The 55,606-nt window shown below is 56.6% G+C and carries 43 protein-coding genes and 1 other RNA gene (1 of these 44 running past the window's edge); 15 read left to right on the top strand and 29 right to left on the bottom strand.

Annotated features, from left to right (window positions below; genetic code table 11):
• The 5 genes from cobC to rnpB all read left to right on the top strand — a co-directional run.
• Positions 1-937: the 3' portion of an Rv2231c family pyridoxal phosphate-dependent protein CobC gene (gene cobC / locus WG934_RS07835; RefSeq protein WP_339989579.1), read on the top strand. Its footprint begins 188 nt before the window's first position; the window shows 937 of its 1,125 coding nt (coding positions 189-1,125); its start codon lies off the left edge, out of view; its stop codon occupies positions 935-937.
• Entirely contained in the window at positions 927-2,111 is a 1,185-nt protein-coding gene (locus WG934_RS07840; protein WP_339989581.1) for a Nif3-like dinuclear metal center hexameric protein, read from the top strand. Before cobC ends, WG934_RS07840 begins: the two co-directional genes overlap by 11 nt.
• 52 nt (positions 2,112-2,163) lie before the next feature.
• Positions 2,164-2,901, top strand: coding sequence for a zinc ribbon domain-containing protein (locus tag WG934_RS07845; RefSeq protein ID WP_339989583.1), 738 nt, complete (start codon positions 2,164-2,166; stop codon positions 2,899-2,901).
• Positions 2,902-2,908: 7 nt separating this feature from the next.
• Positions 2,909-3,607, top strand: coding sequence for a histidine phosphatase family protein (locus tag WG934_RS07850; RefSeq protein WP_339989584.1), 699 nt, complete (start codon positions 2,909-2,911; stop codon positions 3,605-3,607).
• A gap of 16 nt (positions 3,608-3,623) precedes the next feature.
• Positions 3,624-4,048: RNase P RNA component class A (gene rnpB / locus WG934_RS07855), an RNA gene on the top strand.
• A 20-nt stretch (positions 4,049-4,068) separates the two neighbouring features.
• On the opposite strand, the gene WG934_RS07860 is transcribed toward rnpB, so the two are convergent.
• On the bottom strand, positions 4,069-5,403 hold the full coding sequence (locus WG934_RS07860; RefSeq protein WP_445228221.1) for a TrpB-like pyridoxal phosphate-dependent enzyme: 1,335 nt from the start codon (positions 5,401-5,403) through the stop codon (positions 4,069-4,071).
• Between the two features lie 128 nt (positions 5,404-5,531).
• On the opposite strand from WG934_RS07860, the gene WG934_RS07865 reads away from it, so the two are divergent.
• Positions 5,532-6,986 (top strand): RNB domain-containing ribonuclease, encoded by a 1,455-nt coding sequence (locus tag WG934_RS07865; protein ID WP_339989587.1) that lies wholly within the window; start codon positions 5,532-5,534, stop codon positions 6,984-6,986.
• Positions 6,987-7,000: 14 nt separating this feature from the next.
• Here the strand turns inward: WG934_RS07865 and WG934_RS07870 are convergent, their stop codons facing one another.
• Positions 7,001-8,158, bottom strand: a complete 1,158-nt coding sequence (locus WG934_RS07870; RefSeq protein ID WP_339989589.1) for a hypothetical protein — start codon at positions 8,156-8,158, stop codon at positions 7,001-7,003.
• A gap of 155 nt (positions 8,159-8,313) precedes the next feature.
• Between WG934_RS07870 and WG934_RS07875 the strand changes: the two genes are divergently transcribed.
• Entirely contained in the window at positions 8,314-8,547 is a 234-nt protein-coding gene (locus WG934_RS07875) for an SPOR domain-containing protein (protein ID WP_339989591.1), read from the top strand.
• 120 nt (positions 8,548-8,667) lie between these two features.
• Here WG934_RS07875 and WG934_RS07880 read toward each other — a convergent pair whose 3' ends face one another.
• Together WG934_RS07880 and panB are read right to left on the bottom strand one after the other, a co-directional pair.
• Positions 8,668-10,668: a CYTH and CHAD domain-containing protein gene (locus tag WG934_RS07880; protein ID WP_339989593.1), complete on the bottom strand. Its 2,001-nt coding sequence runs from the start codon at positions 10,666-10,668 to the stop codon at positions 8,668-8,670.
• Between the two features lie 32 nt (positions 10,669-10,700).
• Entirely contained in the window at positions 10,701-11,510 is an 810-nt protein-coding gene (gene panB, locus WG934_RS07885; protein ID WP_339979594.1) for a 3-methyl-2-oxobutanoate hydroxymethyltransferase, read from the bottom strand.
• A 60-nt stretch (positions 11,511-11,570) separates the two neighbouring features.
• Here panB and WG934_RS07890 point away from each other — a divergent pair, with 60 nt between their 5' ends.
• The 3 genes from WG934_RS07890 to WG934_RS07900 are packed head-to-tail and all read left to right on the top strand — an operon-like array spanning position 11,571 to position 18,278.
• A complete protein-coding gene (locus WG934_RS07890) occupies positions 11,571-12,911 on the top strand; it encodes a glutamine synthetase family protein (RefSeq protein WP_339979596.1) in 1,341 nt (446 codons plus the stop codon).
• Between the two features lie 27 nt (positions 12,912-12,938).
• On the top strand, positions 12,939-16,127 hold the full coding sequence (locus WG934_RS07895) for a bifunctional [glutamine synthetase] adenylyltransferase/[glutamine synthetase]-adenylyl-L-tyrosine phosphorylase (protein WP_445228222.1): 3,189 nt from the start codon (positions 12,939-12,941) through the stop codon (positions 16,125-16,127).
• A 15-nt stretch (positions 16,128-16,142) separates the two neighbouring features.
• Positions 16,143-18,278: a hypothetical protein gene (locus tag WG934_RS07900; protein WP_339989596.1), complete on the top strand. Its 2,136-nt coding sequence runs from the start codon at positions 16,143-16,145 to the stop codon at positions 18,276-18,278.
• 31 nt (positions 18,279-18,309) lie between these two features.
• Here WG934_RS07900 and WG934_RS07905 read toward each other — a convergent pair whose 3' ends face one another.
• The 3 genes from WG934_RS07905 to WG934_RS07915 form a co-directional block, all read right to left on the bottom strand.
• On the bottom strand, positions 18,310-18,846 hold the full coding sequence (locus WG934_RS07905) for an NADPH-dependent FMN reductase (RefSeq protein WP_339989597.1): 537 nt from the start codon (positions 18,844-18,846) through the stop codon (positions 18,310-18,312).
• A 95-nt stretch (positions 18,847-18,941) separates the two neighbouring features.
• Entirely contained in the window at positions 18,942-20,300 is a 1,359-nt protein-coding gene (gene glsA / locus WG934_RS07910; RefSeq protein WP_339979602.1) for a glutaminase A, read from the bottom strand.
• Between the two features lie 26 nt (positions 20,301-20,326).
• Positions 20,327-21,742, bottom strand: a complete 1,416-nt coding sequence (locus WG934_RS07915) for an MFS transporter (RefSeq protein ID WP_339989599.1) — start codon at positions 21,740-21,742, stop codon at positions 20,327-20,329.
• A 91-nt stretch (positions 21,743-21,833) separates the two neighbouring features.
• Here WG934_RS07915 and WG934_RS07920 point away from each other — a divergent pair, with 91 nt between their 5' ends.
• Positions 21,834-23,342 (top strand): DUF5129 domain-containing protein, encoded by a 1,509-nt coding sequence (locus WG934_RS07920; RefSeq protein WP_339989601.1) that lies wholly within the window; start codon positions 21,834-21,836, stop codon positions 23,340-23,342.
• On the opposite strand, the gene WG934_RS07925 is transcribed toward WG934_RS07920, so the two are convergent.
• The 3 genes from WG934_RS07925 to WG934_RS07935 all read right to left on the bottom strand — a co-directional run bounded on the left by WG934_RS07925 (position 23,339) and on the right by WG934_RS07935 (position 28,359).
• Positions 23,339-25,093, bottom strand: coding sequence for a thiamine pyrophosphate-binding protein (locus WG934_RS07925; RefSeq protein ID WP_339989602.1), 1,755 nt, complete (start codon positions 25,091-25,093; stop codon positions 23,339-23,341). The two genes, WG934_RS07920 and WG934_RS07925, sit on opposite strands and share 4 nt — an antisense overlap.
• Positions 25,094-25,592: 499 nt before the next feature.
• Positions 25,593-27,044, bottom strand: coding sequence for a threonine synthase (gene thrC / locus WG934_RS07930; RefSeq protein ID WP_339979609.1), 1,452 nt, complete (start codon positions 27,042-27,044; stop codon positions 25,593-25,595).
• A gap of 106 nt (positions 27,045-27,150) precedes the next feature.
• Positions 27,151-28,359: a dicarboxylate/amino acid:cation symporter gene (locus WG934_RS07935; protein WP_339979610.1), complete on the bottom strand. Its 1,209-nt coding sequence runs from the start codon at positions 28,357-28,359 to the stop codon at positions 27,151-27,153.
• 257 nt (positions 28,360-28,616) lie between these two features.
• Here WG934_RS07935 and WG934_RS07940 point away from each other — a divergent pair, with 257 nt between their 5' ends.
• Both WG934_RS07940 and WG934_RS07945 read left to right on the top strand, forming a co-directional pair.
• On the top strand, positions 28,617-28,853 hold the full coding sequence (locus WG934_RS07940) for a helix-turn-helix transcriptional regulator (RefSeq protein ID WP_339979612.1): 237 nt from the start codon (positions 28,617-28,619) through the stop codon (positions 28,851-28,853).
• A gap of 59 nt (positions 28,854-28,912) precedes the next feature.
• On the top strand, positions 28,913-29,389 hold the full coding sequence (locus WG934_RS07945; protein ID WP_339989604.1) for a hypothetical protein: 477 nt from the start codon (positions 28,913-28,915) through the stop codon (positions 29,387-29,389).
• A 10-nt stretch (positions 29,390-29,399) separates the two neighbouring features.
• Here the strand turns inward: WG934_RS07945 and WG934_RS07950 are convergent, their stop codons facing one another.
• From WG934_RS07950 to WG934_RS07990, 9 genes are all read right to left on the bottom strand, one after another.
• The gene (locus tag WG934_RS07950; RefSeq protein WP_339989606.1) at positions 29,400-30,158 is read right to left on the bottom strand and encodes an ABC transporter ATP-binding protein; all 759 of its coding nucleotides are present in this window, start codon (positions 30,156-30,158) and stop codon (positions 29,400-29,402) included.
• 2 nt (positions 30,159-30,160) lie between these two features.
• Positions 30,161-32,560, bottom strand: coding sequence for an ABC transporter permease (locus WG934_RS07955; RefSeq protein ID WP_339989607.1), 2,400 nt, complete (start codon positions 32,558-32,560; stop codon positions 30,161-30,163).
• Positions 32,557-33,348 carry a TetR/AcrR family transcriptional regulator gene (locus tag WG934_RS07960; protein WP_339989609.1) on the bottom strand — a complete coding sequence of 264 codons (792 nt, stop codon included), beginning with the start codon at positions 33,346-33,348 and terminating at the stop codon, positions 32,557-32,559. Before WG934_RS07960 ends, WG934_RS07955 begins: the two co-directional genes overlap by 4 nt.
• Before the next feature lie 95 nt (positions 33,349-33,443).
• A complete protein-coding gene (glnA, locus tag WG934_RS07965; RefSeq protein WP_339979657.1) occupies positions 33,444-34,853 on the bottom strand; it encodes a type I glutamate--ammonia ligase in 1,410 nt (469 codons plus the stop codon).
• 150 nt (positions 34,854-35,003) lie between these two features.
• Positions 35,004-36,158 (bottom strand): tyramine oxidase subunit B, encoded by a 1,155-nt coding sequence (locus WG934_RS07970; protein ID WP_339979619.1) that lies wholly within the window; start codon positions 36,156-36,158, stop codon positions 35,004-35,006.
• Positions 36,159-36,667: 509 nt separating this feature from the next.
• Entirely contained in the window at positions 36,668-38,365 is a 1,698-nt protein-coding gene (ptsP, locus tag WG934_RS07975; RefSeq protein ID WP_339979620.1) for a phosphoenolpyruvate--protein phosphotransferase, read from the bottom strand.
• A 7-nt stretch (positions 38,366-38,372) separates the two neighbouring features.
• Positions 38,373-38,639 (bottom strand): HPr family phosphocarrier protein, encoded by a 267-nt coding sequence (locus tag WG934_RS07980; RefSeq protein ID WP_339979621.1) that lies wholly within the window; start codon positions 38,637-38,639, stop codon positions 38,373-38,375.
• Positions 38,640-38,665: 26 nt separating this feature from the next.
• Positions 38,666-39,526 carry a PRD domain-containing protein gene (locus WG934_RS07985; protein WP_339979622.1) on the bottom strand — a complete coding sequence of 287 codons (861 nt, stop codon included), beginning with the start codon at positions 39,524-39,526 and terminating at the stop codon, positions 38,666-38,668.
• Between the two features lie 9 nt (positions 39,527-39,535).
• The gene (locus WG934_RS07990) at positions 39,536-41,641 is read right to left on the bottom strand and encodes a glucose PTS transporter subunit IIA (protein ID WP_339989611.1); all 2,106 of its coding nucleotides are present in this window, start codon (positions 41,639-41,641) and stop codon (positions 39,536-39,538) included.
• A gap of 245 nt (positions 41,642-41,886) precedes the next feature.
• Here WG934_RS07990 and WG934_RS07995 point away from each other — a divergent pair, with 245 nt between their 5' ends.
• Positions 41,887-42,804 (top strand): 2-dehydropantoate 2-reductase, encoded by a 918-nt coding sequence (locus tag WG934_RS07995; RefSeq protein ID WP_339989614.1) that lies wholly within the window; start codon positions 41,887-41,889, stop codon positions 42,802-42,804.
• 42 nt (positions 42,805-42,846) lie between these two features.
• Here the strand turns inward: WG934_RS07995 and WG934_RS08000 are convergent, their stop codons facing one another.
• The 4 genes from WG934_RS08000 to glnA (WG934_RS08015) all read right to left on the bottom strand — a co-directional run bounded on the left by WG934_RS08000 (position 42,847) and on the right by glnA (WG934_RS08015) (position 46,939).
• On the bottom strand, positions 42,847-43,017 hold the full coding sequence (locus WG934_RS08000; protein ID WP_339979659.1) for a PspC domain-containing protein: 171 nt from the start codon (positions 43,015-43,017) through the stop codon (positions 42,847-42,849).
• 373 nt (positions 43,018-43,390) lie between these two features.
• On the bottom strand, positions 43,391-44,251 hold the full coding sequence (locus WG934_RS08005; protein WP_339989615.1) for a PRC and DUF2382 domain-containing protein: 861 nt from the start codon (positions 44,249-44,251) through the stop codon (positions 43,391-43,393).
• Positions 44,252-44,710: 459 nt separating this feature from the next.
• Entirely contained in the window at positions 44,711-45,283 is a 573-nt protein-coding gene (locus tag WG934_RS08010) for an LppP/LprE family lipoprotein (protein ID WP_339989616.1), read from the bottom strand.
• A 219-nt stretch (positions 45,284-45,502) separates the two neighbouring features.
• Complete coding sequence (gene glnA / locus WG934_RS08015; protein ID WP_339979629.1) at positions 45,503-46,939, bottom strand: type I glutamate--ammonia ligase; 1,437 nt, start codon at positions 46,937-46,939, stop codon at positions 45,503-45,505.
• A gap of 241 nt (positions 46,940-47,180) precedes the next feature.
• Here glnA (WG934_RS08015) and WG934_RS08020 point away from each other — a divergent pair, with 241 nt between their 5' ends.
• Positions 47,181-47,699 carry an RDD family protein gene (locus WG934_RS08020; RefSeq protein ID WP_339989617.1) on the top strand — a complete coding sequence of 173 codons (519 nt, stop codon included), beginning with the start codon at positions 47,181-47,183 and terminating at the stop codon, positions 47,697-47,699.
• Between the two features lie 132 nt (positions 47,700-47,831).
• Here the strand turns inward: WG934_RS08020 and WG934_RS08025 are convergent, their stop codons facing one another.
• The 6 genes from WG934_RS08025 to sucB form a co-directional block, all read right to left on the bottom strand.
• Complete coding sequence (locus WG934_RS08025) at positions 47,832-49,451, bottom strand: aspartate:alanine exchanger family transporter (protein WP_339979632.1); 1,620 nt, start codon at positions 49,449-49,451, stop codon at positions 47,832-47,834.
• Positions 49,452-49,677: 226 nt separating this feature from the next.
• Positions 49,678-50,460 carry a DUF4191 domain-containing protein gene (locus WG934_RS08030; protein ID WP_339979633.1) on the bottom strand — a complete coding sequence of 261 codons (783 nt, stop codon included), beginning with the start codon at positions 50,458-50,460 and terminating at the stop codon, positions 49,678-49,680.
• 74 nt (positions 50,461-50,534) lie between these two features.
• Positions 50,535-51,581, bottom strand: a complete 1,047-nt coding sequence (lipA, locus tag WG934_RS08035) for a lipoyl synthase (protein ID WP_339989618.1) — start codon at positions 51,579-51,581, stop codon at positions 50,535-50,537.
• A 59-nt stretch (positions 51,582-51,640) separates the two neighbouring features.
• Positions 51,641-52,405, bottom strand: a complete 765-nt coding sequence (gene lipB / locus WG934_RS08040) for a lipoyl(octanoyl) transferase LipB (protein ID WP_339989619.1) — start codon at positions 52,403-52,405, stop codon at positions 51,641-51,643.
• A 112-nt stretch (positions 52,406-52,517) separates the two neighbouring features.
• Positions 52,518-54,095 carry an inorganic phosphate transporter gene (locus tag WG934_RS08045; RefSeq protein ID WP_339989640.1) on the bottom strand — a complete coding sequence of 526 codons (1,578 nt, stop codon included), beginning with the start codon at positions 54,093-54,095 and terminating at the stop codon, positions 52,518-52,520.
• A gap of 297 nt (positions 54,096-54,392) precedes the next feature.
• A partial coding sequence (gene sucB / locus WG934_RS08050; protein ID WP_339989621.1) for a 2-oxoglutarate dehydrogenase, E2 component, dihydrolipoamide succinyltransferase occupies positions 54,393-55,606 on the bottom strand: 1,214 nt, incomplete at its 5' end.

Genomic DNA, 55,606 nt, shown 5'->3' on the forward strand with positions numbered 1-55,606 from the left:
CCGCACTGCACTCGCCACCAACCACGGGGTACACGCCGACAATATTCTGCTGCTATCAGGTGCTGCCGAAGGCTTCAGTTTGTTGCCGGATCTGCTTGTCGACGAGTCGTCGCAAAGCAATACACCACCAGCAATTGTGTATCCGCAGTTCACGGAACCCGAGGTAGCGTTCGCAGCTGCGGACGTTACTCCAGAGCAGGTCATTACGGATAAGCCGTGGGATATTGCGCAGGTATCGTCTAGCACCCGGCGGTGGCCGATGCTGGTGGTGGGGAATCCGACGAATCCGACCTCGCTTGTGCATTCGCGTGCAGATGTGTTGGCGCTGCGTGGACACACCGATCTGTTGGTGGTCGATGAGGCATTCATGGATGTGATCCATTCGGGAGACTATCCGGGCGGGGTGGACCCAAGTGTGGCGGGCTGTGTCAATGATGAGCTGGCGGGCGAAACACAAGGGGAACTACTGGTGCTGCGCTCGATGACGAAGACGTGGGCGCTCGCAGGTCTTCGATGCGGGTATGCGATCGGGACGCCGGAGACACTCGCGAGGTTGGCGAAGCGTCGGCCGGCGTGGCCCATGGGGACGATACAAATGCGAGCGATGCTGGCGATCGCGACCCATGGCCCAGCTGAATTGCCGACCATTCGAGATGCGATCAAAGCCGAGCGGAAGGACATGGTCGACATTCTTCGCGACGCCGAATGGTCCGTCGCACCGGGGCAGGGGCCCTTTGTGCTTGCAACACCACCAGTGGCGAATGCGGAAGTCGCTCGCGAGTATCTCCACGACCGTGGCATCGCTGTACGACGATGCGACACCTTTCCCGGGTTGGACAGCAGCTGGTGGCGACTAGCAGTGCGTGAATCCGCACAAGTTCGTACGCTGGTTGCTGCAGTACATTCCTACGTGAAAGGGACCGATCATGAGCACTAACAACCCAGAGAGCATGCGCGCGACCGTCACTGTAGAAGACGTACGTCGCGTGATGGACACCGCGTACCCGCCACACTTGGCAGAGAGTTGGGACCGCGTCGGCCTGACGTGTGGTGATCCGGCAGAGCCAGTGCGTCGCATTGCAGTTGCACTCGAATGCACCGACGCGGTAGCTGACGCTGCGATCGAATCCGGAGCGGACATGATCGTGGTGCATCATCCGCTGATGCTGCGCGGAGTCACCTCCGTCGCTGCCGATACCGCGAAGGGGCGGATCGTACACAAGCTTATTCGTGCAGGTGTTGCACTGTTTTCGGCGCACACGAATGCTGACTCGGCTCGCCCTGGTGTCAACGACGAACTTGCCGAACTCCTTGGCGTGACCCCAGGTGCGCCCCTGGCTCCCAAGCCTGCACCAGCATTGGATTCATGGTCCGTGAAGGTTCCAGAGTCACATGCAGAAGAAGTAAAGAAGGCTGTGTTTGACGCAGGTGCTGGCACCATCGGCGAATACTCTGAGTGCGCGTTTACGCTTGCAGGCACCGGACAGTTCACACCATCGGACGATGCCGAACCTTTCCTGGGTGCTGCTGGCGCAACCGAACAGGTCAACGAACTACGCATCGAGTTTGTTGCACCCAAGTCCATTCGCACCCGCGTGTTTTCCGCACTGGTGGCAGCTCACCCATACGAAGAGCCAGCGTTTGACATCGTGGAATCTCAGGCAACAGGCCTCAAGCCAGAGGAGTTGCCGGGTATTGGTCGCGTCGGCACGCTCGATTACCCAATGCGATTCAAGGACTTCGTCGAGCGCGTTGCCGAGCGTCTGCCAAAAACCGAATGGGGAGTACGCGGAGCGGGCGATCCCGAGCGAATGATCCACACCGTTGCCGTGGCCTCAGGCTCCGGCGACTCTTTCCTGGACACCGTACACAAGCTTGGTGTCGATGCCTTCGTGACATCCGACTTGCGCCACCATCCTGTCGACGAAGCACTCCGAGTAGGTGGGCCACAGGGCGAAGCCGCCCCATGCATCGTCGACACCGCCCACTGGGCAAGCGAATTCCCGTGGTGCCGTCAGGCAGCAGATTTGCTGTCTGGAGAGCTAGGAATACCGGCGGAGGTGCTCTCCGAGCGCACTGACCCGTGGACGGTAGCGTCGCGCGGACGGTAACGTCGTAAAGCAAGAACTCAATACGCAACCAGAAAGCGAAAGTCCTTTTCTCATGAAAATCTCCATCGCAGACCAAATCAAGCTTCTCGAGCTGAGCGAGGCTCAAACAACGCTTGATGGGTTGGAAGCTCGACGGCATTCGATGCCAGAGCGCGGAGAACTTTCGCAGCTGATCGCAGAGCGCGCAAAGCACAAGACAAATGCTGCGAAATCGTCGCTCAATGCGACCGATCTCGGCAGCGAGATCCAGCGCATGGAATCAGACATGGAGAAGCTCAAGCGCCGACTGGATGCTAATCGACGGGCGCTGGGGGCTATCGAGAACACCGTTGGCCGCCGTGACGCTAAGCATGATCTGGAGTCGACACAGCGCCGAGTCGATGCATTGCAACGAAAGATTGACAATGCCAAGAGCATGCAGAAGGCACACGGTATCAATTCCGAGGTTGGTTTCGACGAGTTCGACGAAAAGGTACGCCACGCAGAGAAGAAGCTCGCCGATGCTGACGCTGATCTACGAGCGCGCATTGCTGGAGTGGAACGTCGCATGGACGAGCTTCGTGGCAGTCTGCCCAGTGACGTTCTGAAGATTTTCGATCGGCTGAGGGAAGAAAATGGCATTCCGGTTGCGCGTCTCGACGGCCGGACGTGCCAAAGCTGCTTCATGGAACTGGACATTTCGACGTTGAAGAGCTTCGACGCACAGCCTGCTGAAGCCGTCACCACCTGCCCGGAGTGCAATGCAGTCATTGTGCGTCCTCAGACTCTCGCCGCTGGTGACAAGGCATAAGACCACCATGACACTTGACACATCGGCCTCATCTGGAGCTGCCGACTCCGCGCCGGGCTGGACCGGAGCTGTGGGTGCGCCCACTCGACTGGTGCTGCTGCGACATGGGCAAACGCCTATGAGTATCCAGCGTCTGTACTCAGGTTCGGCATCCAATCCAGCATTGACGGATCTGGGACACACACAGGCGCAGGCGGCTGCTGAACAAATTGCAGCTCAAGCGGGTGGGAAACCATGGAATTTTGCTGGAATTGTCGCCTCTCCACAGTTGCGGGCGCAGGAGACGGCACAGTACGTCGCACAGCACCTTGGCCTAGACGTCGACACTGACGAGGATCTCCGCGAGACCAATTTTGGTGAGTGGGAAGGGTTGACCTTTTCGCAGGCGCGGGCAAAGACTCCAGACGAGCACATGACGTGGCTGCAAGACCCGACCGTGCCACCCCCAGGTGGGGAAGCATTCGCTGAGGTGGATGCGCGAGTTGCTGAAGCACGAGCGCGGATCACCCAGCGCTATGGTGCAACGGATGTGCTGGTGGTCAGTCATGTCACCCCAATTAAGGCGCTGCTGCGACAGGGGCTAGCTGCGGGGTTTGAGCTATATACGCGGCTTCACCTGGACTTGGCATCCATTTCTGTGGCCGAGTTTTATGCAGATGGGCCGACCTCCGTCACCCTGATTAATGAGACAGCGCACTTGCGGTAGACTTTCCGGACGTGAGCGAGCCAGCTGGATGGCCGCGGCACGGGGACCAATACTACAAGTGTCAGGCCCGGCGTCGAGGAAAGTCCGGACTCCACAGAGCACGGTGGTTGCTAACGGCAACCCGGGGCGACCTGCGGGACAGTGCCACAGAAAATAAACCGCCCGGGGCATCTTCGGATGCAACCAGGTAAGGGTGAAAAGGTGCGGTAAGAGCGCACCAGCATCGCAGGTGACTGCGGTGGCTCGGTAAACCCCACCGGGAGCAAGGCAAAAGGGCGCACTTTTGTGTGCCTGCGCGAATGATTGAGGGCTGCTCGCCTGAGTTCGCGGGTTAGCTGCTTCAGGCGTCCAGCAATGGAACGTCGAGATGGATGGTCATCACCTCGCCAAGGCGAAAGCCCTGGCGAGGGACATAATCCGGCTCATAGGTTGGCTCGTTCACGCCAACGTTTCCTGTGTTTTTACAGGAACTTCTCGTACGACGGAAGATCCAAGAAGCCGTTGCCGGACAGGCCTACGAGGATGACCGGGCCCGTCCCCGGAGCGCCCTTGTGCTGTTCAGCAACTTCAAATGCAGCTGCCAGAGCATGATTCGACTCTGGTGCTGGCACAGTTCCTTCACAACGCGCAAACGTAATGCCAGCAGCGAAAGCCTTTTCCTGCTCGACCGCAGTTGCTTCCATGAGCCCCTGATCCACAGCGTGGGAAACCATCGGCGCCATAGCGTGGTAGCGAAGGCCACCAGCGTGGATTGGATCTGGCACGAACTCGTTGCCGAGGGTGTGCATCTTTAACAGTGGGGTAAGCCCAGCAACGTCACCGAAGTCGTAGCGGTACTCGCCCTGAGTGAGCGAAGGACACTTGGCTGGTTCGGAGGCAATGATGCGTGGCGTGGTCTTGGTGTCCGGCAGAATGTCATTACTGGTGTTGTTGCCAACAAATGGGAAAGTCAGACCAGCCAGGTTCGAGCCACCACCGGCACAACCGACGACGACATCTGGGCCATCTTCGCCAAACATCGCAAGCTGCTTGGATGCTTCCAGGCCGATGATGGTTTGGTGCAGCATGACGTGGTTCAGCACTGAGCCGAGCGTGTATCGTGCTTTCACCTCGGACTTCACGGCAACCTCAATGGCTTCAGACACAGCCATGCCCAGCGATCCTGGGGTATCTGGAGTCTCTGCCAAGATCGCGCGACCTGCTTCGGTGAGATCGGACGGGGATGGGTGCACAGTGCCACCGAAGACTTCCATCAGCATGCGCCGGTATGGCTTGGAATCATACGATGCGCGGACCTGCCAGACTTCTACATCCAGGTCAAAGAACTGAGCTGCGAATGACAAGGACGCGCCCCACTGGCCAGCGCCGGTTTCAGTCGTCAGCTTTTGTACGCCATCAAGCTTGTTGTAGTAGACCTGCGCTACTGACGTGTTGGGCTTGTGGGAACCAATCGGTGATACGGATTCGTTCTTGTAGTAGATACGAGCCGAGGTGCCCAGTTCCTTCTCCAGCCGATGAGCACGTGCAAGTGGGGAAGGCCTCCAAATCCGGTAAATATCACGGATTGGCTCCGGGATTTCTACCCACCGGTCTGTCGAAAATTCCTGTTCGACGAGTCCCGTCGCAAAGATCTGCGACATTTCCTCCTTTTGCAGAGGCTCGCGGGTGCCTGGGTTGAGGTGTGGTGGCAGTGGCTCCGGGAAGTCAGCGGCCAGGTTGTACCAACGGGTGGGCATTTCGGACTCGGGCAGAATGGCCTTTGTCATCGTGTTTTCATTGAAATTGGACATGACCATACGCTACTGAGGCCAGCCCCGTGGGCGAGTCATCGGGTCGAGCGAATGTGAATCATGAAACTAATTAGCAGTATTGTGGTTGTCGCAACATCCGGCGAGTTGGCATTTCGGCCATTACTGTTGTCGATATGAAGCTGTACGCCGCCGAGTTGAACTTCCGTGAAATCGCCCAGGAACTTGGGATTCCGGAGACCTTTCCACCTGCCTTGCACGAAGAGGCGAAGCATGTTTCGGATCGGCGGGTGTCCAGAACGGATATGCGGCACGTGCCGTTTGTCACCATCGACCCTCCGGGCTCGATGGATTTGGATCAGGCAGTTTTCATCGAGAAGGTCGACGCCGGGTGGCGTGTCTTTTACGCCATCGCGGATGTAGGTGGATTGTTGGATCCACATTCGGAGGTTGCTCTCGAAGCTTTGCGACGTGGCCAGACCATCTACTTACCCGATGAACCAACTCGCCTTCACCCCGCCGAGTTCAGTGAAGGCGCAGCGAGCCTGCTTCCTGACCAAGACCGCGTCGCCCTCGTCTGGGACGTAATTGTCGGCGACGACGGAGAAGCCCAGTCCGCCGATATCTATCCGGCTCATATCCGCTCTGTTGCTCGCCTGGAATACATGGAGGTCCAGCGCAGCATTGACGCGGGTGAGCCGCATCCATCGATTGCGCTGCTGCCGGACGTAGGACGGGCACGACAAGGCTCCGCTTTGCGACGGAATGCCATTAATTTGCGGTTGCCGTCGCAAAGTGTGGTCCCGACCGATGACGGTCGGTGGGAACTTCGCCTTGATGATCGTCCGCCGGTAATGGACTGGAACTCGGAAATGTCGCTGCTTGCAGGCATGATGGCGGGCGAGATGATGGCGGAGGCTGGCATCGGTGTGATGCGGTCGCTGATGCCAGCGTCGAAAAAGGACACGCGTGAGTTCACTGTCGCTGCGCATGCGTTGGGGTTCGACCTCGGTACGGGTGGCTCGGGGAGCGCGAGTGGCGCGGGGGCCGAAGTGTCCATCGGTGAAATTGCACAGTTCCTGGCTGGAGTGGATGCATCGACCTCTCGGGGCATGGCAGTGATGAAGGATGCAGCACGCCTTTTGCGCGGGTCTGGATATGTCCGCGTGGGTACGACGGACGAGATGCCGGTGCATGCTGGTGTAGGTGGCTCGTACGCACATGTGACGGCACCGCTGCGCCGACTGATTGACCGTTTTGGACTGGAGTACTGCCTGGCCATTGCGGCGCAGCGCAGGGGAGAGACAGCGTCGATCGAAGTGCCTGCGTGGGTGGATGAGCAGATTGATCAAGCTATTGACTCGATGAAGTCGTCATCAGCGCTGGCTTCGAATGCCGATCGTGCGTGCTTGAATAAAACCGAAGCCGTTGTGTTGGAGCCGTGGGTCGGGCATACGTTTGATGCTGCCGTGTTGCACAACAAGGGGGAGAAGTCCGAGGTATTCGTGGAAAATCCACCTGTATTTGCGAACTGTGTTGGCGCACCTGAGGAAGGCACCCAGCAACTGGTGAGCTTGATCCGCGCAGTGCCGGCAGAACTCGATGTCGAGTTTGCCTGGCCAGCGGATTAAACAGATATAGCAGACTAGGCGTCGACGACGGCAGCGCCTGCGGAGGTGTCCTCGATTGCGATGACGCGACCACAATTGCCGGTGATTACGGTTGCGAGTTCGCCAGCTTCTTCTGGCGAACACCACACGACCATCGAAGCACCTGGGGCGGGAACACAGCGGACAACGATATCGTCAGCTGCGCCCTCAAGCAGACGAGCCAGCGTCGAACCTTCCGCAGGTGCGGAATCGCGCTCGGCAATATCTCGCTTCACCCCGGAGAGCACGGCAGCCAAATCTGCGTGGCGGAGGTGCCCAGACACAGCGCGCGCACGGTCGGAGCTTCCCGACGCTTCGTCCAGCCATTGGTTGGCGCGGCTGATAGTTGGCACGTCGTCGTCAGGATGAACTTCGTGGCGAGCCCGAATCCAATCAAGCACCCGTGGCTGTGCTTCTGGCAGACCATGGAGCGTTTCGACGCCGAACGCTGCGCAGGCCTCATCGAAAAAGACCTGGCGATCAACTTGTGGCGAACCACCGGTAATGTCCGGCGAATACGCAACGAGCAACGCTAACGACTGTGGGCGCTCGACCTGGGTTACTGCATCATCGGAATGATTGCAGCACAAGACAGAATCTGGGCGACTGCGGAGCGACACTGTGTATGGGTGCAAAGCCCACTGAGGACCGAAATGTGGCAGCGAGACTTCGTGCATTGCTGTTGCGAATCGAGCACGAGTTGGCACATCATCTCGATCTCCCCACCGAGCATTGAGTGCCAAGGCAAGGGCCGACTGAATAGCCTGCAGCTCGCCAAGCCCACGACGTTCCGGAATGGTGGAAACGACAGTGACTTTCACACCGCCTGAAGTGCGAGGCACGAGATGAACTGAATGCTGCAAAGCGATGATGGCAGCAATCACAGCGGTCACGACAGGTGGGTATGCCTCCGGCACAGAATCCGGGTAGGGCATACGGTGTTCTTCGCGACCAACAACCACGACGAGTTCTTGTTCAGGAATCTCTTCCACACCAACTGCTGCGTAAACAGGAATTGCAGAGGCAAGGAGCATGCCACCTGTAGCTGCGCATTCTTCGCCCAGCAAATCGACCGACCCTGGGGCGAAAGCCACCGAAGCGCCGTCACCAACTACATCGAACACCTTGTTGACGACAGTGGGAGCGGCAGACATGAAGCACCTTTCGCTAGCGTGGGTAGAAAGAACAGCGGATGAGCAATATTGAATTGGCAGCCGGGAAACCGCAGTAATGCGGTTTCGCACATGCTAATCGAAACTTTGTGAAAGTCTTATTTAATATACCCGTTGCACTAGAAGGAGGCCGAGCTATGTTTGGCAAGAATGATAATCCCGATGCCGATAACTCCTGGTACTACCGTCCGTCGACTGGTGAAGTCTTCAAGGGCAAAGCCACCGGCTGGGATGACCGCATGGGGCCGTACGACTCCGAAGCGGAAGCACGAGCAGCTATGGAGCGCGTCGCAGCGCGTAATGAAGCTGCTGACGATTGGGACGAAGAAGACGACGAGTGGGGCAAGCCTGCAGCCACCTCTGACAAGTAGGTCATAGCGGGGCAGAATCCCTGCTTAGCCAGTGAAGCCCCGAATACAAGAAAACCTCCGTACCCGCCACGGTACTGAGGTTTTGTGATTTTCTACGGGCCGTCGTAAAGCCCGCGGAAGCTACTTCTTCAGCTTCTCCTTCAAGGCCTTTGCAGCCTTTTCCGCCTTCTTCGCGGAACGGCGGTCGGCCTTTGCCTGAGCCTTCTCAATCTTTGCTTCCAACTTCGCGAATGCCTTGATCACGCCTTCCACGTCATCGTCGTATGCCTGCAGGGAGACGAGGCCGTCGTACCGCTCGATCTGGTACAGAACGCCGTAGCCGAACGTGTCCTGGTCATGGACCTGAGCGCGACGAGCCTTCTCCAAGAGCACCTCGCGGGCCGTGCACGTGTCCTGGAAATCGCCCAAAGAGGACTGCAACTTCTTGCACGCTGCGTACAGCTTGTCGGTAGGCAGACCCGTTGCCCGTGCAGCTTCCGCAGAGTAGCGGACCTTCTTGGCAGCCTTACGAACGTCGTGGAAACGCTCCTCACGATCCCGAACCGACAAGGACTGATCCTCGCGGCCAGCGATGGCTGCACGGTGGCGACGCTCAAACTTCTTGTACGTGCCACGCAGGTGCTTCGCCAGCACACGATTGGTTTGTTCACGCACCTCTTCCGGAGTCAGCTCGCGCTTCTCCTCAGTCTCCGGAGTCAGCTCGCGCTTCTCCTCAGTCTCCGGAGCAGGCTGGGGCTCAGCAGTTTCAGTTTCTGCGGCGTCTGCTGGCTCCGCTTCTGGCTCCGGCTTTGCGACGGCCGCCGCTACCTCAGCCTCCGAATCAGCCTCGGCGTCGTCGTCGATGAGTGCGGTTGCTGGGGTGGCCACTGGCGCGGTTTCAACGATCTCGCCAGTCTCGGTGCGATCAAAGTCCTCGTGCTCAGGTGCTTCTGGAGCTTCGAGAGTGACGTCTGGATCGGTATCCTTCACTGCCTGAGTTTCCTCGGCCTCGTGCTCATCCTCAGGATTCACCGGGGGATTGGCAAGAAGATCCTCGAGATCGTCGAGAAGTGTCAGGTACCGATTGGAATCCAACGCGAACACGCAGTGCTTATGCGCGCGGTCGTAATCGCGACGGATATCGGTGATCAGATTCTCGCGCGTCTCGCCGCTAATCACATCGGCTTCGTCGCGCTTGAGCTGGTTCTCGAAACGCTCGGCAACGACTTCTGCATCGCGAGCGACACCAAGAATGCCGGCAAGCACCTTCAGCTCGTTCTCGATACGAGAAATCTGTGGTCCAACCAAAATGCCATGGAACGTCTGCATGTGGCTGCGCAGCTCACGGGTGGCCACACGCATCTGGTGCACGGAGTCCCATTCGTCGCGACGTACTGCAGGATCAACTTCAATGAGCTTTGCGACGTTCGCCGCCAACGCATCAACTACCGCGCGACCGGGGGTGCCTTCGGGGAGGTCCGCCGGGGCAGGCGGAAGCGGTGCCGAGTTCACCGAGTCGCCGAGGGCAGATGCCAACTTCGAAGGGCTATCGGACTCCACAGCGCCAGCGACCTTCAACACGGCAGTCAGTCGGTCCATCAGCTCGGTGCCCTCAGGGGTCTCCGCGATGTCACCGATCAGCTCGATTTCCCACTCGCGCCACGTGGTTTCCTCGCCACCTTCGAGGAACGACTTAGCTGTCACATGATCATCGCAGAACTCAGCGATAGGAGATCCCGCCGCGTCAAAAAGCATGGTGACGTGACGCTCATTATCCACCTGTGCAACAGGCTTCAATTCGTGGTTGCGTACCAACGAACGCACTGGTGCCAGGAGAGATGCAGGGACATCATCCTGCATCGGTGCACCGTACTCCATACGTCCATTCGCTGCTGGGGTTTTCAAATGCCAGCCGGCATCGGGGCCGCCAGTGCGTCGTCGTAAAGTGCGCTTATTTCGAGTGAGGCGGAGGTCCTCAGTATCGAAATAGATTGCTGAGAGCTCACGGATTTCGGTGGTGGAAGAACCAACTCCGGGAACGAAATCGAAGCTGGGTGCAACGGCGTTAGGACCGGCAACAAACTTCGCTTCGATCTCGAGATTCTTGGTCGGAGCATCCTGTGGGGCAGCTTTTTCAGTCATGCCCCCGATTCTACCCCCGAAAACCTAAATTCCTAACCTGAGAAATTCTGTGCCTCGGTGGGGAAAGAGCGGTTTTCTACTTGGCGCTTGTATTCGGCAGCACCGTCGGTGAGCATCTGCCCAACTTCAGCAAAAACCGAGGAGAACGACGGGCGTCGACCATCGGCAGGGACAGCAAAAGCGTCCTGCCACACGAGGACCTGGCCATCACACTGATTACCGGCACCGATGCCACACGTTGGAATCGGGGATTCCTTCGTGATCTCGGCAGCCAAATCTGCTGGCACCATTTCCATCACGACAGCAGCGGCACCGGCCTCGGCGACAGCCTGGGCATCTGCTCGCAACTGGTCAGCACCGGCACCACGACCCTGAACCTTAAAACCGGACAGAGCATTCACGGACTGAGGCGTGAACCCGATATGCGCCATCACCGGAATGCCGGCATTGGTGAGTGCTTTAATGCGAGGTGCGATACGAACGCCACCCTCGATTTTCACCATGTGGGCACCAGACTCACGCATCATGCGCGCTGCGCTCAGCACCGCCTGCTCATCGGAAGCTTCGTATGTGCCAAATGGTAGGTCGGCGACAACAAGCGAATTAGGGGCACCACGAACGACCGCCTTGTTGAGCGGAATAAGTTCATCGAGCGTGATTTCTGCAGTAGTGGGGTATCCATACATGACATTCGCGGCAGAATCTCCTACCAGGAGAACTTCGATTCCTGCGTTGGAAAACGCGCGAGCCGTCGAGTAGTCATAGCAGGTCAGCATGGCCCAGGGGCGAGATTCTTCTTTCCACTTGGCCAGGTCGCTAATACGAATCTTGCGGGTACTCATACCTAGAGAGTAGTCAATACTTTCCACGCCGGGGTCAAAGTCACAGGTACGTTTGAGCATATGAACCGCCAACAGGAATTTGTGCTCAGCACCATCGAAGAACAGGACATTCGATTTATCCGACTGTGGTTTACCGACATCCTCGGTTATCTGAAGTCGGTTGCGGTTGCTCCTGCCGAACTTGAAGGATCCTTTGACGAAGGCATCGGCTTCGACGGTTCCGCAATTGAAGGCTTTTCGCGAGTCTCTGAAGCAGACACGATCGCGCGACCCGATCCCTCAACGTTCCAGGTCTTGCCAACGTTCCGCAGTGACGAAGAACTCCCGTCGGCACGCATGTTCTGCGATGTAACCATGCCGGACGGGCAGCCAAGCTGGGCTGATCCACGCCACGTACTGCGTCGTCAGATTCAAGCACTTGCCGACGAAGGTTTTACAGCATTCGTCCACCCAGAGATCGAATTCTTCTTGGTGGAATCGTTGGACACCGATGGCCGTCCACCGAAGCCAACCGACAATGGCAGCTACTTCGATCAAGCGGTTTACGATAGGGCACCGCGATTCCGGCAGGATGCGATTACATCACTCGAATCGGTGGGTATTCCAGTGGAGTACTCGCATCACGAAAACGCGCCGGGCCAGCAGGAAATCGACCTGCGTTACGCCGATCCGCTGACGATGGCGGACAACGTGATGTCGTTCCGCTACATCATTAAGCAGGCCGCGTTGAAGAACGGTGTCCACGCGACGTTCATGCCGAAGCCATTCGAAGATCAGCCGGGTAGCGGTATGCACACGCACTTCTCCCTGTTCGAGGGAGACAACAATGCTTTCCACGATCCTGACGACGAAAACCAGCTGTCCACCACCGCCCGCCGATTCATCGCCGGCATTTTGACGCATGCGCCAGAGATCTCTGCGGTCACGAATCAGTGGGTGAACTCCTACAAACGCACCGTCTTCGGTGCGGAAGCTCCGACAGCTGCAACATGGGGCATGGCCAATATTTCTGCGCTGGTTCGAGTGCCGATGTACTCGCCAGGCAAGGCGCATTCCCGTCGAGTAGAAATTCGCTCGCTGGACTCTGCATGTAACCCGTACTTGGCTTACTCGGTTGTCTTGGCTGCTGGTTTGAAGGGCATCAAGGAAGGCTATGAACTGCCGCCACAGGCAGAGGACAATATCGCTGAGCTGACTCGCAGGGAACGTCGTGCGTTGGGTTACCGGGATTTGCCGACGTCATTGGAAGAAGCCCTGCTGGAAATGGAGCGCTCGGAGCTTGTCGCCGACACCCTCAGCGACCATGTGTACGAGTTCTTCCTCCGCAACAAGTGGCGTGAGTGGCGTGACTATCAGCGCCAAGTAACGGCATGGGAGCTCAAAACAAACCTGGACTACTAAACAACGTCCCTGGGGTGTAACACAACAATGGTGATGAATAACCGTCCACGCACGAGTCGTCAATCAGTGCCTCGACCTGCTGTGCTGGGACTCAATGCGGATCAACGCACGCATGACGATCTCGAAGCGCTGCACTGGTACAACGAGGATTCGTTGGAACTTCTGTGGGGACTTGCGGGTGCTGCCGATCCGAACTTGGCACTCGCTGGCCTCATTCGACTGAAGGAAGCGCTCGATTCGAAAGAAGCAGCCGGAACGTTGCCTGACTGGGCAACATGGTCTGCTCTCGATGAATTATTGCGCAACCAGGTATTGATGCGAACGCGCATGTTTGCGTTGATGGGCGGCTCGGCTGCACTGGCAGATCACCTGATCGCCAATCCGACAGAATGGATCCAACTCCAAGCGGATCTACCAACGCAAGGTGACATGTTCCGTGAACTGCTCACCGCCGTGGAAGCGATGCCGGAGTCACCAGTTCTCACCGATCCCGACAACGTTGCCGCCGCTGATGACCTCGAAGCGCACTATCCCACCGAGTCAAGCCCCGATTTGGAAGGCGCGGGGTTATATCGCGCCGGGATCACCGGTCGTGAGGCCGAAATTGCCATGCAACGTGCGTACCGCAACCTCATCATGCGCATCGCAGCTGCTGACCTCGCAGGAACTTATCCGAGAGGTCCACGTCGGCCAGGTCAGCCTGTCGTGCCTTTTGTACAGATCGCAGAGGCCTTATCTGACCTCGCTGATGCAGCGTTGACAGCAGCGCTGTCTGTCGCCGTCGCAAAGGTCTATCCAGATTCGCCGGTGAGCACAAGGTTGGCTGTCATCGCGATGGGCAAGTGCGGCGCCCAGGAGTTGAATTACATCTCCGATGTGGACGTAATCTTCGTAGCAGAGCCACCGGACGCGCGAGCGACCCGTCTTGCTGGTGAATTCGTCCGCATTTCCTGTCGATGCTTCTTTGAAGTCGACGCTGCACTACGGCCAGAGGGCAAAAGCGGAGCGTTGGTGCGCACCCTGGAATCGCATGTCGCGTACTACAAGCGGTGGGCGCAAACATGGGAGTTCCAGGCACAGCTAAAGGCTCGTCCGATGACGGGCGATTTGGACCTCGGCAATGCCTACATCGATGCGCTGCGACCCATGGTGTGGGAAGCATCCCAGCGAGATTCATTCGTACCGGATATTCAGGCCATGCGGCGACGTGTGATCGAGAATGTTCCCGATGATCTGCGTAAACGCGAGTTGAAGCTCGGTGTCGGAGGTTTGCGCGACGTTGAGTTCGCGGTGCAGCTACTGCAGATGGTGCATGGGCGTTACGACGAAACCCTGCGCGTCCTTTCCACCGTTGATGCCTTGGAAGCACTGGTTGAGGCAGGCTACATCGGCCGCGAAGACGGCCGAAATCTGATTGGTGCCTATGAATTCATGCGGCTGCTGGAGCATCGTTTGCAGCTGCAGAAACTGCGTCGGACGCACACGCTGCCACCTGCTGAAGACGTAGAAAATCGTCGTTGGTTGGCTCGCGCATCGGGACTAGTCATGCAGGGTTCGGCCGATGCAGCCGAGATCCTGAACAAGCGTTTTCGCGCAACCTCGATGCAGATTCGTTCGCTGCATAACAAGCTGTTCTACCGTCCTCTGTTGAATTCGGTAGTTGAGCTGGACGTTGGCACGATGCAGTTGTCTGCAGACGCCGCGAAACGTCAGCTCGCAGCACTTGGCTATGACTTCCCAGACCGCGCCTATGAGCACCTCACCGCGCTCGCCTCGGGTGGTTCCCGTAAGGCTCGCATCCAAGCAATGATTTTGCCGACACTGATGGAATGGCTGTCGGAAACCCAAGATCCCGATGCTGGTCTGCTGAACTACCGTAAGCTGTCCGAGGTCCTCTACCACCAGCAATGGTTTGTTCGCACGCTGCGCGACGAGGGCATCGTCGGCCATCGGCTCATGCACATTCTGGGCACGTCACCATACGCTTCCGATTTGCTCATGATGTCGCCGGAAACCGTTCGTATGCTTGGCGACGGTGCCGTCGGCCCGAAATTGTTGGATACCGATCCGCAGACGGTGGGCCGGTCATTGGTGGCGGCGGCAGGGCGTCACGACGATCCCGACAAGGCCATCAAGGTAGCTCGTGCGCTTCGCCGTGCCGAGTTGGCGCGTATTGCTTCTGCAGACCTACTGGGCATGATGGATGTGCGCGATGTGTGTCGCTCCCTGTCGCTGGTGTGGGATGCAGTGTTGGAAGCAGCGCTTGCGGCAGAGATTCGTGGTTGGCAGAAGGCCCACCCCGATGAACCAGTCCCGGCAAAGATCTCAGTCATCGGCATGGGGCGTCTTGGTGGTGCAGAGCTTGGCTATGGCTCAGATGCTGACGTGATGTTCGTCTGCGATCCCGCCACAGATGAAGCAGGGGAGCCTGTCGTCGAAGATTCCACGGCTGTTCGGTGGGCAACACGGATTTGTGATGCAATGCGTCGTCGTCTAGCAAAACCGAGCCAGGATCCAGCATTGGAAGTCGATGTTGACCTGCGCCCAGAAGGACGTTCGGGGCCGATCGTCCGCACGTTGCATTCTTATCTGTCGTACTACGAGAGGTGGGGAGAGACCTGGGAGCTTCAGGCGCTGCTGCGTGCAACATGGATCGCCGGCGATAAAGAACTAGGTCAGCGTTTCCTCGAAGGCATTGACTCAATGCGCTATCCGGCAGGGGGTGTCGACGAAAAGATTGTTCGCGAAGTGAGGCGCATGAAGGCTCGTGTCGATAATGAGCGACTGCCACGTGGAGCGAATCGTCGTACACATACGAAGCTTGGCTCGGGTGCGCTGACCGATATCGAATGGACAGTGCAACTGTTGACGTTCTTGCATGCACATGAAGTTCCAGAACTGCACAACACCTCAACACTGGACTGTCTGGATGCGCTGCAGAAAGCGAACATTCTCGATGGAGAAGACACCGATACTCTGCGTACTGCGTGGTTAACTGCGACAAAGGCACGAAATGCGCTGGTTCTGACTCGTGGCAAACGCACGGACGAGCTGCCACAGCCAGGACCTCAGCTGGGCCAAGTAGCAGGTGCCGCGGGCTGGGATCCCATGGATTCCAATGGTTTTATGGAGAACTATTTGCGTGTCACCCGTCTATCACGAAGGGTCGTCGATCGCGTTTTCTGGGGTGAGGAGTCTCCTACTCACGAGGTATAGGCCATAATGGTTCGGATGAACAACCAGGTCGATTTCTCGAGCCGCCCAGATTACCGCGATCACCTTCGCACTCTGGGCGATTCTGACCTGCGCTTTTTGCTTCGCGCCAGCGGTAGTGATCACACGGCGGAACAGCCACGCACTCGCGCTGAATCCATCATGGCGCTGCTGAGCGATGATGCTGCGTTGAATGCGCTGTCGTTCGCCACAATTGATGTCGTATCGGTAATCCAGCTTGTTCATGTGCTGGAGGATTCAGCCACGCTGGACGATCTCGCCGAAGTCGCCTATTTCGCATCAGATGATGACACCAGTCCACACGAAAAGGGTGTCGTAGTGTCCAAGCGGCGAGAGCGGGCGTCGAAAAGCGAGCTGCTGAACAGGCTGCACCGTGCCCGCAATCTGGGACTCGTGTGGGAACAGCCAGTGGGAGTGTGGAACGTACCGCCACATGTTTCGCGGGTCTTTGGCGAAGAACCGACGATGGCAACGCCGGTGCAGTGTCTGATCGATTTGGTGGAGCCGGATCTACTGCGCGAGCGTATGCGTCGATTGGGACTGTTGGGCGGCAACGAAAACTTGCAGGAGCATGAGACTTTGGCGCGACTGCGTGACTTCTTGTGCTCGCCACGCAAGGTTCGCGCATTGGTGTCAATGGCGCCGTTGAAGGTGCAGAAGCAGTTGAAGTACTTCGCGCAGGAAGCAATTCGGCTGGATCGTCGTACTTGGAGCGCCTCGCGAGCAGAAGCCGTCGAATGGGCCGAGGAGCACTTGTTGGCGGTGTCGTTCACCACGCCAATGGAATACGGCGACGAGCTCAACGCGTCGATGGTCTCGCCAGTCTCCCTCGCATTGCGTGGCTCCGAGTGGTTCATTCCACGACCACATGAACGCGAACAATTCCCGGCTGCAGAAAAGGACAATTTCGCCGCTCAACAACGTCCCTGGCAGCGCGCAGTGTCGTGCGCTTCGGCGTACCTGCAGTGGGCAGGTACTGAGGTGCTGTGCCCATTCGAGATGGAAGGCAAGCAGAAGATCATCGACTTCGCTGTCACCATTGGGGCGAATCCTGATGTGATGACGGTGGTCGTCGACATGCTTGTATGTGCCGGACTTGTCGACGAAGACACCGGCGGAGTCACCACCGATGCTTTGTCCTATTGGTTCAGCAGTACGACGGTAGAACGTTGGGCATGGCTCGTGGCAGGTTGGCTGACGGGTAAGTCGGAAGAGCAGATCGCAAAGTACTGGGTTGGCGATTCGGTGTTGCTTGCACAGGTGGCGGCGCGAACGCAGCGACGGATGCATCGGGAAATTGTGATGCTCGCGGTGGAGTTGGAACAAGGTCACAAGTATTACCGCTGCTGCATTGATAACCATATGGTGTGGCAGTTCCAGGCTGCTTTCGATGTGCTGCAAGTTGATCTGCAATCCAGTATTGACTCCGCCATGGAGGGTGCTGAAGCACTTGGCATTTTCCTCGATGGCGAAGCCCCGTGGCATGCCGATGCGATTGCGATCGCCCTTGCAGATGCGTGGTTTACTGAGCAAGATTTGGCGCCTAAAGATGTCGCAGAGCTCATTGCCAGCATCGTGGTTGTGGAGGGGCCACAATCGCAGGGCTCCATTGTGTTGTCCGAACCGCATCGCGACGACGACGGTAAGGCACCAATGCTGTACGCACATTCTTTCGGCGTGCCAACCAATGATGTCGCAGCGGCTTTGGACTTCTTGGCGGAACGAGACAAAACTGGTGCCGTCACCCGGTGGGTGTTCACCGAAGATTCGGTGCGTGCGGCTTTGATCCAGGTCGATTGGGACGTTGAGCGTTTGTATCAGCAGCTGGTGCACGTCGCCAATACGGAGTCGATGCGTCCGCTCTTTGAGGAACACCTGATGAAGATGGTGCACTCCTTGCAGTTGCAGGAGATCCTGGAATTGCCAATGCCGGTTTCAGGTGCGACCGCCGGCAGTGACGAGGTCATTGACGGCGATGGCAGCACCAACAGCACAGGCAGTGCTGATGGGATCGTTAATGCAGACGACACCGGTGAAACAGACCCTACAAACGACAAAACCTCGAGTGAAAACACTCGAGGAAATGACGGTGATGATTCAGGTGGCGAACCGGAACAGCTTTCGCTGTTCTAAAGGCTCGTCGCCAGCGAGGTATCGCTGGTAATTACTTGGCTGCTGCGAGAACTTCGTCGACGACCTTGTTCAGGACCTCGACCTGGCCCTCAGCTGGAGCGAAGGATCCATCAGCCATTTCAGCACCGAGGTCGATCTCGACTGCGGTTTCAGCGTCGACCATCTTCAGATTACGAACAATGTCGCGCCACTGGTTGACTGCACGCACGCCCTTGTGGAAGCCGTAGCCAACGAAGCCAACTGGCTTCTCAGACCACTCAGCGAATAGCAGGTCAACTGCGTTCTTCATGGCAGCTGGTGGCGCTGCGTTGTACTCAGGGGTGACGAACAGGAAGCCGTCGAGCTCCTTGATTGCAGCTGCCCATGCAGTGGTCTTCTCATCTTCGTAGACACCGTTTGCCATGCCTGGGATGGTTTCTTCGGTGAGGAAGTTCAAGTCGAAATCTGCGACACTCAGTTCAACCAGCTCAACGTCAGTGCGGCCCTGCAGAGCCTCGTGGACCCACTGACCAATTGCAGTGCCTGCGTTGCCCTTGCGGGTGGTGCCGGTGATAATGCCAAGCTTCATTGTGAAACCCTCTCATATTAATGATGATGTGTCAACAATGTAGCAGTAGTGGCGAGCTCCCGCAACTTGAAAGCTATACCAGTGGGGGTGTGGACTTAACGACGTCGTCGATACGTGCGACCCAAACGGCTGTGCCATCGCCGAGGCTTGAGTCGCTCTGGTTTCGCGCTACGGTACTCGCGAACATTCGCCTGGTCGACCCACTGTGGCGTGGTGCAGGCATCCTTGTCCAGGAGATCCGACGGGTCGTGCACGTACACGGTCGTTTGCGCACCAACTGATTCGAGCAACTGCTGAGTGAGCTCGCGGGCAAGAGGGGAGAAGCTGCGCACCTCAACCAGATCCAGGAAGAGCTGCGTACCTGACGCGGCACCCTTGCCGACCTCGCGGTCGACAACTTGGAATGACGTGAAGTTGATGTCTCCATACAGGCGGAGCAAGGTGGTGTCTTGAATGCCGTCAGAATCAAAATCAACCAACGCGCGCTGGCGAAGAGCGCCATGAGGACGTTGCGAAACACGCATCATATGCAAGCCCAAATCCTCTGATGCGCGGTGGAAGAATTCGTTGCCACGCACAGAGTTGCCAAACTGATCTAGTGGCGGTGAAAAGCTGGCCAACGCCAGTTCGCCTGGGATCGCGCCGACGATGCCACCACTGACGCCCGACTTTGCCGGAATTCCTACCGTATTCATCCAGTTACCCGCAGCGTTGTACATGCCTGACGTAGACATGACAGACAGCACCCACTGAACCGTCTCAGGCTGGAAAACTCGCTTGCCGGTCATGGGCTGAATTCCACCCGAAGCGAGTGTTGCACCAATAGTGACGAGGTCACACACGTTCAGCGCGACAGCACTTTGGCGACAGTAGCCCTTAAACGCCTCCAGCGGATCGCAGGTGATCGTATCGGTCGAACGCAACAAGTTGGCGATGGCGCGGTTTCGGAAGCCAGTTTCCACCTCGCCTTCTGAGACCTCGTGGTCGATCTTCAATTCCCGTCCAGCCAAGTCGGACAGGTTTTGGCGAACGACTTCTACGGCGTCACCATCCGGGCCAACGTATTCCATGAGCAGTCCGTGCACAGTGATCGCGCCGGCATTAATCATCGGGTTGACTGGACGACCGTACTTATCCAAAGAAATTTCGTTGAATGCGTCACCACTTGGTTCCACACCAACACGTTCCGAAACGGCGTCCAAGCCCATCAATTCGATTGCTAGTCCGTATGCCAGGGGCTTACACATCGACTGGATGGTGAACTCATGAGAGGTGTCCCCGAAGGCATACATATCTCCGGTTGGAGTCATCACGGCGGTGGCAAAGAGCTGGGAATCTACGTCTTTCAACGCAGGGATGTACTCAGCGTTTGCACCACCGGACCGGTGCCGGCACGACTCGGTGAGATCAAAAAGCGTGTCTCGGAATGGAGAGGCAATAGTAGGGAACGTCATGCACCCAGGCTACGGAAGTTCGCCCCTTACGCGAGCTCAAACTTGTGAGACGGTGCTGCTGCAGCGCGTCGTCGCAAAGCAATCTGCGCGGAGAACAGCCCGATCATGCCGATGAGCCACACCACGAGCACCGCAACCCAGGCGAGGCGGAAATCAGCCCACTGGTAGGCGCTACCGTCGCTGGAAATGTCGAGAATGACACCAATACTTTGCGACGCCACCATCGCCGCCACAAACCCACCCATGTTGGAAAGACCTGTACCAGTTGCGAGTACAGAGCGATCGACGTTCTCGCGGACGGTATCGAAACCATAGTTGGAAGTCGATGCGGCAAGACCGAGGAAGGCGTTCATCACGATGATGACGATAAACGTGTGCGGTGTAGGAGAGAGGAAGAACCAGACCCAGGCCATGGCGACGGAGGTAGTCATGAAGGTGTGGAACTTCCATCGGCTACTACCCAGGCGCGACGAAATCATGCCAACGATGGGCCCCGAACAAATCACTGCCACTGTATTGATGACCAAGCCAGCACTGGCTTGGGATGGCTCCAATCCCATACCAAGGGTCATCAACGGCATGCCCCACAGCAACAGGAACACGTTTTGATTCAGCAGTCCCGTCCAGTGGGTAAAGAATCCCTGCCAGCAGGACGGATCACGCAAAACGACGCCCAGCATCGAACGGATTGATGCCCGCTGCGGCGGAGTTGCAGGTGGCTGGGTGGTGACTGGCCGAATGTTGACCGACGACTCTCGATACAGCGAATCGTCGGGTCTATCCCGTACAGCAACAGCAGCAGCTAGCGCGATAATGGCGCCACCCGAGGCAATGGACAAGAACGCTGGAACCCAGCCTTCGGCGTGCAATAGAGCCAAGAACGGCGCTGCCGAGATGAACTGGCCCAGCTGGCCAAGACCTGCGGTGAGCTGGGTAAAGACTGGCGTGGATTTCAGTGGGAACCACGCTGGAAGAAGTCGCATCACTGCCAGGAATGCGGTGGCGTCGCCTGCGCCAATGAGAATTCGGGCACCAATTGCGACCGGATATGCAGTGGAGAGGGCAAGTACGGCCTGGCCCACCGCCATGAGAAGTGCTCCGGCGACCATCGTCTTCCGAGCGCCAACGCGGTCAATGATGATGCCGACGGGAATCTGCGCCAGTGCGTACACACCAACCTGAACTGCGGTGAATACCGCGAGCCGGGAAGCGTCAATGTCGAACCTGTCCAGCGCTTGTACGCCTGCAACACCAAGTGACGTACGACCTGTGATGGCAACGATATACACCAATACGGCAGCGGCCCACACGACGAGGGCGCGGGCCGCAAGCTTCTCACGTGGGTGCGGGCGGTCGCGAACTTGGCGGTCTCTCGCTGGGGAGTGCGAAGAATGCCCTCTAGTGGAATGTGCGGGATCCTTGGGGTTCGACGAAGTGCTCACTCTGGACGAGTGTAGAACTCTTTAGACTGGAAAGTAACTGCGAAACACCAACCCGGTTTATTCGATCTTGGCAATGAAGGCGACAGTAGCGATGACCCGCAAAAGTTACACAAGTACTCAACCCCAACGGCAGCGCTTTGTGGTGCGGTTCTTCGCAAGCACCGGTGTTTCAGTGCTGGCGCTGGTCAGTACTGGTATTGGTTTGGGGGTTGCTACGGCATCGGATGCGTCAATCGGTACACAAAGCGAGCTCAAGCCAGCATCGGAGATCAACGTTTCAATCGACGATGCGGATGATCTGCTTACTCCCGCTGATGAAACCCGGCTGCTCAAAGAGACCGAAGCACTTCTAGTGCCCGGGTCAGTCACCGACATTGAGTATCTCTTGATGGAAGATGTTGACGATAACATCAACGACTCAGTCGAAGAGCACCTCCGTGACAAGAACTCGCCCCTCATCCTGGAGGACGTGTTTCGTGATGGCGCGCTCATTTTTGCCTACGGCAAAGATCCTCGCTCCAACGGTGCTTATGCCGGTGAGGATGTTGCCGCAGACATAGACCTTCGTAATGACACCCGTCTCGACAACATTCTGGAAGCCGGTCGACCAGCGCTGAAAGACAAGCAGCTCGTTGATGGCCTCGTTGCTAGCGCGAAGTATGCCGTCGATACGAGCACAATCGAGCGTGATCGTCGACAAGCTGAAGAAGATGCGAAACGAGATGAGACTATTGGGCTCTCTGTAGCTGCGACGACTGTGGCAGTAGCTGCGGGCGTGACGACGGTCGCAGTTGCAGCATCTCGCAAGAAGAAGGCGAATACAGCCCGTGAGAAGTTGGCATTTGTGCAGAAACACTACGCCAGTGTCGGGCTGCGTCTGGGGGAGATCGACGTGCGGGCGCACAACTTGAACTCGCCATTCGCGAATGCCGAGTTGCGTTCCCAATGGGAGCAGGTACGCGACGAATTTCTTGCAGTGAATTCACTGGTAGATGGCATGATGCACATCAATACCCGGATTGAAGAAATGCACGAGAAGATGCCGGAGGGCAAGAAGTCCGATGCGGTGTTGAGGCAGCGAGCTGGCGACATCAACAAGGCGCATGAAGCCACCGAGCGCATGACCAATGCGGAGAAGAATATCGACCGTCTATGGGACATGGAACATGGTGACGATGCGGCGCGTATTGAAGAACTAAGCGAGCTTCGCGACGACATCATCAAGGCACAATCCGATGTCAATAACTCCGAAATTCAAAAGCGTCTTGCGCACCTAGAGGCATCAGCCGATGAGCTGCGTCGAGATGTACGAAGCGACGCGTTCATGGACAATTACGCGCAGCTGATTCACGACTATGCGCTGGTGATGGACATCATCCGTGAGAAGGAATTTGATGACCTCGATATAAAGGACGGCGAACGCCACGCACCAGCTCTGTGGGATGCGAACTACCGCGTTGGCTCAGGGTATAACAACTGGGTGCCGTTCATGGTGATGTCAACCTGGCATGATGCTGATCTCGCTGCGACGACGGACAGTGGCAATAGTACGTCGTTCAGTTCGGGGTTCTCCGGCGCCGGCGGTGGCGGTTCGTTCTAACGCTTCTGCAAAACCTCTTTGATGAAGTCCGCAACAACACACTGCGAGATTTTCACGTCGAGGACGAGAACATCTGCCGGATTGTCGTGAAGCGCAGTTGCGACCAGATCGAAGTCAGCCATGGTGCGAATGGTGATGCCACGTGCGCCGAGGCTTGAACCGAGTGCTGCGAAGTCAATGTCATCGATGACCATGGACTCGGTGTCAAGACCAGCGGCGGCATATTGGTGCAGTTCGGCGCCATATGCAGCGTCATTCATCACGACGATTGCGCCCCCAGGGGTTCCGTTCCTGCCGCGCATCGCGCGAATGGCAGATTCCAAATCTGACAGGGCCATCAATCCGCCACCATCGCCGGTAACAAGGACTGTGTAGTCACTCGGTCGTGCAGCCGCGATGCCCACAGCAGAGCCACAGCCAAGCCCGATGGATTGAATTGCGGAACCCACAAGTGCCAGCGCATCTGGATCCGGCGTGTCCAAGTACTTCGGCACCCAGCCCAAGAAGTGGCCACCATCTGTACACACGCAGCGTTGCTGAGGCAGCAAGAGATTCAACGCATGTAGAGCAGCGCGTGGGTCGAGCCGTCCGTCCTCACCCACGGTATGAGCTGGCGCTGGCGTGAAGTCGCCACGCTGCAATTGGAGGCGGAGCTCTGCCAGATCCCAGCCATCGGCGTACTCATTCTTCGTGATCAGTCTGAGCAACTGAGGTAGAGCATCTCTCAGATCGGCGTACACCCGCTTATCGACGGGCATAGCTGCTGGATGTGGCTCGTCGATAATGTGCGCCACAGTTGCGTGGGCAGGGAACATCTTGCCGCCGCGAGCTTGGAATGGGTTGAAACTAGCGCCCAGAACCAAGATGGCATCTGCGCTGCGCATGACATCGACTACCTCTGCGTGAGCAAACCCACCGGATATGCCAAGGCTGACTACATCGGCGAATAGCTCACTGTCCGCCTCTGGAGCTGCATCGAAGACGTTGTTCGCCATCGCGGAGGTGAGATGGATGGCGCCGATTTCGTCGCCAAGCTTTGCCACCATTTCTTCTGTGTGTGACAGCACTACACCGCGACCCGACACGATGACAGGCCGGTGGGCGGTGGACAGCAGCTCAGCAATGTCGGCGAGGGAATCGCCAGCGTGCGTGTCAGAGGCTGGCATCGACGCATCAGCGGCGTGCGGGGCTGCCGCCGACGAGACGCAATACGGATCATGATGAGCATTGCGTGCGATGGCACCATCATGCTCCAGCTGGCTCTCCTGCAGATCATGTGGAAGCAGAATGACGACCGGCTCTCGCAGTGACTCCGCGAGATCAAAGGCAATCGACGTTTCGATTCGTGCCGACGACGGTGAGACGGTGAGGTAGATGATTCCCATTGCGTCGAGAAGCGCAGCCTGGTCGACATCGAAGTGTCGTGGCGCAGCAGCCGGCGCGGTGCCCGCGATGAAAACAAGGGGAATTCGCGCGTACTTCGCTTCGGCCAGCGCAGTAATGGTGTTGGTGAAACCAGCACCACAGGTCGTTGTCGCAACTGCGATTCTCTCCGAACGTGACGACGCTCGGTAGAAAGCATCAGCCGCTGTCACAGTAGCTGCTTCGTGACGGACCGCCGTGTATGGGAACCCCTGGGAGGTGAGATCTGAGACAACATGTGAGTTCGCATTACCGACGAGGCCGAAGGCGTGATGTGCGCGGTCGCGCACAACATCAGCGATGGCTGACGATGTCGTCGAAGTTTCCAAATGTCCGATTGTGTGGGATTGATATCGGTTAGTTGCGAACTGTGTGAAGTCTGATGGGGACAACGGAACTCCGAGCTTGAAAGAGGGCGGGTAGGCGACGATAACGCCAAGACGGTGAATGTGCACCGACGATTGTGACAGCTCGAAGACAGTTTCGGGAGGTCTAGGGTGTTGTTAGAGCAGGTTTACGTAGTTGGTTGTCGGTGTAAACCCAGCTCCGGCGGGTATTTATTGAATTCATTCCAAATCTGGAAGTGGGGGTGAAAATGTGTGAATTCGGGGGTGGGGGTGCTGTTTCTCGTGTGCGGGGGTCGGGGGTGATTATGGGAAGGCCCTATGGCTGCGATGGCGCAGCGAAGGAACTGGGGAAAGGTGCGGCGGCGCAGATTCAACGGCGCAGGATCGATCGTCAAAAAGAGAAAATGGGTGGGTACCAACCGATCAGAAAAAGACCGAGATAGGTGCCCACCCGTTATCGAGTGACGTTACAGCGACGTGACTACTTCGCCACGTGCTCAGAAATGAAGTTCTTCACAACTTCGACATCGTTTGGCAGATCGACGACGCGACGTGGTGCATCCATGATGCCCGCAAAACGCTCTGGAGTATCTGGCTGCTGACCAGTTGCTTCGAGGATTGTCTCGGCGAACTTCACTGGCAGTGCAGTTTCGAGGCAAACAATTGGGGTAGCAACCTGATCGCGTACTTCACGGGCCACGTGGATGCCGTCCGCAGTGTGCGGATCAACCATGACACCGAGGCGCTCCCAGCAGTCGCGGATCGTCTCGATGCGGTCCGCGTGGTGCGAGCGACCCGACATGAAACCGTACTTCGACGAAGCATTGGGGAATACGGGATCGGCAGTGAGGGAGAAGCCACCTTCCTTCACTTTGACTCCGAATAGTTCCGCAATGCGCTCGGCATCGCGATCTAGCAGGTCGAAAACGAAACGCTCGAAGTTCGAGGCGCGGGAGATGTCCATCGATGGGCTCGAGGTAGCCAACGTCTCTTCCGCGGAACGAACACGGTAGCCACCGGTGTGGAAGAACTCATCGAGAACGTCGTTCTCGTTCGTAGCAACGATGAGACGGTCGATGGGAACGCCCATAGAGCGTGCGATGTGTCCGGCGCAGATATCGCCGAAGTTACCGGTAGGAACTGAGAAGCTGACCTTCTGCGAGTTGTCTGCCTCTGGGCCGTTGTTGCCCGTAACTCGGATCCAGCACGATACGTAGTACACGACCTGAGCCATCAGGCGTGCCCAATTGATTGAGTTCACCGCACCAATGCGGTGCGACTTCTTGTACTCCAGGTCGCCCGACACTGCCTTCACGACATCCTGGCAGTCGTCGAAAACGCCATCCAGTGCGATGTTATGAATGTTCTCGTCCTGCAGACCGAACATCTGCGCCTGCTGGAATGGTGTCATACGCCCAGCTGGGGTGAGCATGAACACGCTGATTCCTGGACGTCCGCGCATTGCGTACTCCGCAGAAGAACCGGTATCGCCGGACGTAGCGCCAAGAATATTCAGGGTCTCGTTACGACGGCCCAGTTCGTATTCAAAAAGCTCGCCTAAAAGCTGCATTGCCATATCCTTGAACGCAGCAGTTGGCCCCATGGATAGGTGGCCAATGTAAAGGCCGTCTTCCAGCTCTGTCACAGGGACGATTGCTTCGTCCGAGAACTTTGGAGTGGTGTAGGCACGGGCGCAAATAGCCTTCAGATCTTCTGCTGGGATGTCGTCGACGAACAGTTGAAGAACTTCTGCTGCCAGGGCGCCGTAGCCGTTATTGGCAAGAACGGCGCGCCACTTCGTCAACATCTCATCATCGACCTGCGGGTACTCCGCCGGCAAATACAAACCGCCGTCGGGGGCCAGGCCGCCGAGAAGAATATCGGAAAACTTTGCTGGGGTGCGCTTTGGATCGCGGGTCGAAATGTAGTCCACGTTAATTAGTTTACTGAAAGGGAAAGGCCCGGCGTGCATGGCACGTCGGACCTTGGGAAAAGCGGAGAAAACTACGGTGCGGAAATCCGCGATATGAACCCGGTATTTACGCGATAATGCTGTCCTTGTTTTCGTCTACTTTGTCGAGCTTTCCCTTCGCAATTTTGTTGACAACCATGGCGATGGCTCCGTCGCCAGTGACGTTGCACGCAGTGCCAAACGAGTCGATAGCGATGTAAGCGGCGATCATCAGTGCGTTCTGTTCGTCAGTGAAGCCGAGCATGCTGGCGAGGATGCCGACGGCAGCCATGATGGCACCACCCGGCACGCCTGGTGCTGCAATCATGGTGATGCCCAGCATGAGGATGAAGCCGATGGCCTGCGCGAAGCTCACTGGAGTACCTGACATGTACATGACTGCGAATGCGAAAAGCGCGATCTTCATCATGGAGCCGGCAAGGTGAATCGTTGCGCAGAGTGGAATGGTGAACCCGGCGACGGATTCCGAGACTCCGTTCCTCTTTGCGCACTCATACGTGACTGGAATCGTTGCTGCCGACGATGAGGTGCCCAGTGCCGTCGCGTATGCGGGAAGCATGTTCTTCAGCGCCGTAAGTGGATTTCGACCAGCGATGGAGCCTGCCAGCACAAACTGAATAGCCAACAACACAACCGTGCCAATGATTGCCAGCACCAACACCTTGAAGAACATCGACAACGTGGTGGTCAGATTGCCATTCATGCCCATCGACAAGAAAATGCCGAAGATGTAGAACGGCAGAATCGGAATGATAAAGGTCGAGATGACCTTCATGATCACGTCGCGAAGCTGGTCTGCGCCTCGCTGAAGAGAATCGGACTTCACTGCCGTCATGGCCAAGCCAATGACGAAAGCTAGCAGGAGGGCCGTCATCACCTCAAACGGTGGTGGCATCTCGACGCTGAAGTACGGGGACAGTGCGCCTTCTTCGACGTCGACAGACTTTGCGACGGTGTCGTCGCCAAGCAAGCTCGGGTAAAGCGAAGCAGCTGCGCCGTAGGCGATCAAACCCGAAAACACCGTGGAACCGTAGGCAATTGCGGTGGTCAGGCCGAGCCACTTGCCGGCACCCTTGCCAAGACTGGAAATTGCCGGGGTGATCAGCGCGAAAATGAGGACTGGAACGAAGAAGCCAAGGAAGTTGCCGAACAACCCGTTGAACGTGACGAAGACTTTTGCAAGCCATTCGGGGAAGAAGAAGCTACACGCGATGCCGAGGATGATGGCAACGATGATGCGGAACAGTAGCGACTTCGAAAGTCGTGAAAAGTTCATGTCAGTTCCTTTGGTTTCGGTACCTCGAAGCGTGAGTGCCGGTATGCACCTAGCTACGAGAGCGTTGGTGTGCCTGATGTACCTAGTGTTCGAAAAATTCTCTGAATAACTTACCTGAGGTAATTGCCGTTTCCCGCATCGCTGGGGTGCTTTCCGCGCGGTTGGATTGGGGAACTGCGCTAGCCGTAACCCTTTACGAAATGTAAAATAAACTGTACAATAAGGGTTGTAGGGTAGACATCAAGGAAAGAATGTTTATGGGTTCCAGTGGTAGTTCACACGATGCGTCGCTGGGAAACATGGTTCGCAAGTACCGGCGCTGGCAAGAGCTCTCGCAGTCAGAACTGGCTACGCGGGTTGGGGTTTCTCGGCAGACGGTTGTGAACATCGAAAAGGGCAATTACTCGCCGTCTGTGCATCTGGCACTTGCGATTTGCAGTGAGTTGGGCAAGACGGTGGAACAAGTTTTTGGCGACGAGCAAGAAACACAGTGACTAGTCAGTCACCACAATGTTAAAACAAGCGGAATGGTAGGGAGAGAACAATGGCGTCAATGTCGGATCACATCGTCGAGTTGTACGAGAAGTCGGTGGACGATGAATACGAGCGGAAAATCCTGCACCAGTCGTCGACCATCGCGAACTACATCACGGGTTATTCAACGATCATTGCGGCGGCCATCGTCGCGTGGTTCTTGCCGGGAAAAGCAGCTTATCTGTCATTCCTGTTCCCGCTTGCAGTTTTTGTGGGGCAGCAGATGGGGCAGAGGTGGATGCGCCAACGTGTTCCTGCGCCGAGGGCTGTCCTCCCGTCGACGCCTGTGTTGCTCCTCATGGTTCCGATCACAGGGTTGTGGATGGGTGGCTTGTTATATAACACCACGGACAACAACGCTTGGTCATGGATCGGCGCCATTGTCGGCGCGGTCGTCGGTGGAGTTGCAAGCTTCTTCTACATGAAGAAGAACCAGCAGCACAACCGCAATCTGGATGAGGAACGGTTGGCTGCTGCTGATCCTGACGATTACTGATTGTCGGTTACTAGAAGCCCTGGTCGATAAGCCACGTCGATAGATCTGTATGTCGCGCGGTGAACTGATCAGGGTCGTCTTTTCCTTGCTGACGGTCGCCAACAATCTGCCCGTCGACTAGGAAAAGCACTCTCTCGCATCGTGTGGCGACTTTGACATCATGCGTCACGACGACGACGGTTGTGCCTTCATTGTTGATTTCGCACAGGAGATCCATGATTTCGCTGGCGGAGGTCGAATTTAGTGCGCCTGTTGGTTCGTCACAGAACAGCACGTCAGGGTCATTGATGAGGGCACGGCAGATGCCGACTCGTTGCAGTTGGCCACCAGAAGCTTGTGCGACGGTGCGGTCTTCAAGTCCGTTCAATCCGACGCGATTCATGAGTTCCCGTCCGTGCTCTACCACTTCGGCTCGAGGTACCTTCTGCGCCGAAAACCCTGGGAAGATGATGTTGTCGAGCAGCGACAAGTTCTTCAGTAGATGGATCTGCTGAAACACGAAGCCCATCTTTGTGAGTCTGAGCTCCGCCAGTCGCTTCTGCGAAAGTTCGTGAATCGGCTCATCGTTGAAGAAAATCTCGCCGCTTGTTGCTTCATCCATCCCGCTGAGGGTGTTGAGCAGCGTTGATTTACCTGACCCCGAGGGCCCCATGATGGCGACGAATTCGCCAGGTTCAATCGAGACATCAATGCCGTGGAGGACAGTGTTTTCGCCTTCTGCATTGGGGAAGGACTTCACTAGGTTGTGGGAAGAAATGATGGTGTTCATGACTATTCTCCTGCCAAGTCAGTTGCCGAGGCAGTTTTGACTGCCGATGTTGCCATGGCGGCGGAGAGTCCCACCGCAACGAAGAGGAAGAGCGGGCATGCGAGGTACGTCAGCCACGGGTTGACGACGAAGTCAATGCTCGACGCCCCAAGGAAACGAGACACAGAGCCAATCAACAGAGGACCAAGCAGGTTTGCCAGAACAGTGCCTGCAATGACGCCACCTGCAAGAATCAACCACATTCGGGTCACGTACTGAACGCGAATGTCATGTTTCGAGGCGCCAATCATTTGCTGAATAGCGATCGGAAGCTTGTCGCGTGCGAGCAGCATTTGCGTAAACAAGGCCGTCATCAACGCGGCGAGCGCTGCGGCCACGATCGTTGACACTGTGGCTGCCGTTTTGACCTGCGAAATGGTGCCGGACAAGGATCGCTCGACGAGTTCCGTGGACTTTGCGACGCGCCCCGGGGCGAAGGAGTCCGACCATTCGCGGATGAGTGCGTCAGCATTTGCGCCGTCACGAAGACCCACGGCAATGGTGTAGACCATGGGTGTTCCAGAGTCCTTGCCGAGATTGGCCTTGGCGGTGCGACCACCGTTGGTGACATCTTGATAGATGCCGGAGACGGTCAGTGTATGACTAGTGTCCGTTCCGATGTCCCGGTACTTAACGGTGTCGCCAACTTTTACGGACAGGTCGTTTGCGGTCGCCCAGGACAGGGCGATGTCGGTGTCCTTCTTTGGCCCCACACCGTCGGTATAGGTGACGGGGAAGACGTTGTGGTCTCCGTTCTGAATCGACTGCGATATCCATTCGTTTTCGGCGACGTTGAAGAACTCGTAACCGCTGGTGACAAATCCGACTTCCTTCTCTACATCAGGGTGTGCAGCGAGTTCTTCACGCGCGCTGTCAAAGCGCTCCTCCATGCCGTCGGCAGAGCTGCGCAGGTCGATGTACACATCCGATCGAGCAATACCCAGGTAGGAGATGAAACTCTCATCGGAGATGGTTGTTGCCATGTTGATGGGCACAATCATGATGAAAGCGCTGGCAATGAACACCGATGCTGTAAGGGCGTAGGTGCGTGCACGGCCGAGAACATCCATCAAGCCGAGACGGATATGCAGCGGAGTTCGCCGTGAAGTGTGGAGTGAGAGTCGTGACCGGTGAGCTGTGGCAGCAGCTGGCGACGTCAGCGCATCGAGTGCGGGGATTCGGTTGATTTTCCGCAGAAGGAGCTGTGTGAACAACATGAACGCACCCAGCATTAGAAGTGCGGGGATCGCGGGAATGATGAATCCGGCAAGTCCGGTGTGGGTGGTGCCGTTGTACATGGCGACGTTCTCGGTGAGATACGGCGTCAAAACCAGGGTGCCAAGGAAGCCAAGCACAGTCGCTGCACCGGCGAGGAGAGCGTATTTACGCAAATAGATGCTTTTGATGGTGCGCGAAGGGATGCCAATTGCCTTCATAACACCGATTTCGTGGCGATCCTGTTCTGCTGTAGTCAGGAAAGCGAAGCGAAGGCACAATGCCGCAATGGTCAGCAGCAGAAGCGACACAACGATGACAATGGCAGCGAGAATGCCATCTGATAGGACAGTGAGCATCTTGAAGTCGTCACTGCTCAGCGCCATTCCGTCTGCCGGCAGCCCGGATTCCGCATAGTCCTGCTGGAATGAACGCTTGTTCGCACTATCGGTCAATGCGAATTCGATGAGATACTCCGGCGCACCAAGGTGGTCGCGAAGAGTATCTGCATCCTTGTCGTTAATAAGGAAGCGTTTCGACGACGCCAGCCCCGGATTCATCATCGAATCTCGAAGGAAACTGCTGACGGTGAAGTCGTGGGTCACGTCGCCAGCTTTAACGGTGACGGTGTCGCCGAGTTGCAGGTCGAGGCGTTCGCGGTGATAGATCGGCACTGCGATATCACCGGGGGCGACGCTGAGAGGTTTGTTATCCAGATCCAGCAGGATATCCATGGACGAGTTCTGCGTGACCAGCGAATTGTCCTGCGAATCTTCAGTGTTCGCGGTGTTGTTGAAAAGTAGCTGGGAGTTGTCAACGGGAAGCATTTCGACGACGTGTGTTGCTGTGACATCGTCGCGTTTCAGTGCCCACTCATTGATACGCGCCGGGTCCTTCTGCATGTCCAAGGTCCCCGCGTGCATCTGGACAACGGAAGGGGTTTTCGCGACTTCAAAGAGATCATCGACTGCTGTAGCAAGGGTTGTGACAATGGATGCGCCCGTTGCGGCGAGGAGAACGGACAATGCCATCAGCAGCATCAACATGATGTTGATCCCGACCGATTTACGCAGGTCAGTTCGTACTATGCGGTTGGTGATACTCCCGGTGCGATTAGGAGCTTTTGGTGGTGGTATGCGCGTGTTCATGAGGGGGACTCCTGGTGTGTGATCCCGAAAATGGCGCTTCCTGGTGCGGTGATGGTGCCCGGTGCAGCGCCAAGCGAACGCTCGATAATGGTGAGCGCAGCGTTCAAACGCTCAGTCATAAGTTCATGGGTCTTTCGTTCACGAAGCTCCGGATCAGCGATAGCCGTAATAGCGGGATCCTCAGTGGCGTTGTCAACAGCAGGAATGAGGCTGGCGAGCAGCAGCTCAATGACGGAATCCGGATGAGAGACATCGAAAATCCCTTCCGCAATTCCTTCCTTCACCACCGAACTCAGAATCGGAGCAGTCGCATTTATGCTCCGCTGTGTGCTCGCTCGATGGATTTCCGGGTGCTCATCCAAATACTTGAGTATCAACGCCTCTTCACCCTGCGGATTCTGCGCGATAACCACCAACAAACATTTCGTTGGGATATCTAGATCGCGCCGGGCTGCAACCTCCCGCGCCCGTTCAATGCCGATGGCCACTTGCTTGTCGACGATCGCCGACAATACCTCATCCTTAGAAGAGAAGTGGTGATAGAACGTGCCCTTGGCTATGCCAACTTCAGAAATGATGTTCTGCACAGACGTGTGCACGAACCCCTGTTGAGCGAAAAGCCGCGCCGCTGCATCGACGATCTCAGCTCGGCGCACGCTCGTTGGTTTAGAAATGCGAGGTGAGTGTCCGGGCGACTTCGATTGCTTGCCAACCATGACGACGGCTCCCACTCCGATGCTGTAGCTCCAGTGCAATGTGAACTGCAAACCGACTGCCGGTCGGTTCACCTCCAATGCTACCGACCGTCGGTCGGTTAGGCAACGAAAAAGCCCCGTAACCAGTGTGAAACTGGCCACGGGGCGAATCGTCGTGAAGCTAGAAACTAACAGTCAAAATACAACTCAAACTCGTGCGGAGTCGGGCGCTTGCGATCCGGCAGGATCTCATGCTGCCACTTGTAATCGATGTAGCTCTCGATCAAATCCTCCGTGAACACATCGCCAGCGGTGAGGAACTCGTGATCCTCACGCAGCGCCTCCAACGCCTCTTCCAAGGAAGTTGGCACCTGAGGGATGTCCTTCAATTCCTCCGGTGGCAGCTCGTAGATGTTCTTATCGACGGGCGCCGATGGCTCAATACGATTCTTGATGCCATCAAGGCCAGCCATCAGCATCGCCGAGAATCCCAAGTACGGGTTGCCCGATGGGTCCGGAGCACGGAACTCAATGCGAGTTGCCTTCGGGTTGCCGTCGGTAAGCGGAATACGAATTGCCGCCGAGCGGTTACTCTGCGAGTACACGAGGCTCGTTGGAGCTTCGAAGCCAGGAATCAAGCGGTGGTACGAATTCAGCGTTGGGTTAGTGAACGCCAAAATTGCGCCCGCGTGCTTGAGCAGACCACCGATATAGAAGCGGGCCATGTCGGATAGACCTGCATAGCCGTCCTCGTCGTGGAAAAGTGGCTTGCCGTTCTTCCACAGTGACTGGTGGGCGTGGAGGCCACAACCGCCGTCGTCGGCAAGTGGTTTTGGCATGAAGGATGCAACCATGCCATTTTCCTTCGCCGTGTTCTTGGTGATGTACTTGAACGACATCAGATCATCGGCTGCGCGAAGAAGAGAATCGAAGCGGTAGTTGATCTCCTGAATGCCACCCGTTGCCACCTCGTGGTGGAAGCGTTCGATGGTGAAACCGTAATCGATGAGGCGACGAACCATGCGGTCGCGAATTCCGACCGTCTGGTCATACGGCGCGACAGGGAAGTAGCCACCAAAGACGCGAACCTTATTGCCCAAGTTCGGCGTTCCATCAATACGTGTCTTGTTCCCGCGGTTCCACCAGCCCTCTTCCGAATCAACTTCGTAGAAGGACTGATTGACCCCAGTCGAGTACCGAACTGAGTCGAACACGAAGAACTCTGGTTCGATACCAAAGCTGCAGGTGTCTGCAATGCCGGTATCGACCAGGTACTCCTGAGCCTTCCGTGCAATATTTCGCGGGTCACGGCTAAAAGGAGCGCGCGTGATCGGATCATGCACGAAGAAGCGCAGGTTCAGAGTCTTCTCTTCGCGGAATGGATCCAGTCGAGCTGACTGGGGATCCGGGAGCAAATGCATGTCGGAGTTTTCGACTGATGCGAATCCGCGAATAGAGGAACCATCGAAAGCAAGCCCCTCCTCGGCGGATTCTTCTGTGAACTCCGAAGCCGGAATTGAGAAGTGCTGCTCGACACCGGGAACATCGGTGAACCGAACATCGATAAACTGCACATCTTCTTTCTTGATGTACTCGATGAGTTCAGCCGTTGTTGTGGCCTGAGGCTGCGGAGACTGCGGGGAGGTTGCGGACGATGGACGGGGAGTCTGAGAAGACACGATGATGGCGGCTCCTAACAAGCCGCTAGGGGTGGGTTGAGGTGCGTAGGGCAGCGACTGAAGAGTCAACTAGGACAGAGCTGGGCTCTCCCAGAGGTTGAGCTTCGTGCCGATGCCCTTCGCCAATGCGTTTTCGTAGACATCTGTTGCCCACGCTACGTCTTCCACAGGCATGCCACCGATGGAATAGCAGAAAATCTGCTCGTCATTCTGACGGCCTGGAGCCTTGCCATCGGCGATGTCACCGATATTGACAAGCTTCTCCTTTGGCAGGGTGCCCTCTTCCGTCATGTCCCACCAGCGGTTGCCAGGAATGCCCAGCAGGTCTTCGTAGGTCACGTCTGGGCCGTTCTCGTTGAACCACTCTTCGTACAGACCGGTGTAGTCGAGCACCAGGTTCGCGTCGTCGGAGGTGATGAAGTCGTCGTCGAAACGAGCAGCAGCTGGGCACAGGAGCAGTGCGCCTGGCTTGATCCATTCCTTCTTGAAATATGGGAATCCGCTTGGGCCGTCCTTCGAGGTGGAGGTACCACCGATGACGATGTCGGAACCCTCGATTGCTTCCTGTTCAGAATCAACGACGGTGACGTTGAGCTCTGGGTACTTCTCGGTGAAGAAGTCAGCGGCACGCTGGGTGGAGCCGGCAGAGCGACCCTTGATCTTCAGATTCTTGATGCCTGGGCGCTGGGTGAGGGCAGCGTCGAAGATGGTGCGGCTCATAACACCAGGTCCGATGATGCCGACCGTCTTCGAATTTTCCAGTGCGAGGTGCTTCACGCCGACGCCAGGAACCGCGCCCGTGCGGTACGCGGACAGCAAGTTCGCGGACATGATTGCCTTTGGGGCACCGGTCACGGTGTCGTTGAGAACGAAAACGTGAATGGAGCGTGGCAGATCGTTGGCGCGGTTCTCCGCGTTCGAGCCGTACCACTTGACACCCGTGCCGTTGAAGCGACCGCCCAGGTAAGCGGGCATGGCCATGAAACGGCGGTCCGGGCCGTCGGCTGGCATGCCGTCGTGCTCAGGGTTTTCCGGGAAGTTGATCTGTGCGCCGTGAGAGTTCGCAGAAGCGCCAGCCATGCGGTAGTCACCGCGAGCAAGCAGGATGAGGGTTTCTTCCATCGTGTCCACGCACTTTGCGGAGTCGGTAACTCCGGCTTCGATCATGTCTGGTTCGCTCAGGTAGAGAAAGTCGATGCGTGGAGAATCCTGTGAGGAGGTCAAAGATGCCTTTCCATAGACTACGGAAACCACACAGTTCAATTGTCAGATACCCACACAGCTACGCACCGAGAAACAAAAGCAAGCCAAGGTGTACAACGGCACCAGGTAGGCGGAGGAAAATGTCCCTCAACGCAACCGTCTTGGCCGGAAAACCTCAAGCGCGTGTTCGATGCGGTTTATGCGACAAGCCGTGCTTGAAGTATCTGGAATGGTCCGTAATCGTACTCAAGTATGTTTCGCTAAAAACTAAATCGAACTATTAACGAACTTACATAAAATGCAGGGCGATTGTTAGGTGAAACATGCCTAAGTGGGTGAATTACGGTAAAAAGTTATCGAATTGAAATGGTATTTGTGGTGTGGATCACTGATCTGGAGAAGATTAGCGTCGACAGGAGTGCGAGTTGCAACAGGGCAATCCCGTACAGCGTATGCAACACAAAACGGCTGGCCACTCAGTTTTTGCGTTGCAAGCGCCGTCACTGATGACCAGCCGTCTATCGATTGAACTACAGCAAATCCTTCAACCGTGGATGCGCGAGCGCCTCTACCGCAGCCTTTGCGTCTGCAGCTGTGCGGGCATCGAGCGCATAAGCAGCCATCTGCTGGCATGTCGTGCGATCATGCAGTTTCAATGCAGCGCGAACAGCCGATACCTTACCCGGGGCCATCGACAAGGAAGAGACTCCCAAGCCAACAAGCACCAGTGCCAAGAGAGGATCACCGCCTGCCTCACCACAGACACTGATTGGCTTACCCGTTGCGGTGCCACCAGCGCAGGTCAGTTTCACCAGCTGCAGGAGTGCCGGCTGCCATGGCGACAGCAGCTCGGACAGAGCGCCCTGCATTCGGTCTGCGGCCATTGCGTATTGCGACAGGTCGTTGGTGCCAATCGACGCAAAGTCGGCAATAGACAGCAACTGATCAGCGCGAATAGCAGCAGCCGGAACCTCCACCATGATGCCAACCTTCGGCAATCCAACGGCGCGAGCCTTAGCGACGAACCATTCAGCCTCTTCGACGGTTGCCACCATCGGTGCCATCACTCGAAGGTGCGCGATTGATCCGGTCGCCTTATACGCGGCTGCGAGAGCTTCAAGCTGAGTGTCCAGCAAATCCTCGCGTGCCATGGACAAGCGCAAACCGCGACGACCCAACGCTGGATTTTCCTCTTCACCCAGGTCAGCAAAGCTCAGCGGCTTGTCGGCACCGGCATCCAGAGTGCGAACCACGACGCGACGAGTACCAAAAGCCTCCAGTACCTGCGTGTATGTCTTTGTCTGCTCTTCCAGCGACGGCGCATCATCACGATCCAAGAACAAGAACTCAGTCCTAAACAGGCCTGCGCCTTCAACGTCTTCCTTGGCCGCAGCAGCGGCGTCGTCAGCCGTACCGATGTTGACGAGCAACTTCACCGGGTATCCATCAGCAGTCTGTCCGGCACCGGCGGAAGAAGCGAGCGCAGCTTCACGACGCTTCGACCGAATAGCAAGCTCCTCAACTTCAGCAGCAGACGGATTGAGGATGACTTCACCAGCACCACCGTCAAGAGCGATGATGGTGTCGTCCGCTACCGCATCCATCACACCGTCAACTTTGACGACAGCGGGAATGCCGTGCTGTGCAGCAAGAATGGCAGTGTGGCTGGTGGGGCCACCGAACTCGGTGACAATTCCAATCACGAGTTTCGGATCAAGAGTGGCGGTTTCTGCGGGGGCAAGGTCGTCGGCAAGCAGAACTGTCGGCGTGGTCAGCTGCGGAACGCCTGGCTTTGGCAAACCACGCAGCGCGCAGATCGTGCGATCGCGGATGTCATACAGGTCGGTGACGCGCTCAGCCATATATCCGCCGAGGCTGCCGAGCAGCTGCGCATAATCCTCAACCGCGTCGTGCACTGCCTTGGTCACGCCACTGCCAGCCTTGAGCTTCTTTACGACGGCCTTTGCCAGGGCTCGATCCGTCGCAAGTTGGGCAGTTGCTTCCAGGATCGGACGAGCCTTGGGCGATGCCGTCTCGGCCTGTGCTTTGAGATCGTCGGCGACTGCCTGCATGGCATCGCGTACGCGCTGGCCATCAGCCTCTGGATCCGTCGATGCTGGTTCCGCAGTGTCGACGCCAGGTGCGGGAAGCACCTTCGCGATTGGACCGCTGCCGGTACCGGCGGAGACGCCGATGCCGTACAGAATGGTGTGATCTGACGAAGTCATGGCTAAATCACTCAGCGTCCAGGTCGCGCTCGAGGAGTGCAGCCAATGAATCGAGAGCGTCAGCTGCGCTGTCGTCTTCACAGGTGAGGGTGACTTCGTCACCGTTCTTAGCGCCCAAAGTCATGACTTCGAGGACGCTGGCAGCGTCGGCTTCTTCGCCGTCGCAGGCGATGACAATGTCGAAATCGGTGTCAGCTGCGGCCTGAGCAAAGATAGCTGCCGGACGGGCGTGCAGGCCGACGGAGGAACCAATGGTAGCGGTGCGGGTGATCATGGTGGGGTCCTTTCTAGCGCAGTGAACTATGAGTTCGGCTGCGGGGTTCGTTGTTCAACCGACGTCATGCGTGCAACGTGCAATGCGAGATAGGAAATCTCATCGTCGGTGAGCTCCGCGCCGAGGCGAAGCTCTGCAATTGTGGCCAATTGTTGTGCACAACGGTACGCGGTGAGATCGGATTCGCGGATGGCTTTGCCGATTGCCGAGTGCTCGTTGTTGAGTTGTTTGTGCTGATGAATACGGACGAATAGGTATCGCAGATGCGTGATGAATCTGCCGACGCTGACCGTCGATTGATCCAACGTGATGTCGTATGTTTGCTCGATGACATTCAACATCTGTTGAAGAATGCCCGTCATCGTGTACGTGTACGACAAGTCGCCGGACGAAAAACCAGCATTGACAAGATGAAGCGTCAGGGCGACGGCTTCGGAGTCAGGCAACTCGACGTCGTCAAGCTGCGAGTTCACATATTCGACCATGTCGAGTGCCTGCTGGTATTCGGCGTAGTAGAGATTCCGAACTTCGCCAAGCAATGGATATTCAATTGTTTGTCCGGACTGAGTGCGGGCGATGGCAAGTCCGATGTGATCGGCCAGAGCCATCAGCAGGGTTGGGCTTTGCGACGCTGCCGTCGATAGTCCAGCCTCAGCCATCGCGGAGGTCATGAGCGTGATGTGCTCGATCGGAATTCCTGCGAGGAGTTCAGCCATGTGGTCGGGGTCGCGACCGTCGGAGGGAACGAAGACCCGTACTACCTTTGCCGGATCGACAGGATCCCCCGGGCGGGCCTTGAAGCCAAGCCCACGTCCGGTGACGATGACCTCACCGGAAGTGTCTTTAGCCAAGACCACGTTGTTGTTGAAAACTCGCAGGACTTCCATGACTTCGCTTTACAGGGTTACCTTAATGACGCTCTGGCCAGCAGCCACATCATTTCCAGCCAGTGGCTCCACCGTCTGCATAGCCGCCGTGTTGGTGACAGTCATGATCGTGGTGGTGTCGTAGCCAGCATTCTTTACTGCTTCAAAGTCTACGTAAGCAAGGGTGTCACCCGCACGTACGCGCTGCTTCTTTTCGACGCTGACCGTGAAGCCTTCGCCCTTCATCTTGACCGTATCGAGGCCAACGTGAACGAGAACTTCCACGCCATCGTCGGTCTTGATTCCGAATGCGTGTCCGGTCTTTGCGACGGTCATCAACACACCCGAGACTGGTGCAACTACTTCCGACGAAGATGGCTTGATGCCGACACCGTCGCCAAGCGCGCGGGAGGCGAAGACCTTGTCGTCGACTTCATCGAGGCTCACGACGTGACCAGCAAGTGGTGCGCCGACTTCGACAACGCCGTCTTCGGAGACTGTAGAAGCGGTGTCAGAAGAGTCTGCGGAAGCAACGGAAGCTGCGGTAGCAGCCGAGGCAGCAGTAGCACCTGCGATTGGAGCGGATTCTGGTGCAGCGTCTGCGACAGCTGCGTCGCCGGTGGTGGTGCCTGCTGCTGCGAGGACTGCGGCGCGCTCTTCAGGGGTGCGGTAGTCAGTGAGGATGATGGCGAACATTGCGACGAAGAATGCAACAGCAACTGCGATCGCGTAGACCCACATTGGATCGAAGACTGGGATGGTGAGCAGAGAAGTGAATGCGAAGGCCTGAGTCTTCACGCCGTGGAATGGTGCGCCGAGGATAGCGATGGTCAAGCCGCCTGCGAAGCAGCCGATGAGCATGCGAGGGTAGATCCTCTTGAAGCGGAGGTGAATACCGTAGAGGGAAGGTTCAGAGATACCACCCAGCAGGCCGGCAGCGAGTGCACCGGTAGCGGTCTGACGCATTTGCACGTCACGGTCACGCATCGACAGGACGAGAACACCAGCGGTGGCACCGAAGCAAGCAAAGTTCCATGCGCCCATTGGGCCCTGGATGAAGTCGTAGCCCAAGGTCTGAATGTTCATGAGCATCAGAGCGTTCAGTGGCCAGTGCAGACCCAATGGAACGAGGAATGGGTACATCAATGGGATTGCGATAGCAAAGACGAACGGTGCGTTGTTGTTCATCCAGGCGAGGCCTTCGCCGAGGCCGTTACCGAGCCAGACGCCAAGTGGTCCGACGAGGAATGCTGTCAGTGGAATCATGACCAGCATGGAGAAGAAAGGTACGAATACCATCTGTACGTTCTCTGGGAAGACCTTCTTCAAGCCCTTGTACACAACCGCGAGGATCGCCACCATGATCAACGGCACGAAGACCTGACCGGAGTAGTCATTGAGCTGCAGCGGAAGACCAAAGATCGTGGTCGAGCACTGTTCGGTGCCCAGTGTTGCGTTCGTGGTACATACCGTGTCCGCGAATGCTTCTGGGTCCGAGAGCTTGATGAATTCTGGTGTCATCAGTGAACCCATGATCGTGGCACCAAGCCACGGGTCAACATTCAGCTTCTTGGAGGCGTTGTACGCAACCATGATTGGCAGGAAGTAGAACACGCCACGCCACATAGCATCAACGAAGATCCACGATGCTGCCTTGTCCTCTGCGCGGAAGTCAACGATGCCAAGCGCATCCATGACAGCTGCAAACGCAATGATCAGCGAAGCACCGAGCAAAACGCCCAGCAGTGGGCGGAAGGAATCGGACAGGTACTCAAAGAAATTGTCGAGCCACGAGTACTTGCCATGAACCTTTGAACGAGCTTCTGCCTTGACATCAGCATCGGACTTGTCGTCGCCGCCGGCAGCAGCGTTGCGGTTCTTCATCGCTGGCAAGCGCTTGATTTCGTTGTACATCGATTCGACGCCACCGCCGATGATGACCTGGTAGCGATCGCCACTTTGTGGGATCGCGCCCAAGACGCCGTCGAGCTTTTCGACGCTCGCCTGGTCGACCTTCGAGCCATCGTTGAGCTCGAAGCGAAGTCGGGTAGCACAGTGAGTCAGGCTACGGATATTGTCTACGCCGCCAACGCCGGCAACGATGCCTTCTGCTGTTGGGGCTAACTTGGTGCCCATGGAAATCCCTCTTTCGAAAGGCCAGGGCCGTGGCAGGAAAGAAGCTTCTAGAGACACCTAGAAAAACAAAAAAGACCTGAAGCACCACGAAGTGGAGCCTCAGGTCTTGCCTCTTTCGAGTAACAACCCTGGGTTGTATGTCTACTGCCATTGAGTTTAACCCCGGGTTTGTGAGCAATGCAAGAGGCTGTCCCGATTAGTGACATAAGAGACAACCAGTCGCATAGTTTTGGCAAAATGGAGCCATGATTGACGCGCTACGAATCGGAATTATTGGTGCTGGAGCAGTCGGTGGATGGTTCGGTGGCCGTCTCGCGAAGGCTGGCAAGGACGTCCGTTTCCTCGCCCGAGGCAAGACACTGGAAACGCTTCGCACCACAGGTCTCAGGCTCATTGACGAAAATGGAGTCGAAGAGATTCTGCAGGTCAAAGCCGCAGATAACTGGGATGAACTTGGCGACGTCGACGTCATTCTCGTCTGCACCAAAGCGTTGCCGGGACAGGATACGTTCCCAGCTGTTCCCGCTGGCGTGCCTATCGTGACAACTCACAATTCCGTCGAAGTCCCACACCTGGCAGCCGAGCAATTCGGCGAGGACAACGTCCTGCCCGGCATCATTCGGGGCTTCTTCATCCATACCGGACCAGCAGTCGTTGAGTTCCGCCCCGGCCCACAAAGTCTGAACATTGGCACATTCGATGGACGTCCAAGTGAGCTCGTCGACAAGCTCATTTCAGACTTGCACGATGCAGGTTTGGGAGGGGAGCACTTGCCGAATATTTGGGTCGACATCTGGACCAAAGCCATGTTCGTATCCACATTCGGCGCGCTGGGTGCGCTGGCGCGACAACCAATCGGCTACTTGCGGACTGAACTCCGCGACAGCTTCGAAGCCTTGATCCGCGAAGCCGAGCAGGTTGCACGTGGTCATGGGGTTCCGCTTGCCGACGACATTGTTGAAGCGACGCTGGCATTCGGAGATCAGCAAGGCCCGGACAATACGACATCAATGCAGCGCGATATTTATGACGGTGTTGCCAACGAGCTAGACGCACAAGTAGGAGCGATTCGACGCATGGGCGACCGAGTGGATGTGGACACTCCGTTGCTGGATCTTGTCCACGGTGCGCTTGATGGTCGAATCACTGCTGGTGAGTGTTAGTGCAGCTGGATTGCCTTAGCTGACACTTCGGTTGTCAAGCGATTAGTAACGCTTCGGCATGATGATCCACGCCGCAATGTAGACGAGGAACTGTGGTCCTGGCAGCAGAAACGATGCAACGAACAGGACACGGAGCAGGGTAGAGGAGACGTTGTAGCGTTCCGCGAAACCGCCGAGAACACCCGCAAGCATCTTGTCATGGGACGAGCGCATCAGCTGGTCACGTGACGTTTGCAATGGCAGGCCATCGGCGCCGTATGCCGGGTAATTGGTTGGATTGCCGAATGGATTGGTGTTGTTTGTGCTCATGTCTATGACTGTATTTCCCTGACGACGATTGCACAGTAGCGTGCACGCTACTTTCTCGGTGGTGTTGGCGTGCAGGTAGTTGCTTAACCTGATTCGCAGGCCATTTCCATTCTTCCCACTCCGGAAATGCGGAAATGGCTAAATCGGCTGTGCGCACGTTGGTGCCAGTGCCTGAGGGGTACGTGTTTAAAACGAAAACCAACGAAGGCCAAAAAACGCGCTCTCCATGTGGAGAGCGCGTTTGGTGTAACAGACTGGATCTAACTCAATGAGTTAATTAGATACGGTCGTCGCGGCGGCCGTTGTGACGATCCAGGCCATCGACACCCTCAGTCTCGATCTGCTCCTTACGGAGCTCCTCGGTGTGAGTCTCGGTCTCGCGGATCTTGTCCTTTGCGAGGCCAACCTTCTCTACTGGAACGGTTTCCTTCTGGATGTTGACGCGTTCCTCGTGCAGAGTGACCGAAGCTTCATCGTCGCCAAGATCGGTGTTCATGTGGCGTGCTTCGTCACGGGTGATTGGCTCGCGCTCGATGCGAACTTCCTCGCGAGTGACTGGAACCTCGACGGTCTCGGTGTCGGTCACGACGTGCTTGCGCAGGCGTACCTCGCCGGTCTCAACGCGCTCCTTGTCGACGTTCAGGCGCTCCTCGGAGCGAACAACTGCGTCGTCAGCGGTGCGGTCACGATCGAAGTCACGATCACGATCCAGGTCGCGGTCTGCGGTCAGGCCAGCGCCTGCACCTGCGCCCATGCCGGCCTCGCGGTGACGATCGTCATGCAGGCCATCGCGACCATCACGACGGTAACGCTCGGTGTCCTGGGTGTCAGAGAGCTCGTAGTGCTCGTAGATGCGCTTCTGATCCGATGGGGTCAGGACATTGTCCTTGCCAAGATCTGGAGCATCCTTGATGCGATCCTTCGAGAACGCAAGGTTCAGGTTGCTGCCCTCAAAGCGGTGGCCTCGCATTGGCACCAGGCTGGAGCCCATGCCGAAGAGACCGTGTCCGACCTCAACAAAGGTTGGCTGGCCGGAGTTGTCATCAACGTAGACTTCCTTAACGTCGCCAAGCTTGTCGCCATTGCGGTCGTAAGCGGTGGAGTTGAAAAGGTCCTTGATGTTCTTCTCGGTAGTCATTTGTGGAACTTCCTTTCGTGGACTGCTTCACACAACCGTTTGGCTGTGCGTCGTGCTGTCTATCTCTAGGGAGTTTCGCCCTTGTTGATTTCTTCGATCTGCAAGAGCGCTTATCGCTCTCGCTAGCTCGTTGCTATCAACGTGGTTCCCACCGTAAACGACATCGGTTGCATTTCGCAGCCCAATTTCCGCAGGTAGGGGAACTATTAATTCCATTATCACCCGATAAATGAATGTTGATATAAAGAAATGGTCCGGGTCCGTTTTTTCGGTTCACCTTGCATTTTTATTGGCTCGAAACCTCAAACGGGTGAATAGAATTGCAGTTTGGTAAATATCAAAATTGCAGCCCCATTGTGTTGCCTGTGGGGCGTATGCGATTCCAATCTCGATCGCCAATCGGAGTGAAATCCACACAATTGAACGTCACATCCGACATGTGCCTGAGTCGTCGCATGACTAGCTCACGAGAATCATTCCATCGCGGTAGGTGTACCAGAAGGGCAGGTCCTTCTTCTGGGGATGTGTCCAGTGGACTTCGAATTCGTTGGAACCGTTCGGGAAGGCCTTTGCGACGTTGCCTGTGCGCGTACCCCACTCAGATGCGGCGTGGAATCCGGCTGGCACCGGTGCGACATCCACGTATTCGCCCTTGTGGAAGAAAAGAACTGCCTGCGGACTCGAACCAGTACCTCCCTCAACCGTGATGACCTTTGCTGACAAGTCAGCGCAAGGGTTGTGAGGGGCTGACAGGTAGGTATCTTCGACCCACGTTTCAGCATCTGAAATATGGCCGTGAGACTTAGCGGAGTCGATTGCCTGGGAGAGTGCTACCTCGCCTGGCAGTGTTCCGCACTCTTGGGTCGAGCGTGCGGCTTCCGTGGGTGCTGGAGCGTCAGGCGAAACCGTGGGTGCGGCGGTTGCCAACGATCCAGAAGCAATACCAAGTCCTAGCGCAACGAAGCCAGTGGCGAAGGAGCGGGCAAGAGAGATTGGGAAAATCGGGGTATCGGGACGGTCGTAGATGGGCATAGTTTCCTTTCTTCTCTGCAAGCAGAGTTTGGCCTCAAAGGAGCCTTGAGACTGGAATCGAAATGCTCAGGGATGATCCCGTACCCCATTCATAGCCCGAATGGTGAAGGAGATTCAATAGTGGTCCCTGCCACAAGTAGTGAGGGCGCGATGCCTCCGAAACCCACGAAACCCCTTCCAGGTGGAACCTGAAAGGGGCGATCGTCGTAAAGCTAGAAACTAGCAGTCGTAGTACATCTCAAACTCAAGTGGAGTTGGGCGCAGGCGAGCTGGCTCAATCTCGTTGGTGTACTTGTAGTTGATGTAGGTCTCGATGAGATCCTCGGTAAAGACATCACCTTCGAGCAGGAACTCGTGGTCATTGCGAAGCGCTTCCAGCGCAGTCTCAAGAGAGGTAGGTGCCTGTGGGATGCCGGCGGCTTCCTCAGGTGGCAGCTCGTAGAGATCCTTGTCCACTGGTGCGTGTGGCTCGATGCGGTTCTTGATGCCGTCGAGGCCAGCCATCATCATCGCAGCAAAGCCCAGGTAAGGGTTGCCGGATGGGTCTGGAGCACGGAACTCGACACGCTTGGCCTTCGGGTTCGATCCAGTAATTGGGATACGGACAGCAGCAGAGCGGTTACGCTGCGAGTACACCAGGTTGATTGGGGCTTCGAAGCCCTTGACCAAGCGGTGGTAAGAATTCAGCGTTGGGTTAGTAAACGCCAACACAGCACCTGCGTGGTGCAGGATGCCACCGATGTAGTAGCGCGCCATGTCGGACAGACCTGCGTAGCCGGACTCGTCGAAGAAAAGTGGCTCGCCATCCTTCCACAGCGACATGTGAGCGTGCATACCCGAGCCGTTGTCGCCAGCAAGTGGCTTTGGCATGAAGGTCACCGACTGGCCGTTACGCCACGCAGTGTTGCGGATGATGTACTTGAACGTCTGCAGATCATCAGCTGCAGCGAGCATGGAGTTGAACTTGTAGTTGATCTCCTGCTGGCCACCCGTGCCGACCTCATGGTGCTGACGCTCCAACACGAAACCAGCCTTCGCCAGCTCGAGGCTCATTTCATCGCGCAGATCCTGGAAGCGGTCATACGGAGCGACAGGGAAGTAGCCCCCCTTGGTACGAACCTTGTATCCCAAGTTTGGCGAGCCATCAGCTTCAGTGTCATTGCCACGGTTCCACCAGCCAGTGGACGAATCGACTTCGTAGTAGCCGGAATTCGTATCCGTCTTGAACTTCACGTTGTCGAAGACGTAGAACTCGGCCTCGGCACCGAAGTAGCAGGTGTCGGCGATACCCGTCGAAATCAGGTATTCCTCTGCCTTCTTCGCGACGTTACGAGGATCACGCGAGAACGGCTCCAAGGTGAAAGGGTCGTGGACGAAGAACTTGATGTTCAGCGTCTTTGCCTTGCGGAAAGGGTCGATCTTTGCTGTTGCGAGGTCAGGCAGCAAAGACATATCGGACTCATCGATGGTGGTGAAGCCGCGAATCGACGAACCGTCAAACGCCAGTCCCTCGGCCATTGCATCTTCAGTGAATGCAGATGCCGGGATGGTGAAGTGCTGCTCGGTGCCGGGAACGTCAGTGAATCGAACGTCAACAAACTCGACGTTCTCCTCCCGGATATAAGCGACGACTTCTTCTGGGGAGTTGAAGGTCATTTACGGTCTCCTTACTAGACCCTGCCGCAGCCCATAGTTGGGGCTCGGTAGTAATACGGCTGGTACGTAAATTCAATTCTAACGAAAAGAGAACGAGAAATATCATTCGACTTCCGGGGCACGGTAGCTGCCGTCCAGACTCTGACTCGGCACCGGCCTGTGCGCAGGAAAAACGTCGCCCCATGTACCTCATCAATCCTGCGCGTTGGTTCCAAACTAGGGGACGCTAAACTATGGAGCCATGGCAGAAAAAGGTAGCTGGCTCGACGGTCCGCAGATTCCAGGCGAGTACGATAATCCCGAGAAACTCTCTGATTACCCCGGCGAGAAGCTCGGTCTTGCTCCATCCGGCCCGGGCTCGCAGGCGACATTGATGCGCCGTGTGGGTGGCATTCTTATCGACTGGTTTATCAGCCTCATCATCACCGTCATCCCATACCTGTTTGTCGGCCCTTCGGAGAAGCAGCTCGAGGCATTTCAGGATCCGTTCATTGCCTGGCAGTCCTTCACCGCAACGTGGACTCCCGTGATTTTCCTCATTCTGGGCACGGTGTCCGTGTGGCTGTTCGCACGCACTCCTGGCCAAGCTGTGCTTCGCATGGGTGTAGCTCGCGTTGACCATCCCGGTGAACGCGTTGGTTTCCTTCGCGCTTTTGGCCGTAGCTTCCTGACCTTGCTGCTTCTCCCGCCAGCCATCACCGACTCGGATATGCGCGGAATGCACGATCGCGCCACCGGTACTGCGGTCATCGTCGGCTAGAAAGCTTTCGCATTACGACGCCCAGGGACACCAAAGCCCCTCACTTCCATCCACATGTGGACGGCGGGTGAGGGGCTTCGTTGTGAAATGATGCTTTGCTGTGCGGTGTGCAGTGAGCGCTTTGCTGGCGTACTACACGAGCGCCACGATGAGGATCTGCGCTAAGACGATCTTGGCGACCATCGCCATCGGATACACCGTCGTGTAGCCCATTCCGGGCAGCTCGTTCTTCGCCTGATCGTTGACATAGGTGAGCACAGCTGGGTGCGTTTGCAGGCCTGCAAGAATGCCCGCGGTCTGTCCAAATGGAATGCGCAGGAACTTGTAGCCAACAATCAGCGTGACCAATGCCGAGCTAAAGGCGATGATGGCGGCCAAGCCAAGAACCACCAGCGATGATGGCTGAGCCAATGCTTCCTTGAATCCCTTTCCAGCTGTTGTGCCGATACCGGCGAGGAAGAGCGCCAAACCGACCGTGCGGAAAGCCAAATTGGCAGAGTACGGAATTGGCCAGACCAATGGTCCGGTACGACCAAGCGCGCCCAGAATCAGCGCGACAATGAGAGGGCCACCAGCAGAACCCAACGACAAGCTTCCGCCACCAGGCATAGGGAACGGAATCATGCCGACGAGAATGCCAAGCAATAAACCCACGAACATGGGCAAGAGATTGACATCCGACAACTTCTTGTAGGAGTCACCGAAGAACTTCGTTGCGCGATCAATGCGATCAGGGGTTGCTACCACTCGGACTCGGTCACCGAGCTCGAGCTTCATGTCTGGAGAGGCCACCATATCCAAGTCGCCACGACGGACACGGGTGATAATCATGCCCTCCATCTTCTTGTGCAACGACGACAGTGGAGTGCCACAGACATCAGGTGCTGACACGAAGATGCGACGGAAATCGAGACGAGTGTCGTGCGTAGGGTCGCCCGGAACGAGTTCGCCAATCTTCTCTACCGCCAGTGGCAGCTCTTCTTCTGTACACACGACTGACAAGACATCGCCGACCTCTGCAGTGTCTCCCAACTCTGGGACGAATAGCCGCCCCTTGTGCTCGATACGAGACACAATGATGTCGAGTTTGAATTCATGTGGCATATCCGTCACAGAAGGAAGACCTGGCTTAGTAACCCGGATGTCACGCGTATGCAGTGGCTTCGCAGCAACACCAGCGTCGATTGCCTCCTGCTGGTGATCGATACGAAACACCTTCGCCATGATTGCGATCGACGCGATCACCGCAAGCACACCAATGGGATAAGCCAACGAGTAGCCAATCACAGGCATCTCAAGCTTTGCCTGCAGTTCGTCGGGATCAGTAAACAAGGTTGGCAACGCATCTACGACTGCAGCCATTGCCGGCGTATTGGTTAACGCACCAGTAAACGTGCCAGCACCCTCGACCGAATCTACCGGTAGGAATTTGACCAGCAAGAATGCCTCAATAGCAATGACTGCCAGGACAATGAAGCCAAAAATATTGTGCCGGATACCCACCGACTTTAAAGACGCGAAAAACTCCGGACCGGACTCCAAGCCAATGGTGTAGACGAAGAGAGCCAAGCCCACGATGTAAATGAGCGGAGGAATCTGAATGCCCGGCTCCAACGTCGCCAAGCCCAAACCCACGAACAGCACTGCGGCAACGCCCAGCTTGAAACCAAAAATTTTGATTTGGCCAAGAGCGAGCCCCACACACATGATGACGATGAGAGCTAATAACTGATTTTCGACCAAGATCTGCACGATCCCTATCGTGGCACAGATTGCGGATTACTACCCATAACAGAAGCTGACTGCACGAGTGATACTTGTTTTGGGACGCTATTGACGGTGCGGAAGCGCCTAAAGAGACGAAAAAGCCATTGTCTTCATACGAAAACAATGGCTATGAGGTAGAAATCATACCCCCAATTGAGGAACCAACGAGGCGGTGATTTCTAGCCGCAGAAAATTACATCAAGCGGGGAAATTAACCGCGACGGTTCTGACGCTCTGCAGCACGACGGGTGCGACGGTTCATGCTTGGCTGACGGACACCCTTTGGCAGGGGACCCTTCGGCATGTTGTTGCGAGCATCGCGAATACGATCCATCGACTCAACGCGCTCGTTCAAAGCGTTGGCTTCGTCCTTGTTCAGATTGCGAGGGAAACGCATCATCTCGCGCTGCAACTTCTTCACTGGAACCTGACCTTCCTCGGTGCCAGTGATGATTTCGTAAATAGGAGTGTCGCCAACGATGCGAGCCAGAGCGCGCTTTTCACGAGCGATCATCTGCTTGACGCGGGATTCGTCACCCTCGCCAACCAGCACGACGCCTGGATTACCGACAACGCGGTGGACAGCATTCATGCTCTGGTCAGCCTGCACAACAGGCTTGGTGTGCCAGACAATGCCAACACCAGACCGCATGTTCTCCAACGCCCACGCAGCGGCACCGGTCTGGCCTTCAGCCTCCGAGAAGAAGCTGCTTTCCAGACGCTTGGTGAAGACGTACATAGCGATCATCAGGCCGATCATCAGACCTGTGAACGGCAATACCCACGCCCATGCGCCACCAATAAGCAAGCCGATGAGAAGGAGCACCAACATTGGTCCCAAAACGCAGAGCAGCATCAGTGGGATCAACTTCTTGTCGCGGGACTTCTGGAGCTTAAACGCTTCCCACATCTGGCCATACTGCTGCTTGCGTTGTGCCTTCTTCGCAGCGCGCTGGGCCTTCTTCGCGGACTTCAGTTCCTCATTATTCGCCATAATTCTTCACTTTAAGCCATGCACCGGGAATAACGACAAATGGCACTCCGCAAAAGAGCGAAGTGCCACTAGGTCTAGCTGAACGAAACCACTGGAGTATCTTCCGACGCGCCGTAACGATCCAACAGCGACGACGCTTCCTGAGCCGTCGTACTGTCTTCAGCCTCAGCCAAATGAGCGAGATTCTCCGGCAACGCCTGGCCACGTGCCGCCATTGCTCGTGCGTACAACTTGCCTGCACGGTAAGACGAACGGACCAGCGGTCCAGCCATAACACCAAGGAAGCCCATCTCAGTGGCTGCCTCAGACAAATCAACGAACTCCTCCGGCTTCACCCAACGGTCGATAGGGTGGTGCAGCGGAGTAGGGCGTAAGTACTGGGTAATGGTCAAGATATCGCAGCCAGCATCATGCAGATCCTGCATTGCCTCAAGGATCTCGGATGACTCTTCACCCATGCCCAAAATCAGGTTCGACTTCGTGACCAAACCGGCTTCGCGAGCACGCGAAATCATTTCCAAGCTGCGGTCATAGCGGAACGCAGGGCGGATCTTCTTGAAGATGCGTGGAACCGTTTCTACGTTGTGCGCAAAAACCTCTGGCTTCGCTTCAAAAACTGCTTCGGCAGCAGAGAGGTCGCCACGGAAGTCGTCGACAAGCAATTCGACACCAGTGTTCGGATTGAGCTCGTGGATCTGACGACACGTCTCGGCGTAGAGCCAGGATGCGCCATCAGGCAGATCATCGCGAGCAACACCCGTGACGGTGGCGTAGCGCAAACCCATCTCGCAGACAGATTCGGCGACGCGACGTGGCTCGTCACGATCCAGCGGATCCGGCTTGGCTGAATTGATCTGGCAGAAATCGCAGCGACGAGTACATTTATCGCCACCGATGAGGAACGTCGCCTCGCGATCCTCCCAGCATTCGTGAACATTCGGGCAACCAGCCTCTTGGCACACAGTGTGCAGCGACGCCCCGTTCACACGATTCTTCATGTCCTGGTATCCGGGACCAGTCTTCACCTGGTTTCGAATCCAGCGCGGCTTAACCTCGATCGGAGTCTCAGCATTGCGAGCCTCAACGCGAAGCAACTTACGTCCTTCAGGAGTAATAGACACAATCTCACCCTACATTCGAAATTGATAGGTTGCTAATAGCTGTGATCGGCGCTGTACAGTCACTTGCCCGTGCGGATATGAATGAGACCCTTCGTCGGATCCGGTGCCGCCGCAAACGAATGATCAGCGACCGTCAACCGTCCTTCAAAAGCATCGATCAAGGCACGCAGAAGTGGCTCGATCATCTCGTCCACTGTCACATCGCGATCGAGCTCTGCTGACAACGTCGTCACGCCGGCGTCCTTGATGCCGCAAGGGACGATGTGATCGTAGAACTCAGTGGTGTTATCGCAGTTCAGTGCCAACCCGTGCATTGTGACACCATGCGTGACACGAATGCCAAGCGCCGCTACCTTCCGATCTTGCTTGCCATCCGACGCTGGAACCCACACTCCCGATCGGCCATCAACGCGACCCGCATCCTTGATACCGGCATCGCGCACCACCTGGATCAAGGCTTCTTCTATACGACGAACGTAGTCAACAACATCGACCGGCTCGGCCAACTTGATAATTGGGTACATGACCAGCTGCCCAGGGCCATGCCACGTGATGCGTCCGCCACGGTCGACATCAACGACCGGTAACCCATTAGTAGGGCGATCCTCAGGTTGGGTGCGCTTGCCTGCGGTGTACAAACTTGGATGCTCGAGAACCAAAATCTGATCGCTAATGGCACCTTCGGCACGTGCCATAGCGAGATCCGCTTGTTTGTGCCACGTCTCCATATAGTCGACGAGACCCAGTCGCTGAATCTCAATGTCATCGTGAGCTGCGCGGATTGGCTGATCTGCCCGAGTAAAAGGTTTGCGTGGAGCTGTCATGGTGCCCTAAAGGATACCCCTGCAGACACAACACTGGCCAAGGGACCCAAAAAGCACGAAACGGCACCGTGAGAATTCACAGGTGCCGTCGTGAAGCGCGGGGAGAAGAGAACTAGAATGCGACGCGCAGGATAGAAACCGTCAGCGCAGAAATGCCTGCAGCTGCCGGCAGGGTGATGATCCAAGCCATGGCAATTGGCTTCATCAGGTTCCAGTTAGCAGCCTTGTTGACGATGCCAACACCGAGGACAGCGCCAATCAGAATGTGAGTCGAAGAAACTGGAAGACCCAGCAGCGAAGCGCCCATGACGACACCGGCTGCAGCGAGCTCAGCGGAGAAGCCAGATGCTGGGTGCATTTCGGTGAGGCCGGAACCGACGGTCTTGATGACGAATCGACCGATGAACCACAGGCCGGTAATCAGTGCGACACCCATCGTGACCATGACTGGCAATGGGACTGCGGACTCAGAAGAAATCGCGTTAGTCTTCAGGACATCGAGAACAGCGACGAATGGCCCAAGCGCGTTTGCAATGTCATTCGAACCATGCGAAAACGCGAAGGCCGACGCGGTGAACACCTGCAGCCAGCTGAACAGCAGGAAGGTGGAGCGGTTCAGGTCGTACTTCTTCAGGGAACGAGCGAAGATGTAGATAGCCATCCAAACGACCGCAGCGATCATGCCCATAATCAGAATGTTGGACAGACTCGACAGACCCAGTTCAAGATTCTTCAGGCCCTTGAACAGCATCATTGCGGAAATGACAATAGAACCGCCGGCAGCGAGAACCGGCACCCACGTTTCCAGTGCGCGGTGCGCGTTGACGTCCTGAGCCTTCGAATCGATCGCGACCAAGTTCTTGTAGTAGTCGGACTCAAGTTCTTCTGGTGTCCAGTCATCTTCCTGCAGCGTCGTTGCATCGCGAACCATCGCGTTGGTGTACGAGATCTGCTGCAGCTCAGTCATGCGATCGAAAGCAGTCTTGTGAGTCTTCTTCAGCTCGGCCTTTTCCTGCTTGAGTTCACGAAGACGGACATCAGCAGTCTCGTTGTACACGAGAATGGACTTCTTGATAGCACCGAACAGGAAGAATGCTGCAACACCACCAAGCAGTGGAGACAAGACCCACGACACAGCGATCATGCCGATTTCGCCCCACTGAACCATCGACCAGCCACCCTTGCCGGTGACAAATCCAACGGTCAGCGCAGCGCCGACGATGCCGCCGACGATGGAGTGCGTGGTAGAAACTGGCCAGCCCATGCGAGTCGCGACCAGAAGCCAAATCGCTGCGCCAAGCAGCGACGACATCATGATGAAGACAAACTCCATCGGGTCAAGACCGTTAATAGCATCAAGGTCAACGATGCCCGAGCGGACGGTATCCGTAACCTCGCCACCAGCCAACACAGCGCCGGAAACTTCAAAAATCGCCGCAACAACAAGAGCCTGCTTCAGGCTCAAAGTGCCGGCACCAACAGAGGTGCCGAAAGAGTTCGCGACATCGTTACCGCCGATTGTGAACGCCATAAAGATAGCGAACGCAACAGTGGTGAACAAGATAATCATGTTTGCTTCTGGGCCGACGAAGTCGACAGACCAGAACGCAAAGATAATGAGCGTGACAGACATCAAGGCACCGAAGAACAGATGCCACCATTTGTTGCTCGTGTCCACGGGCGCACTCATGCCGACAGGTGCGGGATCAGGCGCTGTTTTCACAGTCGTCATTCCTAGGTTCCTTGTCTCATACATAGATGGAGAGCTGCACGAATGCGCAGCTCGACAAGGAAGCATTGTGGCGTATGCGGGTAAGGAAAACCTTGAAAAGGCTTAACCTTAAAAAATCCCAAAGGTTAACTCTAGGAAAACATTTTTCACCTATTGATAATTTGTATATCAATAGGGAAAGCACGTTACGACGAAAACGCCCCCGGCTCCAAAGAGCCGGGGGCGTCGTCGTCAAGCTACTGCGACACAGTGAGCTTAGAGCTCAAGGTCACCCTCGAAGTTGGCGACCTGCAGACGGTCGACAACGGTGGTCATGAAGCGGCCAGCATCAGCACCGTCGACCAGACGGTGGTCGTAGGTGAGTGGGAGGAACGCCATTGCGCGGATGCCAATGGAGTCACCGCCCTGCTCGGACACAACGACTGGGCGCTTCTTGATCGCGCCGGTGCCCATCATGGCAGCCTGTGGCGGAACCAGAATTGGGGTGTCGGAGAGCGCACCTTCGGAACCGATGTTGGTGATGGTGAACGTGCCACCAGCCAGATCGTTTGGCTTAAGCTTATTGTTGCGAGCGCGGTCAGCGATGTCCACGATGGCAGCGGCCAGCTCTGGGAGCGACATGTCCTGTGCATCGTGAATGACAGGGGAGAGCAGACCACGTTCGGTGTCCACGGCGATGCCGAGGTTGACCTTGTCGTGGTAGGTGATCTCCTTTGTCTTGTCGTTCCACGAAGCGTTCACATTTGGATGTGAAACAAGTGCCTCGACGACTGCCTTTGCAAAGAATGGCAGGAAGGTCAGCTTGATGCCGTGCTTGTCCTGGAAATCCTGCTTCTTAGCTGCACGGAGATCCCAGATGCCGGTCATGTCGGCTTCGTGGACCTGGGTGAGCTGAGCGGAAGTTAGCAGGGACTCAAGGGTCTTTGCAGCGGTGATTTCGCGGATGCGGTTAACACGCTGGGTGGTGCCACGCAGCTCTGCGAGTTCTGGGCGAACACCTGCGGTCGACGCTGCCGACTGTGGAGCTGCAGACTCGGTGCTGCCACCTTCAGCTGCGCGGAGCACGTCCTGCTTGCGGATGCGACCACCGATGCCGGTGCCCTCTACGTTTGCCAGGTCAACACCGTGCTTTTCAGCCAGCTTACGAACCAGTGGGGTGACGTATGGGCCATCGGCCTTTGCAGGCTTCTTTGGTGCTTCCTGCTTAGGCGCTTCCTGCTTAGGCTCTGGCTTCTTCTCCTCAGCCTTCGGAGCAGGCTTGGATTCTTCCTTAGCCTCTGCGCGCTTCTCGGCCGGTGCCTCGTCCTGCTCGACTGCAGGAGCAGCATCCTCGCCCTTAGGCTCTTCCTTCGGCTCTGGCTTCTTTGCTTCTGCCTTTGGAGCTGCGTTGGCATCGCCGACTCGTGCGATGACTGCGCCTACGTCGACGGTGTCGTCTTCGTCAGCGAGGATTTCAACGAGGGTGCCTG

This window comes from Corynebacterium sp. H78, assembly GCF_037572275.1.
Taxonomy (GTDB): domain Bacteria; phylum Actinomycetota; class Actinomycetes; order Mycobacteriales; family Mycobacteriaceae; genus Corynebacterium.

What these genes read in the sequence shown, in the direction of transcription:
- WG934_RS07840 (WP_339989581.1), top strand. Translation starts at nt 927, where the DNA reads ATGAGCACTAACAACCCAGAGAGCATGCGCGCGACCGTCACTGTAGAA.
- WG934_RS07845 (WP_339989583.1), top strand. Translation starts at nt 2,164, where the DNA reads ATGAAAATCTCCATCGCAGACCAAATCAAGCTTCTCGAGCTGAGCGAG.
- WG934_RS07850 (WP_339989584.1), top strand. Translation starts at nt 2,909, where the DNA reads ATGACACTTGACACATCGGCCTCATCTGGAGCTGCCGACTCCGCGCCG.
- WG934_RS07860 (WP_445228221.1), bottom strand. Translation starts at nt 5,403, where the DNA reads ATGGTCATGTCCAATTTCAATGAAAACACGATGACAAAGGCCATTCTG.
- WG934_RS07865 (WP_339989587.1), top strand. Translation starts at nt 5,532, where the DNA reads ATGAAGCTGTACGCCGCCGAGTTGAACTTCCGTGAAATCGCCCAGGAA.
- WG934_RS07870 (WP_339989589.1), bottom strand. Translation starts at nt 8,158, where the DNA reads ATGTCTGCCGCTCCCACTGTCGTCAACAAGGTGTTCGATGTAGTTGGT.
- WG934_RS07875 (WP_339989591.1), top strand. Translation starts at nt 8,314, where the DNA reads ATGTTTGGCAAGAATGATAATCCCGATGCCGATAACTCCTGGTACTAC.
- WG934_RS07880 (WP_339989593.1), bottom strand. Translation starts at nt 10,668, where the DNA reads ATGACTGAAAAAGCTGCCCCACAGGATGCTCCGACCAAGAATCTCGAG.
- panB (WP_339979594.1), bottom strand. Translation starts at nt 11,510, where the DNA reads ATGAGTACCCGCAAGATTCGTATTAGCGACCTGGCCAAGTGGAAAGAA.
- WG934_RS07890 (WP_339979596.1), top strand. Translation starts at nt 11,571, where the DNA reads ATGAACCGCCAACAGGAATTTGTGCTCAGCACCATCGAAGAACAGGAC.
- WG934_RS07895 (WP_445228222.1), top strand. Translation starts at nt 12,939, where the DNA reads ATGGTGATGAATAACCGTCCACGCACGAGTCGTCAATCAGTGCCTCGA.
- WG934_RS07900 (WP_339989596.1), top strand. Translation starts at nt 16,143, where the DNA reads ATGAACAACCAGGTCGATTTCTCGAGCCGCCCAGATTACCGCGATCAC.
- WG934_RS07905 (WP_339989597.1), bottom strand. Translation starts at nt 18,846, where the DNA reads ATGAAGCTTGGCATTATCACCGGCACCACCCGCAAGGGCAACGCAGGC.
- glsA (WP_339979602.1), bottom strand. Translation starts at nt 20,300, where the DNA reads ATGACGTTCCCTACTATTGCCTCTCCATTCCGAGACACGCTTTTTGAT.
- WG934_RS07920 (WP_339989601.1), top strand. Translation starts at nt 21,834, where the DNA reads ATGACCCGCAAAAGTTACACAAGTACTCAACCCCAACGGCAGCGCTTT.
- WG934_RS07935 (WP_339979610.1), bottom strand. Translation starts at nt 28,359, where the DNA reads ATGAACTTTTCACGACTTTCGAAGTCGCTACTGTTCCGCATCATCGTT.
- WG934_RS07940 (WP_339979612.1), top strand. Translation starts at nt 28,617, where the DNA reads ATGGGTTCCAGTGGTAGTTCACACGATGCGTCGCTGGGAAACATGGTT.
- WG934_RS07945 (WP_339989604.1), top strand. Translation starts at nt 28,913, where the DNA reads ATGTCGGATCACATCGTCGAGTTGTACGAGAAGTCGGTGGACGATGAA.
- WG934_RS07950 (WP_339989606.1), bottom strand. Translation starts at nt 30,158, where the DNA reads ATGAACACCATCATTTCTTCCCACAACCTAGTGAAGTCCTTCCCCAAT.
- WG934_RS07955 (WP_339989607.1), bottom strand. Translation starts at nt 32,560, where the DNA reads ATGAACACGCGCATACCACCACCAAAAGCTCCTAATCGCACCGGGAGT.
- ptsP (WP_339979620.1), bottom strand. Translation starts at nt 38,365, where the DNA reads ATGACTTCGTCAGATCACACCATTCTGTACGGCATCGGCGTCTCCGCC.
- WG934_RS07980 (WP_339979621.1), bottom strand. Translation starts at nt 38,639, where the DNA reads ATGATCACCCGCACCGCTACCATTGGTTCCTCCGTCGGCCTGCACGCC.
- WG934_RS07985 (WP_339979622.1), bottom strand. Translation starts at nt 39,526, where the DNA reads ATGGAAGTCCTGCGAGTTTTCAACAACAACGTGGTCTTGGCTAAAGAC.
- WG934_RS07990 (WP_339989611.1), bottom strand. Translation starts at nt 41,641, where the DNA reads ATGGGCACCAAGTTAGCCCCAACAGCAGAAGGCATCGTTGCCGGCGTT.
- WG934_RS07995 (WP_339989614.1), top strand. Translation starts at nt 41,887, where the DNA reads ATGATTGACGCGCTACGAATCGGAATTATTGGTGCTGGAGCAGTCGGT.
- WG934_RS08000 (WP_339979659.1), bottom strand. Translation starts at nt 43,017, where the DNA reads ATGCGCTCGTCCCATGACAAGATGCTTGCGGGTGTTCTCGGCGGTTTC.
- WG934_RS08005 (WP_339989615.1), bottom strand. Translation starts at nt 44,251, where the DNA reads ATGACTACCGAGAAGAACATCAAGGACCTTTTCAACTCCACCGCTTAC.
- WG934_RS08010 (WP_339989616.1), bottom strand. Translation starts at nt 45,283, where the DNA reads ATGCCCATCTACGACCGTCCCGATACCCCGATTTTCCCAATCTCTCTT.
- glnA (WP_339979629.1), bottom strand. Translation starts at nt 46,939, where the DNA reads ATGACCTTCAACTCCCCAGAAGAAGTCGTCGCTTATATCCGGGAGGAG.
- WG934_RS08020 (WP_339989617.1), top strand. Translation starts at nt 47,181, where the DNA reads ATGGCAGAAAAAGGTAGCTGGCTCGACGGTCCGCAGATTCCAGGCGAG.
- WG934_RS08030 (WP_339979633.1), bottom strand. Translation starts at nt 50,460, where the DNA reads ATGGCGAATAATGAGGAACTGAAGTCCGCGAAGAAGGCCCAGCGCGCT.
- lipB (WP_339989619.1), bottom strand. Translation starts at nt 52,405, where the DNA reads ATGACAGCTCCACGCAAACCTTTTACTCGGGCAGATCAGCCAATCCGC.
- WG934_RS08045 (WP_339989640.1), bottom strand. Translation starts at nt 54,095, where the DNA reads ATGAGTGCGCCCGTGGACACGAGCAACAAATGGTGGCATCTGTTCTTC.